General features: G+C 64.2%; 46 protein-coding genes (1 of these 46 running past the window's edge). 24 read left to right on the top strand and 22 right to left on the bottom strand.

Annotation, left to right across the window (positions count from 1 at the left end; translation table 11 throughout):
• The 3 genes from C41B8_RS06865 to C41B8_RS06855 form a co-directional block, all read right to left on the bottom strand.
• Window positions 1-937 carry the beginning of an aminotransferase class I/II-fold pyridoxal phosphate-dependent enzyme gene (locus C41B8_RS06865; protein ID WP_037335917.1) on the bottom strand. The gene continues 1841 nt to the left of window position 1, outside the view, so only the first 937 of its 2778 coding nucleotides appear in the window; the start codon lies at window positions 935-937; its stop codon lies beyond the left edge, outside the window.
• Window positions 938-1513: 576 nt separating this feature from the next.
• Window positions 1514-5143, bottom strand: coding sequence for a bifunctional proline dehydrogenase/L-glutamate gamma-semialdehyde dehydrogenase PutA (putA, locus tag C41B8_RS06860; RefSeq protein ID WP_037335915.1), 3630 nt, complete (start codon window positions 5141-5143; stop codon window positions 1514-1516).
• A gap of 449 nt (window positions 5144-5592) precedes the next feature.
• Window positions 5593-7122, bottom strand: a complete 1530-nt coding sequence (locus C41B8_RS06855; protein ID WP_037335913.1) for a BCCT family transporter — start codon at window positions 7120-7122, stop codon at window positions 5593-5595.
• Between the two features lie 131 nt (window positions 7123-7253).
• Here C41B8_RS06855 and C41B8_RS06850 point away from each other — a divergent pair, with 131 nt between their 5' ends.
• Complete coding sequence (locus C41B8_RS06850) at window positions 7254-7724, top strand: GAF domain-containing protein (protein WP_037336090.1); 471 nt, start codon at window positions 7254-7256, stop codon at window positions 7722-7724.
• Between the two features lie 266 nt (window positions 7725-7990).
• Here the strand turns inward: C41B8_RS06850 and C41B8_RS06845 are convergent, their stop codons facing one another.
• From C41B8_RS06845 to C41B8_RS06830, 4 genes are all read right to left on the bottom strand, one after another.
• Window positions 7991-8776: a formate/nitrite transporter family protein gene (locus C41B8_RS06845; protein WP_037335911.1), complete on the bottom strand. Its 786-nt coding sequence runs from the start codon at window positions 8774-8776 to the stop codon at window positions 7991-7993.
• A gap of 626 nt (window positions 8777-9402) precedes the next feature.
• On the bottom strand, window positions 9403-10446 hold the full coding sequence (locus C41B8_RS06840) for an agmatine deiminase family protein (protein WP_198025095.1): 1044 nt from the start codon (window positions 10444-10446) through the stop codon (window positions 9403-9405).
• A complete protein-coding gene (locus C41B8_RS06835) occupies window positions 10439-11422 on the bottom strand; it encodes a nitrilase-related carbon-nitrogen hydrolase (protein WP_037335908.1) in 984 nt (327 codons plus the stop codon). The genes C41B8_RS06840 and C41B8_RS06835 overlap by 8 nt, the downstream gene beginning before the upstream one ends.
• A complete protein-coding gene (locus tag C41B8_RS06830) occupies window positions 11413-12021 on the bottom strand; it encodes a TetR/AcrR family transcriptional regulator (RefSeq protein ID WP_037335906.1) in 609 nt (202 codons plus the stop codon). Before C41B8_RS06830 ends, C41B8_RS06835 begins: the two co-directional genes overlap by 10 nt.
• A 190-nt stretch (window positions 12022-12211) precedes the next feature.
• Here C41B8_RS06830 and poxB point away from each other — a divergent pair, with 190 nt between their 5' ends.
• The 5 genes from poxB (at window position 12212) to C41B8_RS20430 (ending at window position 17023) form a co-directional block, all read left to right on the top strand.
• The gene (gene poxB / locus C41B8_RS06825; RefSeq protein WP_037335902.1) at window positions 12212-13939 is read left to right on the top strand and encodes a ubiquinone-dependent pyruvate dehydrogenase; all 1728 of its coding nucleotides are present in this window, start codon (window positions 12212-12214) and stop codon (window positions 13937-13939) included.
• Window positions 13940-14444: 505 nt separating this feature from the next.
• A complete protein-coding gene (locus tag C41B8_RS06820; RefSeq protein WP_198025094.1) occupies window positions 14445-14762 on the top strand; it encodes a hypothetical protein in 318 nt (105 codons plus the stop codon).
• A gap of 119 nt (window positions 14763-14881) precedes the next feature.
• Window positions 14882-16009 (top strand): hypothetical protein, encoded by a 1128-nt coding sequence (locus C41B8_RS20065; protein ID WP_198025093.1) that lies wholly within the window; start codon window positions 14882-14884, stop codon window positions 16007-16009.
• A gap of 82 nt (window positions 16010-16091) precedes the next feature.
• A complete protein-coding gene (locus C41B8_RS20435) occupies window positions 16092-16370 on the top strand; it encodes a hypothetical protein (protein ID WP_156962456.1) in 279 nt (92 codons plus the stop codon).
• A 107-nt stretch (window positions 16371-16477) separates the two neighbouring features.
• Window positions 16478-17023, top strand: coding sequence for a HEPN domain-containing protein (locus C41B8_RS20430; RefSeq protein WP_156962455.1), 546 nt, complete (start codon window positions 16478-16480; stop codon window positions 17021-17023).
• A gap of 218 nt (window positions 17024-17241) precedes the next feature.
• Here C41B8_RS20430 and C41B8_RS06815 read toward each other — a convergent pair whose 3' ends face one another.
• Window positions 17242-18027, bottom strand: coding sequence for an SDR family NAD(P)-dependent oxidoreductase (locus tag C41B8_RS06815; RefSeq protein WP_037335899.1), 786 nt, complete (start codon window positions 18025-18027; stop codon window positions 17242-17244).
• Window positions 18028-18256: 229 nt separating this feature from the next.
• Between C41B8_RS06815 and C41B8_RS06810 the strand changes: the two genes are divergently transcribed.
• Window positions 18257-19165, top strand: coding sequence for an SDR family oxidoreductase (locus C41B8_RS06810; protein ID WP_037335896.1), 909 nt, complete (start codon window positions 18257-18259; stop codon window positions 19163-19165).
• Between the two features lie 58 nt (window positions 19166-19223).
• On the opposite strand, the gene C41B8_RS06805 is transcribed toward C41B8_RS06810, so the two are convergent.
• From C41B8_RS06805 to C41B8_RS06790, 4 genes are all read right to left on the bottom strand, one after another.
• Window positions 19224-20387 (bottom strand): MFS transporter, encoded by a 1164-nt coding sequence (locus C41B8_RS06805; protein WP_051883199.1) that lies wholly within the window; start codon window positions 20385-20387, stop codon window positions 19224-19226.
• A gap of 303 nt (window positions 20388-20690) precedes the next feature.
• Window positions 20691-21104, bottom strand: a complete 414-nt coding sequence (locus C41B8_RS06800; protein ID WP_037335893.1) for a hypothetical protein — start codon at window positions 21102-21104, stop codon at window positions 20691-20693.
• Window positions 21105-21433: 329 nt separating this feature from the next.
• The gene (locus tag C41B8_RS06795; protein ID WP_037335891.1) at window positions 21434-21814 is read right to left on the bottom strand and encodes a YkvA family protein; all 381 of its coding nucleotides are present in this window, start codon (window positions 21812-21814) and stop codon (window positions 21434-21436) included.
• 49 nt (window positions 21815-21863) lie between these two features.
• Window positions 21864-22880: a zinc-binding alcohol dehydrogenase family protein gene (locus tag C41B8_RS06790; RefSeq protein ID WP_037335888.1), complete on the bottom strand. Its 1017-nt coding sequence runs from the start codon at window positions 22878-22880 to the stop codon at window positions 21864-21866.
• Window positions 22881-23224: 344 nt separating this feature from the next.
• Between C41B8_RS06790 and C41B8_RS06785 the strand changes: the two genes are divergently transcribed.
• The 4 genes from C41B8_RS06785 to katG all read left to right on the top strand — a co-directional run bounded on the left by C41B8_RS06785 (window position 23225) and on the right by katG (window position 27901).
• Window positions 23225-23650 carry a phosphate-starvation-inducible PsiE family protein gene (locus C41B8_RS06785; protein ID WP_051883198.1) on the top strand — a complete coding sequence of 142 codons (426 nt, stop codon included), beginning with the start codon at window positions 23225-23227 and terminating at the stop codon, window positions 23648-23650.
• Window positions 23651-23959: 309 nt separating this feature from the next.
• Window positions 23960-24796 carry a hypothetical protein gene (locus C41B8_RS06780; RefSeq protein WP_037335885.1) on the top strand — a complete coding sequence of 279 codons (837 nt, stop codon included), beginning with the start codon at window positions 23960-23962 and terminating at the stop codon, window positions 24794-24796.
• A gap of 242 nt (window positions 24797-25038) precedes the next feature.
• Window positions 25039-25530: a Fur family transcriptional regulator gene (locus C41B8_RS06775; RefSeq protein WP_037336080.1), complete on the top strand. Its 492-nt coding sequence runs from the start codon at window positions 25039-25041 to the stop codon at window positions 25528-25530.
• A 58-nt stretch (window positions 25531-25588) separates the two neighbouring features.
• Window positions 25589-27901 carry a catalase/peroxidase HPI gene (katG, locus tag C41B8_RS06770; RefSeq protein ID WP_037335884.1) on the top strand — a complete coding sequence of 771 codons (2313 nt, stop codon included), beginning with the start codon at window positions 25589-25591 and terminating at the stop codon, window positions 27899-27901.
• Window positions 27902-27949: 48 nt separating this feature from the next.
• Here katG and C41B8_RS06765 read toward each other — a convergent pair whose 3' ends face one another.
• From C41B8_RS06765 to cra, 8 genes are all read right to left on the bottom strand, one after another.
• On the bottom strand, window positions 27950-28738 hold the full coding sequence (locus C41B8_RS06765; RefSeq protein ID WP_037336077.1) for an ATP-binding cassette domain-containing protein: 789 nt from the start codon (window positions 28736-28738) through the stop codon (window positions 27950-27952).
• The gene (locus C41B8_RS06760) at window positions 28735-29796 is read right to left on the bottom strand and encodes an ABC transporter permease (protein ID WP_037335881.1); all 1062 of its coding nucleotides are present in this window, start codon (window positions 29794-29796) and stop codon (window positions 28735-28737) included. The genes C41B8_RS06765 and C41B8_RS06760 overlap by 4 nt, the downstream gene beginning before the upstream one ends.
• Before the next feature lie 192 nt (window positions 29797-29988).
• The gene (locus tag C41B8_RS06755; RefSeq protein ID WP_037335878.1) at window positions 29989-31011 is read right to left on the bottom strand and encodes a sugar ABC transporter substrate-binding protein; all 1023 of its coding nucleotides are present in this window, start codon (window positions 31009-31011) and stop codon (window positions 29989-29991) included.
• A 309-nt stretch (window positions 31012-31320) separates the two neighbouring features.
• A complete protein-coding gene (locus C41B8_RS06750) occupies window positions 31321-32361 on the bottom strand; it encodes a zinc-dependent alcohol dehydrogenase family protein (protein WP_037335875.1) in 1041 nt (346 codons plus the stop codon).
• A 286-nt stretch (window positions 32362-32647) separates the two neighbouring features.
• Window positions 32648-34933: a phosphatase PAP2 family protein gene (locus C41B8_RS06745; protein WP_037335873.1), complete on the bottom strand. Its 2286-nt coding sequence runs from the start codon at window positions 34931-34933 to the stop codon at window positions 32648-32650.
• A gap of 447 nt (window positions 34934-35380) precedes the next feature.
• Entirely contained in the window at window positions 35381-36199 is an 819-nt protein-coding gene (locus C41B8_RS06740; RefSeq protein ID WP_037335871.1) for an alpha/beta hydrolase, read from the bottom strand.
• Between the two features lie 124 nt (window positions 36200-36323).
• Window positions 36324-37679: a sugar porter family MFS transporter gene (locus tag C41B8_RS06735; protein WP_037336074.1), complete on the bottom strand. Its 1356-nt coding sequence runs from the start codon at window positions 37677-37679 to the stop codon at window positions 36324-36326.
• Window positions 37680-37872: 193 nt separating this feature from the next.
• Complete coding sequence (gene cra, locus C41B8_RS06730) at window positions 37873-38910, bottom strand: catabolite repressor/activator (RefSeq protein WP_037335870.1); 1038 nt, start codon at window positions 38908-38910, stop codon at window positions 37873-37875.
• Window positions 38911-39089: 179 nt separating this feature from the next.
• Here cra and ptsP point away from each other — a divergent pair, with 179 nt between their 5' ends.
• The 13 genes from ptsP (at window position 39090) to C41B8_RS06665 (ending at window position 55894) form a co-directional block, all read left to right on the top strand.
• On the top strand, window positions 39090-41963 hold the full coding sequence (ptsP, locus tag C41B8_RS06725) for a phosphoenolpyruvate--protein phosphotransferase (protein WP_037335868.1): 2874 nt from the start codon (window positions 39090-39092) through the stop codon (window positions 41961-41963).
• Complete coding sequence (locus C41B8_RS06720; RefSeq protein WP_037335866.1) at window positions 41963-42919, top strand: 1-phosphofructokinase family hexose kinase; 957 nt, start codon at window positions 41963-41965, stop codon at window positions 42917-42919. Before ptsP ends, C41B8_RS06720 begins: the two co-directional genes overlap by 1 nt.
• Before the next feature lie 64 nt (window positions 42920-42983).
• Entirely contained in the window at window positions 42984-44750 is a 1767-nt protein-coding gene (locus tag C41B8_RS21125) for a fructose-specific PTS transporter subunit EIIC (RefSeq protein ID WP_051883197.1), read from the top strand.
• 1229 nt (window positions 44751-45979) lie between these two features.
• Window positions 45980-46657, top strand: coding sequence for a response regulator (locus C41B8_RS06710; protein ID WP_037335863.1), 678 nt, complete (start codon window positions 45980-45982; stop codon window positions 46655-46657).
• Window positions 46654-48087, top strand: coding sequence for a sensor histidine kinase (locus C41B8_RS06705; RefSeq protein WP_156962453.1), 1434 nt, complete (start codon window positions 46654-46656; stop codon window positions 48085-48087). Before C41B8_RS06710 ends, C41B8_RS06705 begins: the two co-directional genes overlap by 4 nt.
• A gap of 74 nt (window positions 48088-48161) precedes the next feature.
• The gene (locus C41B8_RS06700; RefSeq protein WP_037336065.1) at window positions 48162-49508 is read left to right on the top strand and encodes an efflux transporter outer membrane subunit; all 1347 of its coding nucleotides are present in this window, start codon (window positions 48162-48164) and stop codon (window positions 49506-49508) included.
• A gap of 3 nt (window positions 49509-49511) precedes the next feature.
• On the top strand, window positions 49512-50645 hold the full coding sequence (locus C41B8_RS06695) for an ABC transporter permease (RefSeq protein ID WP_037336062.1): 1134 nt from the start codon (window positions 49512-49514) through the stop codon (window positions 50643-50645).
• 4 nt (window positions 50646-50649) lie between these two features.
• A complete protein-coding gene (locus tag C41B8_RS06690; RefSeq protein WP_037335860.1) occupies window positions 50650-51372 on the top strand; it encodes an ABC transporter ATP-binding protein in 723 nt (240 codons plus the stop codon).
• A gap of 23 nt (window positions 51373-51395) precedes the next feature.
• Entirely contained in the window at window positions 51396-52334 is a 939-nt protein-coding gene (locus tag C41B8_RS06685) for an efflux RND transporter periplasmic adaptor subunit (RefSeq protein ID WP_198025091.1), read from the top strand.
• Window positions 52335-52766: 432 nt separating this feature from the next.
• A complete protein-coding gene (locus C41B8_RS06680) occupies window positions 52767-54122 on the top strand; it encodes a glycosyltransferase family 87 protein (RefSeq protein ID WP_037335857.1) in 1356 nt (451 codons plus the stop codon).
• Between the two features lie 167 nt (window positions 54123-54289).
• The gene (locus tag C41B8_RS06675; protein ID WP_037336057.1) at window positions 54290-55126 is read left to right on the top strand and encodes an alpha/beta hydrolase; all 837 of its coding nucleotides are present in this window, start codon (window positions 54290-54292) and stop codon (window positions 55124-55126) included.
• A gap of 31 nt (window positions 55127-55157) precedes the next feature.
• Complete coding sequence (locus C41B8_RS06670; protein ID WP_037335854.1) at window positions 55158-55517, top strand: DMT family transporter; 360 nt, start codon at window positions 55158-55160, stop codon at window positions 55515-55517.
• Window positions 55514-55894 (top strand): DMT family transporter, encoded by a 381-nt coding sequence (locus tag C41B8_RS06665; RefSeq protein ID WP_037335851.1) that lies wholly within the window; start codon window positions 55514-55516, stop codon window positions 55892-55894. Before C41B8_RS06670 ends, C41B8_RS06665 begins: the two co-directional genes overlap by 4 nt.
• Window positions 55895-55907: 13 nt before the next feature.
• On the opposite strand, the gene C41B8_RS06660 is transcribed toward C41B8_RS06665, so the two are convergent.
• Window positions 55908-56804 carry an arginase family protein gene (locus C41B8_RS06660; protein ID WP_156962452.1) on the bottom strand — a complete coding sequence of 299 codons (897 nt, stop codon included), beginning with the start codon at window positions 56802-56804 and terminating at the stop codon, window positions 55908-55910.
• Window positions 56767-57671 (bottom strand): GNAT family N-acetyltransferase (locus C41B8_RS06655; RefSeq protein WP_051883194.1); only part of this gene is annotated, 905 nt, incomplete at its 5' end. The genes C41B8_RS06660 and C41B8_RS06655, both read right to left, overlap by 38 nt.

Below are 57671 nucleotides of genomic sequence, written 5' to 3'. Positions count from 1 at the left end.
GGCTGTATTCGCGCAGGGCATCGAAAAACGGTGTGCGGTATCGATTGTCGATCGCCCGCAGGATGGTGTGGTGCTGCTCGATATAGTCGGTTTCGCGATAAAAGATACGCGTGAAGTGATCGATATCGCGGCTGGCCGTGGTTTCGACCTCGCCGTTGGTCACCAGGAACTGGTCGATCTCCGGACGCAGCTGATGAATCATGGCGCCCAGCTGGATGCTGCGCTCGGCCGCGGGCTGGTTCTCGATATCGGTTTCCGACAGCCCCTGCAGGGCGCCGCGGATCGCGCTCAGGTTGTACTTCGATTTGTACGGGAACTCGTAGCGGATCAGGCAGGCCTGGATGTTCGGATTGACCAGCACCGCGATCAGCGCGTCCTCGAAGCTGCGTACGGTCACCACGTCGTACACGAACCGGTCTTCCGTACGCCGCATGCGATAGAACGCGTCGCGCACGACCTCATTTTCCTGGGACGAAAGATTATCGACCAGCAGAACTTCGAAGTACGGCTGGCTCGACGAATTGAAGCTCGGGTGGCCGCGCCGGAAGCGATCGAGCGCGTCGTAGCTCTCGAGATCCTCGGCGTCGGTATCGCTCAGGTCGATCGGCCGCCGTCGGTACGACTCGCTGACCAGCGCACGGACCAACCGATTCACCACGCGCCCCAGCTGCGCGTAATCGCCCTGGTTGAAGAGCAACCAGAGATGCCGGAAATCCTCGCTCGACGGAAAAGCGTGGTAATCCTCGATGATCTCGAGCCGTGTCAGCTTGATCCGGATCGCCTTGATCAGCCGGCGGCTCCGGTTCGACTTCCCAAGGCGCTCCAGATCGGCCAGATCGTTCGTCAGTGCATTCCAGGTATCCGCGCGCAGATGCGAAATCTTGTGATAGAAGCCCAGCGCGGTATGCGGCGCTTCGGCCCGAGTCGTTTTATCCATGTCGCCACCGTCTTTATGTCGCGCTGAGGTTCACGTGTCGCTCAGCCCCGTCCGCGAACATGACAGTCTGTTGAAACCCGTGAAACCACTGTACGGCTAAAAGTCGAATCCGTCGCGCCGTCGTACGTGGCGATATACGGCGGCCGTCGAACGGAGCCGAGGCGGTCGTTATATTCATCAAGGAGTTAGGGCGATATCAGGCCTGGCGGACGCGGTAATTCTGCGACCTTGGTCGGTGTAAAAAATTGTTACCGGACCCTGGGCCGCAGGCGTCAGCGGAGAAACACCCGCGTTACGCCACGGGTCGCGGGCCGATGTCCGCGTGTGGGCGCTGGCCGCCGTTGGCTTATCGTAGAAGGGGTTCGCGCAGGCTATGGGCGGTATGCGGTGCCGCGGCCATACCGCCCGGACGTCAAACGAGCCTCGCGACTCGGCGCGGTATTTACGATTGTCCGGGCGGCGGCCAACGGCCATACGACGGCTAGTCACCGTTTGGGGTGGCCGGTTGCCGATTCCCGCCCAGACCCTAGGGCTGGGCGGCACCCGCGCCGCGGGTGCCGGCCGGTCGGTCGGTGCTTATTCCGACGCCGCGATCAGGCTCGCGTTGCCGCCGGCGGCCGTGGTGTCGACACAGAGATGGCGCTCGATCACGAACCGTTGGTCGAGCCTGTGTTCGGTGATCAGCGGCAGCAGGGCACCCTCCCGTTGGGCCAGGGCCCGTCGATAGGTGCGCAGCGTGTCCTGTTCGGCAGAACTCGCCACCGCTTCGAAACCCGTCACCGTGCTCAACGCCTCCGGCTGTACATGGCCGTCTGCCCCGACGATGGGTAATCCGGCCTTCGCGGCCCGCTCTACCTCGCTTGCCACCCCGGGCGCGATCACCACCACTTTGTTGCCTTGCGACAACGCGGTGGCGGCTTGCTCGAGTGCGGTTTGCTTGTTGGGCCCCAGACACAGCACCACGCCGCGGGCATGATTCGACAGGCGGTTCAGTTCCCCGGTCGGCCCGGGTAATTCTTCGGTTTCAGCGTCCAGCGGGGCCGGCGCCTGCGCGAAGAGGGGCTGCAAGGCGGCCATGCGTTCTTCGGGCGGCTGGACCGTGGCCGACTGGGCCTCGTCGATGAGTTTCTGCAACGCCTCGGCGGTCACCGGCTTGCTGTCGGTGTCCGCCGGCACCGTGACGGTTTCGCCCTTGAGGAACCGCCGGACATAGTGCGGGCCGCCGGCCTTCGGGCCGGTACCGGACAAGCCTTCGCCCCCGAAGGGCTGCGAGCCGACGATGGCGCCGATCTGGTTCCGATTGACGTAGGTATTACCGACCTTGATCCGCTTCGAGACACGCTCCACGCGCCGGTCGACGCGCGTATGCAGGCCGAACGTCAGGCCGTAGCCCTTGGCGTTGACGGCGTCCACCACCTTGTCGATGTCCTTGGCGGCGAACGTTGCGACGTGCAGCACCGGGCCGAAGATTTCTTCTTCCATGTCCTCGATGCCGTCGAGCCGAATGACGGCTGGCGACACGAACGTGCCCTGTTCCGGGATCGGCAGTTTCTTCAGCAATCGGCCGTTGGCTTCGTGTTTGGCGCAGTGGTCCGCGATTTTCTTGCGCGCCGTTTCATCGATCACCGGGCCGACGTCGGTCGACAGCAGCCACGGATCGCCGATGCCCAGTTCGTCCATCGCGCCGTAAAGCATTTCCAGCAAGCTGTCGGCGATATCCTTCTGCAGATACAGCATGCGCAGGGCAGAACAGCGTTGCCCCGCGCTCTGGAACGAGGATGCCAGCACATCGCGTACGACCTGCTCCGGCAGCGCGGTGGAATCCACGATCATCGCGTTCATGCCGCCGGTTTCGGCCACCAACGGGGCATCCGGCGCCATATGTTCCGTCATCGCCTTGTTGATACGCTGCGCGGTCGCGGTGGAGCCGGTAAAGCACACACCGGCCACCCGCGGGTCGGAGGTCAGCGCGCCGCCCACGGTGGCGCCCGCGCCTGGCAACAGCTGGATCACGTCGTCCGGAATGCCGGCCTCGTGCATCAAGGCCACCGCGCGCGCGGCCAGCAGCGCCGTCTGCTCGGCGGGCTTGGCCAACACCGCGTTGCCGGCCACCAGATTGGCCATGATCTGGCCGGTGAAAATCGCCAGCGGGAAATTCCAGGGCGAGATACAAACCATCACGCCGCGGGCGTCGCCGCTGTCCTTGTAGCGCTCGCCCTCGTTGGCGTAATAGAGCGCGAAATCCACGGCCTCGCGGATCTCGGCGATACCATCGGCCAGCGACTTGCCGGCTTCGCGGGTGGCCAGAGCGAACAGCTCGTAGGCATGTTCTTCGTACAGATCGGCGACCTTGCGCAGACAGGCCGCGCGCTCTTCGGCGGGCTTGGCCGACCAGCGCTTGAAACCCTCCTGGGCCGCGGCGATCGCGGTGTCGACGTCTTGTTCCGAGGCCTGGGTCACGCGGCCGACGACGTCGTTCGGGTCGGCCGGGTTGTGTACAACCTGTATTTCCGTCCCGGAGACCGGGCCGGCGATCATGGGGCCGCCCGTCCACGCGTGGTCGCGATAGGGCTCTCGGCCCGCGTCGATTTCGGCCATTGTCACCGGGTCGGTGATGTCCCAGCCCTTGGAATTGCGCCGTTGCTCGCCGAACAGTTTGAACGGATGGACGATCGCCCGGCTGGAAATGTTTTCGCCCATCGACTTGACCGTCTCGATCGGGTCCTTGGCGATTTCTTCCGGCGTGATGCTGGTATCGACGATCTGGTTCACGAACGAACTGTTGGCGCCGTTTTCCAGCAGGCGACGCACCAGATAGGCCAGCAAATGCTTGTGCGGGCCGACCGGCGCATAGATACGGCAGGGCACGCCGCTGACCTTGATCACCTCGTCGTGCAGGGATTCGCCCATCCCGTGCAGACGCTGGAATTCGTAGTTGTCCACGCCGTTGGCCTTGGCCAGCTCGAGAATGGACGACACCGAATGCGCGTTGTGCGTGGCGAACTGCGGGTAGATCCGATCGGTCATGTTCAGCAGCTTGGTCGCACACGACAGGAACGACACGTCGCTGCAGGCCTTGCGGGTGAACACGGGAAAACCGTTGAGCCCCATCACCTGGGCGCGCTTGATCTCGGCGTCCCAGTACGCGCCCTTGACCAGGCGCACCATGAAGCGGCGGTCGTATTTTTCGGCCAGGCCATAGAGCCAGTCGATCACGAAGGCCGCGCGCTTGCCGTAGGCCTGGACCACCACGCCGAAGCCGTCCCAGCCCTTCAGTTCCGGATCGGACACGATGGCCTCGATCACGTCGAGCGACAGGTCCAGACGATCCTGCTCCTCGGCGTCGATGTTGAAGCCCATGTTCGCCGCGGCCGCTTTTTTCACGAGCGTGCGCGCCCGCGGCAGCAGCTCGTTCATCACCCGGTCCTTGTTGCCGTATTCGTAGCGGGCGAGCAGCGCCGACAGCTTCACCGAAATGCCGGGGTTCTTGCGGACGTCGCCCTTGCAGGCCTTGGCGATGCTGTCGATGGCGTTCGAGTACGATTCGAAATAATGCTTGGCATCGGCGTCCGTGCGCGCGGCTTCGCCCAGCATGTCGTAGGAATAGGTATAGCCCTTGGCCATGTAGTCCTTGGCTTCGCGCTGGGCCTCCTTGATGTCGCGGCCGAGCACGAACTGGCGGCCCATCTCCTTCATCGCCTGGTTGGCGACCTTGCGAATCACCGGCTCGCCGAAGCGCTTGAGCAGCTTGTTCAGCGTCTCGCCCACGCTGTTGCGCTCGGAATCCTTCAGCAGGTTGCTGGTCATCAACAAGGCCACGGTGGCCGTGTTGATCAACGAAGACGATGCCTTGCCGCGGTGCGTGCTCCACGCGCCGGAGGTGATCTTGTCCTCGATCAGATCGTTGATCGTCATGTTGTCCGGCACGCGCAATAGCGCCTCGGCCAGACACATCAGCGCGACGCCTTCCTTGGTCGTCAGGCCGTATTCCGCGAGGAATTTTTCCATGATGGTGGGCGCGGCGTTCTTGCGCACGCGGCGAACCAGATCGGCCGCGCGGGCGGAAATCGCCTCGCGTTCGGCGGCGGACAGCTGCGCGCCGGCGATCATCTCGTGGATTACCCGGTACTCGTCGGCCAGGTAATAGTTGCGTATGGCCTGCCGGCTATCGACAAGCTCCGGAGTGTGTGACTGCTGCGGTCTCATATTGCGCCCCCTCGATCATTTGCCCATACGGCATTCCGCCGAAAATCCACGACTATTCATCTATCGAAACAAGGCCAGCACTTGATCTTATCCTTAGCACGGGAAACCGGCGGCGGATACGCTCATCGAACGATCGGCTACCCAGCGGCGGGCTCGGGTCGGGGGTCGCGAATGCGGCCGGCAGCGGGCCAGCGCCGGTCGCCTTCGGCGCCGGCGCGTTGACTCGGCAACGTTTTTTCGTGAAACGCGAGTAATCGAGGTGACCGAGCAGGGGCGGAGTCCTGCCCTGTGGCGCCGGGCGCGAGTGGCGCGGACTCTCGATGAGGATCACCTAGCGTTGCCGCGCGGCGCGCGCGGCAACGCCCGCCGGCCAGCCACGTCGGTCTGGCGGCGGCCCGACGGGATCGAGCGAGCGCAGCCCGGCCGGGCTGCGCTTCGGGCAGGGCGGCTTACACCACGCCCTGATCGCGGGCCATCGCCATGGCGGCTCGCGGGCCGGTCCAGAGCGAGGGCAGGAGCACCAGCGATACCGGGATGGCCGTAATCACGATGAACTGTTGCAGCGCGCTGATCTGACCATGGCCCATCGCGAGCAGCACAGCGGCCATGGCCGCCATCAGAATGCCCCAGAACGCACGCAGGCCGGCCGGCGGGTTTTCATCGCCGGTATGCACCACGGCGATGGCATAGCTCATGGAGTCCCCCGTGGTGGCGACGAAGATGGACGTCAGCAATAGAATCGCCAGCGCCATGAACAGCCCGCCGGGCAGCGACTGGGCGACGGTGAGCGTGGCGACATCGAACTTGAACGCCGATAGCGGCTTGGCAAGATCGAACGCCCCATGCATCTGGCCATAGATGCCCGAACCGCCGAGCAGTGTGAACCAGACCGTGGTCGCGATTGGCGCCAGGATCGCGACCGAGACGATCATCTGGCGCAGCGTGCGCCCGCGCGAAATACGCGCCACGAAGATCGCCATCAATGGGCCGTAGCCGATGAACCACGCAAAGAAGAAAATCGTCCACCATTTCAGCCAGCCGGCCGGCGCGGTCAGCGGCGTTTGCGTGGCCATGGTGAAGAAGGCACTGATATAAGTGCCCATCGCTTCGGTCCAGGCGTTGATCAGAAAGCCGGTGGCGCCGAACACGATGATCACCGCGCCGATGATGAGCGCCAGAATCACGTTGAAACGGCTCAGCCACTGAATGCCGCGCGCCAAGCCGGTCACGGCCGACGTGACATAGACCAGGCCCAGCACAGCGACGATGGTCAGTTGCGTCGCGAGCCCGGAGGGCGTGCCGACCAGCACATGCAGGCCGTAACCCACCTGGGTGGCCAGAAAGCCAATCGGGCCGACCGTACCGGCGACTACCGAGATTACGCACACGGCATCGACCACGCTGCCGAGCGGACCGGCGATCAGGCGTTCGCCGAACACGCCCGACAATAGCGCGCGCGGGCGCAGCGGCATGCCGCGGTCATAGTGCGCGCGCGCCAGCACGACGGCGGTCAGCGCGCCGAGAATGGCCCAGGCCAGAAAACCCCAGTGCATGAACGCCTGGGCCAGTGCCGTGGGCACGGCGGCCGCGGTGCCGGCCTGGGTATCGAACGCCGGCGGCGTATTCAGAAAGTGATAGACCGGCTCGCCTGCCGCGAAGAACACGCCGCCGCCGGCCAGCAGCGTGCACATGATGATCGAAAGCCACTGGAACGTGCTGAAATCGGGCTCGTCCGCCTGGCCGATGCGCGCCCGCCCGGCCGGGCTGATGGCAATGCCGATCGCGATGAAGAACGTGGCGAGCAGCAACCATTCGAAGTAGGCGCCAAGCGTTTTGGCCGTCCAGCTGAAACCGGCGCTGATGGCGCTGGAAACGCCGGAAAGATCGAACAGCGAGGCGACAAGAAAGACGGCGACGAAACCGACCGACAGGCTCAGCGTGAGCTTGTCGATTCGGCCGCCGGAACGGGCATCGGTCATTGAACGTACCAGGGCAAAAACCGACCAGAATAACCGTTTTTCCCCGCCGGTTCATGTTGCGCGCACCGGTGCGGTTGTGAGCGTTACCGTTTTGGCCGATGCTGGCGCCCGGTTTTTATGCGGAGTCTTCGATGGGTTCGGACCTGCTCGAACGCCAGCTCGCCAGCCTGCTATACACGCGCGACTGGCTCACCAACGCCGCCCAGACCGTCGCCTTTATCCGGCAGCAGTTCGCCGATTTGAACTGGGCGGGTTTCTATCTGCAACGCCAGGACAACGTGCTGATTCTCGGGCCGTTCCAGGGGTTGCCGGCGTGTAATCCCATTCCGTTCGAGCGCGGCGTATGCGGCGCCGCGGCGCGGAGTCTGCAGACCCAGCGCGTCGAGGACGTGCATGCCTTCGACGGCCATATCGCCTGCGACCCAGCCTCGCGTTCGGAGCTGGTCGTGCCGATCGTGGTCGAGGGGCGGTTATGGGGCGTGCTGGATATCGACAGCCCGATACCGGGCCGTTTTTCGGCCGCGGATCAGGCCATCATCGAGGCTTTGTGCGCGCGTTTTGTCGACGCCTGCGATTTCGCCGGTTCGGCGCGCGGTTTTTAAGCGGTTGATGTCGACTGGAGCGGCCCCCGGCAATTCGTGCTTGGAGAACCCGGGGGCGGCTGATAACGTCGCGGGCCAAGCCGCTTCGAATAGACGGCGCTGGTCCCGCGCCGGCGCGTCGCCCGGAGCGCATCCTATCGGGCTGGCCTGCCGTCGTCGCGGTCCCATGCGGCTGGTGGTCCGGCTCGGTATCGGGCGGCGGGGGATTCCCCGTCGCCCATCCTATTCATGGAGTCGACGCTGGCCGGCCGCCGTCGTAGCGCCGTTTAGATCTCGCGCCGGACCTGGCCGTAGGCCAGCAGCGAGAACAGCACCGTGCCGCCCAGCACGTTGCCGAGCAGCGCGGGGGCTACAAAGCCCCACAGGCCGTCGACCACGCCCAGCTGGCCGGCCAGGATCAGCAGCCAGACTTCCATCGAACCGACCACCACGTGGGCGAAGCCGCCGAGCGCGATGATGTAAGTGGGCAGCATGATCACCCAGATCTCGAACCCGCGGGCATTGGGCAGCATCCAGACCAGGGCCGCGACGAAGAAACCGGCCGGGATCGCCCGCAGCATGTTGCCGACCCAGTCGCTGCCGAGCACGCCCTGAGCGGCCACTTCGTTGAACGCGTGCAGCTGGTTGGGCGCATCCACGCCGGCCATGTTCACGAACAGGGCGGCGATGAACGTGCCCACCATGTTGGCGACGAACACCACCGTCCACAGCCGCGACGTGCAGTACAGGCCGCGCCAGGACGGCTTGGCCATCAGCGGCAGCACCACGGTAATGGTGTTCTCGGTAAACAGCTGCATGCGGCCCAGCACCACCAGCACGAAGCCCACGCAATAGCCGATGTCGGCGATCGGCGCACGCCACGGCGTGTCCGGCAGCTCCATGTGCAGCAGCCCCTTGGCGACCACCGAACTCGCGAGCGCGATGCCGGCGGCCACGCCGGACCACCATAGCGAGCCGACCGGCCGCGCCATCTCCTGCTCGCCGTCGTAGCGCACGGTCTGATAGACGGCCCGGGCGGACAGCCGGGTCTCGGGACTTCGATCTTCGGACATGACGATCGCTCGGGAAGATAATCAGCCGCTCAGGGTAGGGCGTGTTGAGGTTTCGTGCGAGTCCGCGCCAAGCGCAGTTTTGCGGCAAGACGAGGCGTAGCGAACGTGGCGTAGTCGTTCTACGCGAGAGAGCTATAACGCTGTATTGCCGTCGTGTCGTTAATTGTTGGGCGCTTGTCCCTTCGGGTTGGGCCGCCCATAAAAAATTAACCAGGGGCGCCCGGCGGCGTTGCGAGTCTGGGTCGTGGCACGCCACGACGCGGCGACTCGCGCCTTGCCGGACACGATTTTCGGACACCAACGCGGCGCTCTCACGAAACCTCAACACGCCCTGGGGCGTGTTGAGGTTTCGTGCGAACCCGTGCCCGGCGTGGCCGGCAAAATGACGAGAGGCGAGACAACGCAATGAAGCCATCCCGGGCGACCAGGCCGTGCCGCCGGCTCGCCGGCCTGTGCGCAATGGGTGGGGCGCCCTAAACCCGGCCAGAGAATGTCAGCGCGACCGCCGTGCCGGGATTGCGGCGCAACATGGTGTCGAGAATGGCCGGTGCGCGCCGGCGCATGGGCGCGACGTTGACGACGGCGGGCCGACGAACTCAAGCCCGCCGTCTATCGGCACGGCCGGTTCAGTCGGTTTCACACTGCGGCTGCTGCTGCGTGATGCAGTGCACGCCGCCGCCGCGGGCGAAGATCTCGCGCCCGTCGACGCCGACGATGCGCCGGCGCGGATACAGATCGGCCAGCATTGCCATCGCCTCGGCATCCGACGGGTCGTCGAAGGTCGGCACGATCACCGCGCCGTTGATCGGCAAGTGGTTGATATAGCTGTAGTCGACGAAGCCCTCGGCATCACGAAGCGTGCGCGGCGCCGGTATGCGCGCGATGTGCCAGGACGCGCCCTCGGCGGTGGTTTTCCACTCGAATACGTCCATCGCCTCGCTGCTGATCGCGTGGTCCGGGTGGGCCGGGTCGCGTTGGTCGTGGATGGCCACGCACTCCGGCGACACTAGGGCCGCGACGATATCGACATGGCCGAAAGTGCCGAAGCGCTCGGCGTCGCGATGCAGCCCGCGCGGCAGCCAGATCGGGTTGTCGGCGCCCAGCGTGCGCGCCATCTCGGCCTCTACCGCCGCGCGCGAGATGCCCGCGTTGCGCCGCGGGTCGCGCTGCACGGTATCGGTGAGCAACACGGTGCCGGCGCCGTCCACGGCGATGCCGCCGCCTTCGTTGACCAGCTTGGAATCGATGCGCGTCGCGCCCGCCATTTCCGCGATCGCGGCGGCCACGCGGTTGTCCTTATCCCATTGCGCCCACTCGCGCTCGCCCCAGCCGTTGAAGCGCCAGTTCACCGCGCCGAGCGCACCGTCGTCGTCCAGCACGAAGCTGGGGCCGATATCGCGCAGCCACGCATCGTCCAGCGGCACGGTCACGCGCTCGATGTACTGGCTGACATAACGCGGCGCGGTGGTTTCGTCGGCCGGGTCCACCAGCATTGTCACCGGCTGGTATTCGGCAATCGCATGCGCCACGGCGCACCAGGCCCGCCGCGCTTCATCCAGCGCCTGCGCGCTTTCGCCGGCCGTCGGCCCGGCCGGGGGAAACCCCATCCAGACGCGTGTCTGCAGGGCGGTTTCGGCGGGCATCCGCCAGCCGGTCATCACATCACTCATGGTCATGGGCCTCGGGCGTGCCGCCGAGCGGCCGGTCGGGGTCGACCGGCGCGGTCAGCGCGCCGTAGGTATCGGGTCGCCGCGTGGCGAGGAAGGGGAACAGGGTGAGCCAGTCGCGCCGCTGGTCCAGATCCAGATCGGTGACCAGAATCGCCTCGGCGTCGCGCGGGGCCTGCACCAGCACCCGCCCGTACGGGTCGGAGATGAACGAGCCGCCATAGAACGTGATGCGGCCTTCGTTACCGATGCGGTTGGGCACGATCATGAACGTGCCGGAGGCAATGCCGTTGCCCACGATTACGTGTTGCCACAGCGGCTGGGTATCGAAATCGGGGAAATCCGGCTCGGAGCCGATCGCCGACGGATAGGCCAGAATCTCGGCGCCGCCCAGCGAATACGCCCGGGCGACTTCGGGGAACCACTCATCCCAACACGTCGGCAGGCCAATGGCCGCGTTGTCGAGCGCGGCATGGCGATACACCGGGTAGGGGTTGTCGGCCGGGCCCTGGCGGAAATAAGTGTGCTCGAAATAGCCCTCGGTGACCGGGATATGCAGCTTGTGCGTCTCGCCGATCAGCTCGCCCTCGGGCGAAATCAGAATCGCCGTGTTCAGGCCCAGCCCGTCGGCGCCGTCGTCGCGCTGGTAGAGCGAGGCATGCACGGCGATGCCGTAGCGCTTCGCGGCCGCGCGGGCGAACGTCATCGTCGGCCCGGTTTTCAGGTCTTCCGCGCCGTCGGCGGCAGTGCCGGTGGCGCGTTGATCGGCCGGATAGCGCAGCAGCGTGATCTCCGGCAGAAACACCGCCTTGGCGCCCGCCTCGGCCGCCTGGCCGATGGCCGCGTCCAGATGGGCGACGAGCGCATCGCGATCCGGCTGCCAGGCATGCTGGATCAGCGCCACACGCAGCGGCGCGCGCTCGGAGGCCTCGGCCCGGGACAGCGAGGCGGGCGGGTGGGTGTTTTCGATCAGTTGCATGCGTTGCTCCCGGCGGCGGACCCGCCGAATTGCTGAATCAGGGCACGGCGCAGCAGCGCGCGCGCATCGTTCGTGGACAAGCGACCGGTCAGCCAGCGTTGCAGCAGGCCATCGACCAGCGCGGTGACAATCACGGCCTCGGCTTCCGCGGTTTCGCGATCGCAGGGCGCGTCCGCGGGCGCGGTAGCGACCAGCGCGTTGGCGATGCGGGCCTGCCAGTCGGCCGTGGTCTCGCGCAGCGGCGCGGCCAGGCGCTCGTCGAATACGGCCGAGGCGTTGATCTCGTGCCAGGCGGCGGCGTGGTCGCGCACTTCCGGGTCGTCCGAGATTTCATCGACGAGGTTGTCGATGAGCGCGGACCGGCCGGCGACTTCGTTCGAGCTGCGGCCGGCGGCGGCCGTGTCGTTCACATGCGCCAGCGTGGCCGCGAGCAGCCCGTCGCGATCGGCGAAGTGGTAGTAGAGCAGGCCGGACGACACCCCGGCCTCGCGGCCCACATCGGCCATGCGCAGCCCGCGCACCCCGCGCCGGGCCACGCAACGCACGGCGGCCGCGAGGATGCGGGTGCGGGTTTCGTCGCTGTCGTGTCGGCGGGACATGGCGGCTCGGTTCAAAAAACACGCGCGTTAAAGCGCTTCCAATACGCCGATTATTATCCTGACTGAATATTCAGTCAACTTTCGGCTCGAGGCTCGTCGAGGTCGCGCCAAGCGTTGCCGGAAAGCTGCGTGTACGATGAAGCGATTCATTCAGGCGCGGGATTTCCGGCGCCGCCCAGGAGGTTGCTCGATGGCCCGAAACACGATTGCGGATGTGCTCGCGGATCTGCTCATCCAGGCCGGTGTGAAGAACGTCTGGGGCCTGCCGGGCGATTCGCTCAACGGCTTTACCGAAGCGCTGCGCAAGCGCGAGGCGATCCGCTGGATCGGCGTGCGTCATGAAGAAGTCGCGGCCCTCGCCGCGGCCGGCGAGGGCGATGCCCACGGCGGGCTCGCGGTCTGTGCCGGCTCCTGCGGGCCCGGCAATCTGCATCTCGTCAACGGTCTGTTCGAGGCGCAGCGGGCGCATGTGCCGATGTTGGCCATCGCCGCCCAGATTCCGTCCTCCGAAGTCGGGCTCGGCTATTTCCAGGAAACGCACCCGCAGAACCTGTTTCAGGAGTGCAGCGACTATTGCGAGCTGGTCTCCAACGCCGCCCAGATCCCGCAGGTGCTGGAAGCAGCGATGAACAGCGCCATCGTGAATCGCTCGGTGTCGGTCATCGTGCTGCCGGGCGACGTCGCGCTCGCCGATGCGCCCGAGCATTCCATGAACTGGCACCCGCCGGTTCGCCCCACGGTTGTGCCGCCCAACGACGCGCTGGACGTGCTCGCCGAGCACATCAACAAGGCGTCGAAAGTCACGATTCTCGGCGGCTACGGCTGCCACGGCTATCACGACGAAGTGCTGGCGTTCGCCGAGCGCATCAAGGCGCCGATCGTGCATGCACTGCGCGGCAAGCAATCGCTGGAATACGACAACCCGTATGACGTGGGCATGACCGGGCTCATCGGTTTTTCTTCTGGCTACCACGCCATGGAAAACTGCGATCTGCTGGTCATGCTGGGCACCAACTTCCCGTATCGCGAATTCTTCCCCGAGCACGGTAATGTCGTGCAGATCGATATCCGCGGCTCGCACCTCGGCCGGCGCTCGCCGCTCACGATGGGCCTGGTCGGCGATATCGGCCCCACGCTCGCCGCGCTCATCCCCAAGCTCGAGGAAAACAGCAGCACCAAATTCCTCGACTCCTGCCAGGCCCACTACAAGAAAGCCCGCGAAAACCTCGACGATCTTGCCACCCCGCGCGAAGACAACGAACCGCTGCACCCGCAATACCTCACCGCCCGCGTCTCCGCGCTGGCACACGACGATGCGGTGTTCACGGCCGACGTCGGCACGCCCACCGTCTGGGCCGCCCGCTATATCCGTATGACCGAAGGGCGCCGCCTCACCGGCAGCTTCATGCACGGCTCCATGGCCGTCGCCGTACCCGCGGCGCTGGGCTGGCAGGTCGCTTTCCCCGACCGCCAGATCGTCGCCCTGGCCGGCGACGGCGGCATCTCCATGCTCATGGGCGATCTCATCACGCTCGCGGCCGAAAACCTGCCCGTGAAGGTCATCGTCTACAACAACGAAACCCTCGGCTTCGTGGCGATGGAAATGAAAGTCGCCGGCTATATCGACTCCACCACCGATCTACCGCAGGTCGACTACGCCAAACTCGCCGAATCGCTCGGCATCCGCGGTATCAAGGTCACCACCTCATCCGCCCTCGACGAAGCGCTCAAGCAAGCCTTCGAACACGACGGCCCGGTGGTTGTCGACGTCCGCACCGCCAAGCAGGAACTGTCCATGCCGCCGAAGATCGAGGCCAAGCAGGCACGGGGCTTTTCGCTGTACATGCTGCGGGCCGTGATGAACGGGCGTGGGGATGAAGTGGTGGATCTGGGTAAGACGAACTGGTGGGGGCGGTAGGTCAGTAAGCGGATCATGGCGGCGGCCGTCCGTCCCGGTCGTCTCCGTCTTGCCAACAAGGTGGCGATGCGCGTGTGCGGGGCGCGCGTCGCTGCCAATATCGCCTCGTCATAATTCAAGAAATCTCGCTTTCTCAAAACGATAGCGAGGAGCCGCTTTCGCCGCGGTACTTATTGGCTTCACTTGCCAATTAAATCGCGATAACGTCGATTTAGAGCTGGGGCCTGTTGCCGTTTCACGCGACGCCGCGTTGCGGTCCAAAATTGTGTCAGCCAAGGCGCGGGACGCCGGCCGCAGTCATTCTGCGGTCAAGTCCTGCAACGCCGGATGGCGCGATTTTGGGCTGCAACCCGAAGGGCCGGCAGCCATTTTTGCGTAATACGGCGTTGCGACTACGCTTGCTCGGAGCGGACTAAGCCACTCGTTGCGCCTTGCCTTGCGGAAAAATGGCTGCCAGCGCGGCGCCGTGTGAGGCGGCAACAGGCCCTGGCGCGAGGGGGCGCCTATGGAAGCTCGACTGCATCTAAAGCCGGGCCAGAACGGGACCAAGCAATTGGTTCAGAAGTATGGCGAGCGGCTGGTTTGTGTGCGGTATCGCTACGACGAGGTTAGCGGGCAGCGGCACAAAACCGTCGAACTCATCGAAGAGACTGTGCCCTGGCGCCCGGCCAGCAGCCGCGAGAAGCACTTAATGCAGCGGGCGGCCGAGGAACCCGTACTCGTCAAGATCGATTACCAGGAACGTGAGCTGCGTGAGCAGGTGAGGCGCGCCGGCGGTCGTTGGCAGCCGGCCGAGCGGGCTTGGCGGTGCCTTATGGCGTAGCCGCTCAGCTTGGACTGACGGGTCGGATTGAGGGAGATATATAGATATGGATGGCTATATATCTAATGCTAGATATATGTCGTCGAATTGGCGTTAGACGAAGTTTAATCAATGAGAATATGACGACACTAACTAAAGACATTCAAAGGAAAGAAGAAGAGCTTTCTTTGCGGCTTGAAGATATGCGCGGCGAAGCGTTAGTTCGCTTTTCCCAGATCGTTGGTCGTAAATCGAATGTTCATCAAATGCACGCTCATATTGGTAGAAATAACAATACCTTTGTAGATAGTGTTCGGATGCAATTTCACTCTCCAGAAGATTTTATCGCTCGATGGCTTAATGGGCTAACACAACAAGTGATTGAGCGAAAAGCGTATATCGCCCGTCGTCGCCATTTTGGGGGTCGCAAGCGAACAGAAGAAATAATTCCAGAGATGCTTCAGGACGAGCTTCTCCATGATTACATTCATCGGTTTTTAGAGAGAAATTTCTACCGTAATTTTGAAGCACGAGTGAGAGCAAAACCGGACCAAAACCTGTGGCAAGTCTGGTTTGGTTCGGGCAAGCTGGTCTGGGGCCTTTTGATCTCACCGGCACATCGTTTTGGTGAATGGACAAATGATAAGAGCCAGATGCGACGTGAAAATTATGCATACTGGACCATTGAACATGTTTTGGAGACTGGCTTGATAGCGCCAGAAAATGAAGAGCCTGTGATGTCTCCAGATGTTCAGGCGTTTCTGACCTTTTACCAAACGGTATTGGCTCGCGTTTCTAATTCGAAGTATGAGCAAGCGATTTCAACGCGATATCTGGACTACATCAGAGAAAGCGACTCCCCAGGCTCTGTGCCTTTGTTAATTCCGGAGCTTCGGTACGCAGGTAAAGAGGTCAAGCATCTTTATCGTTTGGATTTTTCAGTACTCAATCCATACACCATGAGAATGGTCGGTTTTGAAATAAGCCCAGCTTCTTCGCATATGTCAATTGCAGGGAGTACTAAAAAAACTCAAAAGACGCTCAACGAAGAGCTTTCGGCGAAGTGGAGTAAAGAGGCAGACAAGCGCAACGCTTATTTTGAAAAGTACGGCATAACAACCGTCACTTTTACCGACACAGATCTAACTGATATAGATCAGTGTTGGGAGCATATAAAAGGTATTCTTGAGGAAAGGTCTGCTGGACCATTGACGGTAGAGGGGGCGGAACGGCAACTACAAGCTGCTTATGCCTCCGCGTCCGTCTGACAAATGCGTCAACGGGACCGGTTTGTTCCGCTGCGCTTCACAAATCTGCCCGTTACGCCGGCGTTAGGCGAAGGGTTTAAGAATGGCTAGTAGCGAGTCCGACGAATATAAAGGCACTCTCGAACGAGAACTTGGTGTAACCGATAAAGTTGATTTGACAGTTCCATATAGCGAAGTCGCCAAGGCTTTTCCTTCCGAAGATCCTCATCCTCGCACCTTCGAGCATTCGATAATTGCCGAAAAGGAGCTCAGAACTTGGGCTGATGCGAGGGGTTGGGAAGTTAGTATGGCGCCTGAAGCGCTTCCAGAAGGTTCAAAGTCGCTCCCGCCGGTTCGCTTTCGCTTTCGTAAAGTGAAATAGTGGCGTGAATGTGGTTAAAAAGTTCATCTACTATCTTGGCTTGCCTAACAAATCGCTGCAGTTGATGCCCGCTGGCGCGGCCACAACTGAGCTTAGGCGTTAGATATATGAAGCAAAGTCGCGCGGCAAAGAAATTTGTAAGAAGCCATGATCGGTCAGTCCGGATGATAAAACGCCATTGGGAGATATGGCGCTCGTCCGATAAGGCGCTTGATGAAACCGACGACGATCTCTTCCGTGCTGGAATTGTTCTTGCTGTCGCCGCAATGGACTCGTATTTCACCGATAGATTCTGCGAAGCGCTGATTCCATACATAAGACAGAATGGCCTCAATAAGCAGCTAAAGCAGCTCCTTTCGGATTCTGGACTAACGCTCGGAAAGTCGATTGAAATGTTTGATAATCAGCGCCCGAAACGGGTTCTTTCAAACATGGTGAGGCGTCACTTAGGCACCTTTGTCACTCAAAATTTTAAAACCGTTGACAAGCTGTATCAGTGTATTGGATTTGCCAAGCCTGTAACGTTATCTGCTCAAGAGTTCACATACAGAAAACGATTGCTTAGATCGATAAGTACACTTGTCGAACGCCGGCATAAAATCGTCCATGGTGGTGACTACAATCAACATGGCCGTTTGCGAGCAATAGCGTGAGGCTCGGGGTCAGGTCTTGCGTTTTGCCTTCGGCGGGTGGGCTCAACATCCTGGTGCAAGACCGCGACGAGCGAACGATAGGGGCGCGCTAGGTTTGCGGCCATCGTTTGCGCCACCCGAATAACCTGACGTAGCGATTCACGGCCCCGAGCTCGGTTTATCTTGAAACTCGGCCTACGACATATCGGCGGCCGCTCTGTGCTTGCAGCCAACTCGACTCAGCGTTTCCCCTGTGTATGCAGGTTTTCAACAATCGCATTACCGCCATCGACGACGAGTGTGGTGCCGGTGATGTAGCTGGCGCCGGCCGATGCGAGAAAGGCGACGGCGGCGGCGATTTCTGCGGGGCGGCCCGGACGTCCGATCGGTGAGCTTTGGCCCGCGCGGATTTCTTCCTCGGTGCTTGATGCGGTTTCGATCCAGCCGGGTGCGACGCAATTGGCGGTAACGCCGGATTGGGCGGTTTCCAGTGCCAGGCTTTGGGTCAGGCCTACCATGCCGGCTTTGGCCGCTGCATAGGGGGCTTCTCCGGGGTTGGACCCGGTCGTGCCGGTGGTGGAGGAGATGTTCACGATGCGCCCGTATCCGCGTTGGATCATGCCGGGCAGGAGGGCGCGCGTGATCAGGAAGGCCGTCGTCAGGTTTCGATTCAGAGACAACATCCACTCATCGAGTGTGGTGTTGACGATGTCCGCCGAGGGTTCCGGGCTCCCGAGTTGGGACATGCCGGCGTTGTTGACCAGAACATCGACCCGCCCATGTTGCGCCTCGGCGTCGGCACACAGGCGATGGACTTCGGCCTCAATCGTGAGATCGGCGATAAACCCGTGCGCCGACAGGCCCGATTGGCGTAGTTCTTCGACGCGGTCGAAAATGCGTTCGCTGGTGGCGCAGATGAGTACGGCCATGCCGGCTTGTCCCAGTTCGCGGGCGATAGCAAAGCCAATGCCGTCGGCACTGCCCGCGCCCGTGATCAGGGCGACCGGTTGTTGGGATGGATTCATTGTGGGACCTTGGTTTTTCGGAAGGGTATCGCGAGAACGTCTTGTGGTGTGTATGTGACGGCCTCGGCCCCGAAAGAAACCATAGGTGACGTACCACGGTTTCGCGGCCTGCGCTCGGCAGATGGATCGACAACGCATCCATTGAACCATCGGATTCCAGGTCCGAGTGCTACTCATATCGGAGTACGATCGGTGGTTATTGATGACCCGATAACCATCGGGAGGCGATATGCAGATTGAATCCGGTCGCACGGCTTTCGTCACCGGTGGCGGCGCCGGCATCGGGCTGGCTGTGGCGCGGGTGCTGGTTGACGCAGGCATGAACGTGGCGGTCGCGGATCTCAGCCGGGCGCATCTGGACGAGGCGCGAGCCTCTTTCGAGGCGGCGGCGTCGCGGGTGCGGTTGATCGAGCTGGATGTTACCGATCGCGACGCTTGGGCGGCCGCGGTGGACGAGGCCGAGGCGGCGTTCGGGCCGATTCACCTGCTCTACAACAATGCCGGCGTGAACGTCATACGCGACGTCAATGACGCGTCCGCCGAGGATTTCGAGTGGGTGATGGGCGTGAACTACGGCGGCACCGTCAACGGCGTGCTCACCGTGCTGCTGCGGATGAAGGCCCACGGCGAGGTCGCCCACATCGTCAATACGTCGTCCATTGCCGGTATCGCTGCCGGGCCCGGCGCGGGGGTATACGCGGCGAGCAAGTTCGCGATTCGCGGGTTTTCCGACGCGCTGCGTTGTGATCTCGTGCCCCACGGCATCGCGGTTTCGCTAGTGTGCCCGGGGACCGTGGCGACGCGGCTCTACGAGAGTGAGGATCACCGCCAGGCCCGTTTTCAGGGCGCTGTGGACGAGCAGACGCAGGCGGTGCGGTTACAGGGCGCCGAGCTGTTTCGGCAGGTCCTGCCTCAGGGCATGGACCCGATGATCGCCGCGGCGCGTATCCGCGCCGGCATCGAGCGGGACGCGTTCTATATCTTCACCCATCCGGAAGTGAAACCGGATGTGGAGGAATCCTGTGCCGAGCTGATGGCGGCCTTCACGGACGACCCCGTCGATCCCGATCAGGCGCAGCTGGAAGAAGGGCGGCGCCAGGCGCGCCGGGATGCTTTGAGCGGTAAGGCGGCCGGCTAGCCGCCCCACGATGCGCGATAACGCCTCGAAGCCTGGGTAATGACGTGCTCGGGACGGATTAACGCTGGCGGACGCGAGAAGGGAACAGCACCGCAGTGATCAGCGATACGGCGGCGGTCGCGAAAAACATCGACGCCGGACCGAACGCCGTGGCCGAATAGCCGGCCAGCACCGGGCCAATGATGTTGCCGGCCGCGAACAACGACAGCACCACGGTGAAACCGAGCGTCGGTTTGCTGGGATAAAGACTTTCGCTCCAGAACGAAAAGATCGCGCTCAACACCATCACGCAAAGGCCCTGAAGCGCGGCCGACAGCAACACCGACCACCACGCGGTGGGCCAACCCCCGATCAGGCCGACGGAGACGCAGGAACAGATCAGGATAAAGCGCACCAGCGCCGGCAATCCGGTTCTTTGTTTGATATCGGCCGTCAGCAGGCCGAAAAGCCCGCCGAAACCGAAGGCGACATACAGCACTGGCCCGGCCAGCTCTGCGGCAAGCCCGGGGAGGCCGCCGCTATGTGACACGCGGTCGACGGCAAACGACAGATAGATACTGTTCGTGATGCCGAACGAGCCGGCGATCGCATAAAGCGGCAACGCCGGTCGTGCCCAGGCACTCCAGGTTAGTTTCCGTGTGGTGGCATGCTGGGCCGGCGCGCGTAATCTCCGTAGCGCCCAACCGTTGCCAAGCGCCGAGACCAGGGCGGCGACTGCGAACAGCACCCATACCGCGCGCCAGCCATGGGACGAACCGGCCACAGCAATGGCCAGGGCACCCGAGCAGGCGATACCGACGGTCGTGCCGGTACTGACGATGGACAGGGTCCGTGCGTGCCGGGACTCGTCTACCGCCTGCTCCACCGCATCGTTAAACGGGGTCCAGCAGAACCCGGCGCTGGTGGCGGCGAGTACAACGCCAAGTGCCAGAACGGTCACGTTCTCGGCGAACGCGACGAGCACAAATCCGGCGAGGGCCGTGATCGAGCCGAGAACCACCGGCAGACGCGCGCCCCGGCGTGCGACGAGCATGCCGGTGAACAACAAGGCGACGAAAAAACCGGCAAACGCGGCGCTCGCGATCAGTCCGGCGTTGGACTGCGACAGCCCGAACAGCTCTCGAAACTTTGGCAGAAACAGGCCGTAGCCGATGCGCGCTGGGCCAAAAGCAACCGCTGTTGCCCAGGCGCCGCTTATCGCCAATTCCGAGGATCGACGCATACCTGCTCCAGTTGAACCATCCGCGAAGGCGCCCGCGATGCCCTGCCCACGGTCGTATGCAGAATTGCAGCCCGGCGGAAACAAGACGGTGTCTTCGGCCGCCATGCTAGAACGCCATAACGCATGTGGCTGTAGGGGTTTTTACCCTTCCAGGGTGGTTGTGTTCGCGCTCCGACGCCAGGTCGCCGATCCCCTCGGAACGCGAGAACAAAATTGGCTGCCCAGCGACTTTCGGCCCACGTGAGTACAGCGGTCCGGAGGCTTTGCGATGTGTTTTCGCCTTCGGGGCCGCGGCTCGAGACGTCAGTCGCCGAAGCGATGCTCCAGCCGGCGTCGGTCGGGACTGATACGGCCGGGGTCTAGCGGGCGCCGTGTCTCTGGTTGAATGCCGCCGGTATTGCCATTGACCCGGTAATGGCCGCGCGGACCATATTCATTGCGATAGCGTCGGTCGTAGCGCGGGCGTCGGTGCTCGTCGCGGTCGTGGTCGCGACGATATCGGCCGCCGTAGCGTTGCTGTGGCTGCATGGATTGAGGATGGGTCGCTTGGCGTTCCGGCACGTAGATGCTGCCGTTCATCGAGCCATTGGCGCCGGTGGCTTGGCCGAGTGCGCCGGCGCCATCGATGGCCCAGGCCGAGGTGGTGACGAGCAACCCGGCCAACGCGAGGGCGCTGGCGGCGATTCGGACGGTCGTCTTGCGTTGAAGCTTATGCATGACGCCTCCCTGAGCGGTGGCTGTATCGCAATCTGTCTAGTCGACTCTACGCCGACGACCTGAACGGTAAGCTGACGATCTCGCCTGCGGGCGGATGGGGCGCCTGAGCGGTCAGGTCATGTTCTGTCATGTCCGTCACGCCCGAGCCCGGCTTCGCGGCGCGGTTGGCCGCTCGAACGAACGGAGGGGTTTCGGCCGGGCCGTATGAGCGTTCTCGTTGGTATGCCCTCGTCGGGCCGCTTATCACGTCGCGTCGGTCGCCGAAGTCGATGGCCCAACGGGTGGCGCAGGGGCGTGTTGCGGATCGCGTTATTGCGCCAGCCTTGCTGTCAGCCGTGCCCGCCCAAAAGTGCATACCCGGCGAATGCGATAAGGAGGACCCAAACGCCGATCACGCAAGCGGCGGCCCGGTAGCTGACGGGCTTCTCGGCTGTTTGTCGGGCACGAATTGTTGCGGCTTCGATCACCTCGGGCGGCGTAAGACGGACCACGAGGGCGAGGCCGAGCGGCAGCAGGATCAGGTCGTCGAGCAGGCCGATGACGGGAATGAAATCCGGGATGAGATCGATCGGGCTCAGCGCATACGCGGCCACGACGATCGCCAAAGCGCGAACCAGGAACGGCGTGCGCGGGTCGCGTGCGGCGAAATACACCGTCAGCGTGTATTGCCTGAGCTGACGTGTCCGGGTTTTCAGCGTGGCGAGGTTCATGGCGTGTGATTCGGCAGCCCGCAAACGCCGGGCTGCCGAATCGTGCCGATCACTCGATGGCGGTGAGCACCAGCTTGCCGATGGTATGCCCGGCTTCCAGCCGGCGATGGGCGTCGGTGAGGTTATCCACGTTCAGCGGGCCGATGACGTCGCCGAGGGTGGACTGGATACGCCCGTCGTCGAGCAGTGTGGCGAGTTTGGCCAGGATCTCGCCTTGGCGCTCGGGATGGTAGCCGTGCAGCGCGCGGGCGAACATGAATTCCCAGCTGAAGGTCGCAGCCTTGGGCTGCAGGGCGTTGAGGTCCACGCTCTGCTCGGTTTCGGCGATGGCCACGATACGGCCGAGCGGGCGGATGGCATCGACCATGTTCTGCCAGTGCACGCCGATGTCGTGGCAGTTGAAGATGTAGTCGACCGTGTCGTGCCCGGCCGCCTTGAGCGCGGATACGAGTTCGTGATGGTCGATGACCTCGTGGGCGCCGAGTTTTTTGCACCAGTCGATCGATTCGGCCCGCGAGGCGGTGGCGATCACGTGGATGCCGGTGAGCTGGCGGGCGAGCTGGATGACGCTGGAGCCGACGCCGCCGGCGCCGTTGATGACCAGCAGGGTCTGCTCGCTGTGGGCGTCGGGCGCCATCTGCAGCCCGAGCTTGTCGAACAGCCCTTCCCAGGCGGTGAGCGCGGTCAGCGGCATGGCCGCGGCCTGTTCGTCGCTGAGCCGCTCGGGGGCGTGGGCGACGAGCCGGCTGTCGACGATCTGTTGTTCGGCGTCGCAGCCGGGCCGGTCGACCTGGCCGGCATAGTAGACCCGGTCGCCGACCTTGAAGTTCTCGACCGCATCGCCGATGGCTTCGACCTTGCCGACGGCATCCCAGCCGAGAATGGTGGGCTGCTCGAGCTCGCCCAGGGCGCCGGCGCGGACCTTGGTATCCACTGGATTGACGGCCAGCGCGTCGATCCGCACGCGCAGATCCGGCCCGGTGGGTTCGGCGATGTCGGTGTCGATGGCTTCGAACGCGCCGGCGGCGTTGATATCGGTCGCACCGCGTGTGGCGATAGCTTTCATAAACGGGGCCTCGTTGAATTGGGAACAGGACGAGTTGTATAGGGCTGGGCGCGGATATGCCAGCGTGTCCCCCGATGTATATCGACGATTCGGCCGGTTTAAACCGGCCTCGGTAAGGCGGTCAGCCGGCAGGCCGTTCGAAGGGATTCAAGCGGGGCGCCCGATATGCTTGTGGCGCCCTGGTGAGCGGTCGGTCGCGACAGCTTCCGGCGAGGGGCGAACGCGCGACTCGGGACGGAGATCGAGATGCTCAGCGGGCCGGTCCCACTGTAATCATGAGCTTCGAACGGCGAGTGTAAGCTCGCTTTCTTCGTCGAGAAACGTTCGAGGGTGCCGTGAAGTACATGATCATGCGGGTCTACGATTCGGTCGTGGACGTGGTGGTGATTGGTCTGGTTTTGATCATGCTGGTGACGTTGGGCTTCGCCTTTTTCGATGTGGCGGCGGGGCTGTTTCGGTTGTTGCCGACCATCAAAACCACCGAGCTGGATGCGACCGAGTTTCGGGATCTGGTGTCGAGCGTGCTCGACGTGTTCGTCATCATCGAGCTGTTCAGCACTTTCGTTCAGTACGTCAAGGTGCGTCGAGTGCGGTTGTCGATGTTGATCGACGTGACTGCCGTGTTTGTCTTGCGCGATATGCTCGTGACGTTGTACGGCCAGACCTTCGAAACGTCGCAGCTGATCGTGCTGGCGCTACTGCTCATCGTGCTGGTGATTGCCCGCAGCATTACCGGTTTTTTCCCGCCGAAATCTTGGAAAGAGTCCTGAGATGGCGTGTCGTCGGCGTCGAAGCAATCGGCGTTGCAGTCGGGCCATCTCGGCTTTCGTCAGGGGCTGCGGCGTTGTCAGGTGCCCGATCGAAATCAGGCCGATTGAAAGCGCCGCTTGAGCGCCGGGGCCCGTTCGGCTAGAACAGAGTTGTCGGGATTGGAAGGGGCGCGTGAGTGGCGTACCGGTGAGTCGCGCCGGTGGATGGGCGGCGTTGGCCGGTGCTGTTCGGCTTGTTACGGGTTCGTGCCCCCGTGTCGGTGTCGCAGATGGCTGAGCGTCAGCGGGAATCGCTGTGGAGGTCGTGTCATGGCATCCGGAATCGAGGCCTGGCTTTTTGGATACGCCGGTACCAAGCTCGCCAACGGCGTGCTCGAACGCTTGCGCGGAGATAAGCTGACCGTGGACTTGCGCCGCGCGACCGAGAAGTGGGCGGCCCAGCTCCCCGACCACGTGGCACTGGCCTCGATTTATGCGTTGTTTCCCGATGCGATCGCGGATGACGAGCTGGCCGAGCGCCCGGCGCTCATGCGTCTTCGTTTCGACCTCCGGCAGTCGAATGTGCCGACCGACGAGGTTTGGCATGAGGCGTTGCTCAAGCAGTGGCGGTTCGTGCGAGCGAATGCCCGAGACCCCGATGATTTCTTTCAGTTGCCGGAGGCCGAGGCGAGGCGTCATTTGAGCGCCCTGGCGGTGAAATTGCACACCGTGTGTTCGCAGCATGAGGCGTTGTTCCGGGCAACGACGATTTCATTGCTGCGAGAGCTCCTGGCGCGCGGCGACGGCAGCGGCGCTCCCGAAGAAGACGTCCGGAAGGTGCTTACGGCGGATCAAAAAGCGTTGCTGCGATGCGTGTATCAACATCGCGGCCTGTGCCGGATCGCCGCCGCCCGAGGCGAATACGAGTGCCTGTGGGCCCCCGGGGCGGTCTGTGACATGCAATGGGGCTGGGAGCGCACGCCAGAGGAATGCCGACGCTCCGGAAAAGCGCCCGGCGATCGTCGGGAACGGTTGCGCTGGATCTATGTCGTTAAGGATTTGACGGAAGCCGGCCTTTTCGAAGCCCAGGCCAAGGGTTACTACGCACTCACCGAACAGGGCTGGCGTGTCGCGCACGATCTGGGCGACGCATCCACCCCGCACTGAACCGCCTCCGGCCAAACTGGCGAGCTGCGCGCTGGCGATTGGTCGGCGTGGCCAAAGCCGGCGGGTATAAAGCGGGGTGCAATCTTTTTTTGGATTGCATCCATTGCAAGCAACCGGTCGTAGTCTTTTTACGCACCCCATCAATGTAGCGCCATGCGACCGAAACGCTTTGCCGACCGGGATGACGGCCGGGCCGATGACGATCGTTGGGCGTCCGTCCACCGGCGGTGGCACGCCCGGCGATGAGCGAACAACGGGAAATCGCGGCACGGCTTCGCAGTCTCGGCCTGCGGGCCACGGCTGTGCGTTGCGCCGTGCTTTCCTGGCTGGCCGATCATCCGCATGCCACGGCAAACGACGTCTGCGACGGCGTGCGTGATCGCGTCGGCAGCGTATCCAAGCAGGCGGTATACGACGTGCTATCGGCTTGTGCAGACGTGGGGCTCGTGCGCCAGATCAAACCGTTCGGGCACCCCGTACGGTTCGAGCGTCACGAGGATGACAACCATCATCACCTGATATGTCGCTGTTGCGGCACGATCGTCGATACGCACTGTCGTGTCGGGAATGCGCCGTGTCTGACGCCGGCGTCCGAGCCGGCTACGGGATTCGTGGTCGATCAGGCGGAGATCGTGTTCTGGGGTGTATGTGCGAGGTGCCGGGCGAACGACCGGTCCTTCGAAACGAATCACGCGAGGGAGTCGTCGCGACTCGACGGAGGAGAGCGCGGGTGACGTGTCGTGTGTTACTCAAAATTGATGGATATTCGATCCCGACAAGGAAACGTAACCCATGAGTGAAGAAGTCAGAATCGGCGGGCGCTGCCCGTTCGCCGGCGATAGCGTCGGCGGGGCCGCAGGTTCCGAGCCGACGTTGCAACACTGGTGGCCGAACCGGCTGAAAGTGGAACTGCTGCATCAGAACCCGGCCGAGGCCAACCCCCAGGACGCGGACTTCGATTACGCCGAAGCGTTCGAGAAGCTCGACCTGGCCGAGGTCAAGAAAGACATCAAGGAACTGCTGACGTCGTCCGTCGACTGGTGGCCGGCCGACTACGGCAATTACGGCCCGCAGATGATCCGTATGGCCTGGCACTCCGCCGGGACCTATCGCATCGCCGACGGCCGCGGCGGCGCGGGCGAAGCCATGCAGCGTTTCGCCCCGATCAACAGCTGGTGGGACAACGGCAATATCGACAAGTCGCGGCGCTTGCTCTGGCCGATCAAGAAGAAATACGGCGATGCCCTGTCCTGGGGTGATCTGATTGTGCTCACCGGCAACTGCTCGCTGGAAATCATGGGCTTTCCCACCTTCGGCTTCGCCGGCGGCCGGATCGATGCCTGGGAGCCGGACAACCTCACGTACTGGGGCCCGGAAGGCTGGACCGGTAAGAAGCCGGAAGACGCGCCGCCCGGCCCGATGGAAGGCCACCCGGATCAGATGGTCAATCGTGGTCTGCGCTGGACCGGCGAGGCGGGCGACGAGAACTACGATCTCGAGGCGCCGCTGGCGGCCTCTAATCAGGCGCTGATCTACGTCGACCCGGAAGGCTCGGCCAAGAAGGGTATTCCCGAAGACTCGGCCCACGATATCCGGATCACGTTCGGCCGCATGGCCATGAACGACGAAGAAACCGTGGCCCTGATCGCCGGCGGGCATGCCTTCGGCAAGTCCCACGGTATGACGCCGCCCGACGAGATCGGCCCGGCGCCGGAAGCCGCGCCGATGGAAGCCCAGGGCCTGGGTTGGCACAACCCGCGCGGCAAGGGCAACGCCGAAGACACGATGACCAACGGCATCGAAGGTTCCTGGACGCAGAACCCGTCGGCCTGGGACAACAGCTATCTGGAAAACCTGTTCAAGTTCGAATGGGAGCAGACGCGTAGCCCGGCCGGTGCGTTGCAGTGGACTCCGGTCGACAAGGACGCCCCGCGCACGCCGGACGCGCATCGGGAAGGCGTCGATCACCCGCTGATGATGATGACCTCGGACATCGCGCTGAAGGTCGACCCGGCCTATCGCAAGATCTGCGAGAAATTCCTCGCCGATTTCGATTACTTCACCGATGCGTTCGCCCGGGCCTGGTACAAGCTCACGCATCGCGACATGGGCCCGAAATCGCGTTATCTCGGCCGCGAAGTGCCGGACGAGGATCTGATCTGGCAGGACCCGATCCCGCCGGTGGATTTCGAGCTGATCGACGCCGGCGACGTGGCCGATCTCAAGGCTCGTATTCTGGATTCGGGTCTGACGGTCTCCGAGCTCGCCGGTGTGGCGTGGGGTGCGGCCTCGACGTTCCGCACCTCGGACAAGCGCGGCGGCGCGGATGGCGCGCGTATTCGTCTGGCGCCGCAGAAAGACTGGCCGGTGAACAACCCGGGCGAGGTCGACAAGGTCGTCGCGACCCTCACCGGTCTCAAGGCCGACTTCGACGGTGCGCAGTCCGGCCACAAGAAAGTCTCGCTGGCCGATCTGATCGTGCTGGGCGGCTGTGCGGCCATCGAGAAAGCGGCCCGCGACAGCGGCGTCGAGATCGAGGTGCCCTTCACGCCGGGTCGCAACGATGCCACCGCGGAACAGACCGACGAGCAGAGCTTCCGCTGGCTGGAGCCGGTGTCCGATGGTTTCCGCAACTTCCATCGGACCGATATCCGCTACAACGTCGCGCCGGAGCAGATATTTCTGGACCGGGCGGCCCTGCTGGGTCTGTCCGCGCCCGAGTGGACCGCGCTTACCGGCGGCTTGCGCGTGCTCGACATCAATGCCGACGGCCCGTTCAAGCAGCACGGCGTGTTCACCGACAAGCCCGGCGTGTTGACCAACGATTTCTTCGAAAATCTGACGTCGCCCGACTTCGAGTGGCAGAAGATCGACGAGGATGGCCTGGAATTCACGCTGACCGATCGCCACAGCGGCGAAGCCCGATTCAAGGCCACGCGTTGTGATCTGGTGTTCGGTTCCAATTCGCAGCTGCGTCAGCTGGCCGAGTTCTATGCCCAGAGCGGCGGCCACGAAAAGCTGGTGCACGACTTCGTTGCGGCCTGGAACAAGGTGATGATGCACGACCGGTTCGACGTCGCCCGCAAGCAACGCGCGACGACCTGATCGATCCAGTCGGCCGGACGGCGGGGCGCCAAACGCCCCGTCGTCGGGTTACGCCGCCAACCCTTCTTCCGGGGGCGCCTTGGCCCCGGTCATGATGGCGACGGCATCCGAGGGCGAGATCGTCTTCGGGTCCACCACCGCAATACGCCGGCCGAGCCGATGGATATGAATCCGATCGGCCACCTCGAACACATGCGGCATGTTGTGCGAAATCAGCACGATCGGCAGCCCACGTGCTTTCACGTCGCGGATGAGATCCAGCACGCGGCCCGATTCCTTCACGCCGAGGGCCGCGGTCGGCTCGTCCATGATGATGACCTTGGCCGCAAAGGCCGCGGCGCGTGCGACGGCTACGCCCTGACGCTGCCCGCCGGATAGCGTTTCCACGGCCTGGCCGATGTTCTGAATGGTCAGCAGGCCGAGATCCGAGAGTTTCTCGCGGGCGAATTTTTCCATCGCCTGACGATCGAGCATGCGGAACAACTTGCCGAGCACGCCTTTACGCCGGATCTCGCGGCCCAGGAACATGTTGTCGGCAATCGATAACGCGGGTGACAGCGCCAGCGTCTGATAGACGGTTTCAATACCGGCGTCGCGCGCCTGCATGGGCGAGACGAACTGCACCGGCTGGCCGTTGAGACGGATTTCGCCCGAATCGGGCACGACCGCGCCGGAAATGGCCTTGATCAACGTCGACTTGCCGGCCCCGTTGTCGCCGATCACGGCGAGCACTTCGCCGGGATAGAGATCGAAATCGGTGTTGTCCAGCGCGGTCACCCGGCCGTAGTTCTTGGTCAGGGCACGGGCGGAGAGGATGGGTTGGGTGGTCGTATTCATGCCGAAACCTTCCGAATCCATTGGTCGGTCGCCACCGCGATGATGATGAGTGCGCCGACAGTCAATTGTGTCCACTGCGGATCGGTGCCGAGCAGCCGCAGCCCGAGCGAGAAAACACCGACGATCAGGGCGCCGAACAACGTGCCCAGAATCGAACCACGGCCGCCGAACAGCGACGTGCCGCCGATCACCACGGCCGTGATGGCATTGATGTTTTCCAACTGACCAGCTTGTGGCGAGACCGAACCGATGCGCCCGATCAACGCCCAGCCCGCCAGGCCGCAGATGAGCCCGGTGACGACATACACCGACACCAGGACCCGCCCGGTGCGGATGCCCGCCAGCATGGCCGCATTCTTGTCGTCGCCCACGGCATAGACATGCCGCCCCCAGGCGGTCTTGTTGAGCGCGAACCACAGCAAGGCCGATAACGCGACCATGAGAATCACGCCGTAGGTGAATACCGCATGGCCGATGCGAAACGAGTTGCCGAAGAAATGCAGGATGGGCGCGGTCTGGTCGATGTCCTGGCTGCGGACCGTTTCGTTGCCGGAGTAAATGAAGGTGATCGCGCCGAAGATCGACCAGGTGCCCAGCGTGACGATGAACGGCGGCAGCTTGACCAGCGAAACGAGCAGCCCGTTGATCAACCCGCAGAGCCCGCCGGCGGCCAGCCCGGCGATCACCGCCACGAAGCCCGGCACGCCGTAGTGCATGGCGAACTGGCCCATCACGACCGAACTCAGCACCATGATCGAGCCGACCGACAGATCGATGCCGGCGGTGAGGATGATCAGCGTCTGGCCGGCGCTGACGATGCCGGTGATCGCCACCTGCTGAAGAATCAGCGTGAGGGTGAAAGCGGAATAGAACTTGGGACCAATGGTCGCGGCAAACACCACGACCGATACGACCACCACTATCATCGGCACGGCCGCCGGATTGCCGTGCAGGAAATGCTGGAGACGCTGGACCGGTGTGTGCTTGCGCGTATCGAACGACGAAGCTTCGGTGCCCTCGGATGCCGCCGGCCGCCCCGGTCCGGATGCGTTGCTCATATTGTCCTCCTCCTCGCGAATCGGCTGTTGCCCGCCTTTATTCGCGCGCCTGGCCAGGCGAGCCGATGTGCTCGGTCATGGCCGGGGCGGCCGGGCGTTGTTGCATCGATGCGCCAACGCCCGAACCGGTTCCTTGCTTCCCATGGCGCTGCTGATGCCGTGCGCCCCCTGGCGGTCATGCGCCGCCCACGTCTAGCCCCAGCAGCGTTTCAGCCCCTCCTTCGTATCGATGGATTTCACGCCCTTGACCGGATGATCGGTGACCAGATTGACGCCGGTATTGACGAAATCCAGCCCCGGGCTGTTCTGGGGTTTCTTGCCGGTCTCGACGTAGGTCTTGACCGCCTCGATGCCCTTCGACGCCATGAGCAGCGGGTACTGCTGCGACGTAGCGCCGATGATGCCTTCCTGTACGTTCTTCACGCCCGGGCAGCCGCCGTCGATCGCCACGATAGTGGCCTGATCCTGCAGGCCCACCGCCTTGAGTGCCTGATAGGCGCCGGCGGCCGCGGGTTCGTTGATGGCATAGACCAGATTGGTGCTCGGGTCCTTCTGCAGCAGGTTCTCCATGGCCTTGCGCCCGCCGTCCTCGGCGCCGCCGGTCACGTCGTGGCCGACGATGCGCGGGTCGGTTTCGTCACCCCATTTGTTCTTGTCCTTGATGTCGATGCCGAAGCCCTGCATGAAGCCCTGGTCGCGCTGGACGCCGACCGAGGGCTGGCTGACCGCCAGATCCAGAAAGGCGATATGGGCTTTCTTGTTGCCCAGACGCTTCTTGGCCCACTCACCGATCAGTTTGCCGGCTTCGAAATTATCGGTAGCAAAGGTGACATCGGCGGCGTTGGTCGGCTGCAAGGTGGTGTCGAGCGCGACGACCAGAATGCCCGCCTTGCGCGCTTTCTCGACCGCCGGGACGATCGCTTTGGTATCGGACGCGGTGATCAGGATGCCGTTGACGCCATCGGCGATGCAGGTCTCGATATCGTCGACCTGGGTCTGGTTATCGCCGTCGTATTTGCCGGCATAGGTTTTCAGGTCGACCCCCAGCTTCTTCGCCGTCTGTTCGGCGCCTTTCTTCATGGTTACGAAGTAGGGGTTGGTATCCGTCTTGGTGATCAGACACGCGCTGACATCCTTGGCAAAGACGGGCGAGGCGAGTAGCGCGGCTCCCGCCGCCGAACAATACGCCAAATATTTGATCGAGATCCTGTTCATCGAAACCTCCTGCTTCGCGATCGAGTTTTATTGTTTTATCCCGGTTCCCCGGCCGGGCACGCCGCTCACAGAAGCCGTGTGCCGCCCTTTACATTTGGCGAGCCGGGGCAGGAGGTGTCAATGCAGCGAAGGTCTAGCTCAGGGCCGGCCGGAGGTCGAGCTTACTTGCCCTGTGTGCGCGCCGAGGCGGTAGCGTCGCGACGGTTCGATGGTTTGAAGCTGGGGGCGAACTATAACGGCGTATTTCGTGACGGCGCCTGTTGCCCCCGGGCTTTATGGGAGATATCTCAGAGCCTTACTCAACAGACCCTAGAATGCGGTAATCACCGTGGCGCCGACGTCGGCATGACGATCCATCGCCATCAGTGCATCGCAGGCGTCTTCGAGCGTGATCTGACGGCCGACGATACGGGCGGGCGAGAGCTTGCCGGCGCTCACCATGTCCAGCATGGCGCTGTAACGATGCGCCTGCATGCCATGGCTGCCCAGCAGCTCGATCTCCTCGGCCACGATCTTGTCCATGGGCACGGGCGGGCGCTTGTGCTCGCCCAGCATCAGCCCGATCTGGACGTGTCGGCCCCGTCGGCGGAGATTCATGATCGAGTTGAAGCAGGTGCTGGGGTGGCCCAGCGCATCGATCGATACATGCGCGCCGCCGCGCGTATGCTCGACCACTGCCGCGGCGACATCGGCGCATTCGCTGGCATTGACCGTGGCCACGGCGCCCAGCGCTTGGGCGTGCTGCAACTTATCGTCGGCGATATCGATGGCCACCACGTTCGCGCCCACGGCGTTCGCGATCATGATGGCGGACAGCCCCACGCCGCCGCAGCCGTGCACGGCCACCCAATCGCCGCCCGAAACCCGGCCCTGATCGACCACGGCCCGGAATGAGGTAGCGAAGCGACAGCCGAGGCTGGCCGCGGTGGTGAAATCCATGGCATCCGGCAAGCGCACCAGGTTGAGGTCGGCATGGTGGATGCTGGTGTACTCGGCGAACGAGCCCCAATGGGTAAAGCCAGGCTGGAACTGATCATGACAGACCTGTTGCTGCCCGGCCCGGCATTCATCACAAGCGCCGCAGCCGCCCACGAACGGGACCGTGACGCGATCGCCAACGTGCCAAAGCGCGACATCCTTGCCCACGGCGGCAATCGTGCCCGCCAGCTCGTGGCCCGGTACGTGCGGCAGGGCAACGTCGGGATCATGACCCATCCAGGCATGCCAGTCGCTGCGGCATAGCCCGGAGGCGGCGATTTGGATGACAACGCCGTGCGGTTCGGGATCCGGCGTCGGGAGCTGCTGAATATGCGGGGGCGCTTGGAACGATTCGAAGACGACGGCTTTCACGACAATGAGACCGATATATAGCGATTGGCCTGTCGATGATACGCGGCGCGGACATGCCGGCGAATGCCGGGGCCGCTTTGGGCCCGTATCCGGACCGCGTGATGCCGGTTTGGCCGGGCCGTCATGTCGGCCGAGCCATTGATTGGATCGGCAACTCGGCAGGGCGATTAACGGCGCCGGGCTGCACTCGTTCGCGCAGCCCGGCGTCGGTATTTTACGGTCGCCGTTTTGCCGGTGGCGGCCGTGATCCCGGGCTCGGTCCATCGAGCCCGGGGTGAGCCACGAATCAGGGCTGAATCGTGGCGATCACGTTGTTGCCGCTGTAGCTGATCGAGACGTTATACGTCTTGCCCTGGCTGTCGATGGCCGTGGCACTGGCAAACGTGCCTTTGACATGATCGGCGGCGGCCACGGTGTATGTGGCTTTCGTCGTCGTGGCAGGAACGGTGAGTGCCAGCGTGCCACCCTCAAGATAAATGCCGTTCGCGGCACTCAGCTGGGCATGGTCGTTCAGATTCAGCGCGAGGGTGCCGCCTTTCTGAACATAGTCGGACACCTTGAGGACACCCTTGGCGCTGGTATTCGCGCCGTCGGCGATCGCGACTTTTACGGTGCCTGCTTTCTGATACAGCGTGTTGCTGCCAAAGGCTTTGGCCGAACCAGCGACCAGCGTGCCGTCGACCAGCACGGTACCGCCGCTATAGCTGTTGTCGCCGTTCAAGTGGAGCGTCCCGGTGCCGTCCTTCTGGAGCCGGCCCTTGCCGGAAATATCGTTTTGCCAGTAGTCCTCGGCTTCGAGCCCGGTGCCGTTGGTGCCGTCCATATAGACGTTGACGTCGCCGTTGAACGCGCCGTAGCCGTCGGCCGCCGCGACCAGGTCCAGCCGGCCCCAGCCGTGCGATTCGTCGATCACGGGGTAGTTGGAGGCGATTTCGGTGGTCGCCAGAACGGCGCGACGCTGCTCGGCATTCAGGTACGGGAAGCGCGATTTCAGCAGCACTTCGGCGCCCTTGGGCACTTCCGGCGCCTTGGCGCTTTCGTCCAGCTTGCTCAGGCCGTAGGTCAGAAACGCGCGGTAGCGTTTTTTCATCGCGGCGTGGTCGGCGGCGTTGTCGGCACTGTGCGCCCAGGCATAGACCGAGTCGTAGCCGGCATTACGGGCGGCGCTCAGGAAATAAGCGTGGGCCTGCGATACCGCGGCGTCGGCGATCGCGCGATTGTTCTGGTCGTATAACGTCGCGGCCGTGACGGCTTCGCCCATGATGCGGCCGCCGATGACGTCGAGCGGCGAGTGCATGGCGGCGACGATGCGGTTTTCACCCAGCTCGGCGGCACGCGCCGTCATCTCGGCAAAACGCTGCGGAATCGCATAGGCCATGCCCAGGCCACGGTCGTAGGCTTCCGTCGTATGGCCGCTGGGGAAGGCGCCGTCCTTCGCGCGGCTGGACTTCCAGGTCCCGGTGCCGTCGAAGTTGCCCGAATAAGTGCCGTCGCCGTTGTCGGTATAAGTAGCCCGACGAGCGCACTTCAGGCCGGTCAGCGTGCGGACCAGCGGATTGGCGGGTTCTTCGAAATACTTGCTATGCGCGGTGCCGTCCGGGTCGTAGCAGGTGAGTTCCTGGAGCGCGCTCTTGTCCTGGCCATTGAACGAGGCGACCGAATAGTCGCTGGCGTTGATGCGCCACGGCCGCGGCGATTCGAAATGATATTTCGGCGCTTCCGTCGAGGCGCCGTAGGCCGCGATGGTGCTCAGCAAATTGACGACCGAATCCAGGCTGTAGCCGGTCTGGCCGTAGTTGGTGCCGCCGGAGTCGCCGTCGCTGATCGAGTTGATCAGGTGATTGCTGTCGGTGATCGAAAACGAGGTCGCGTTGCCCGAACTCGGGTTGTAGTCGACGAGGTTCACGTTGCCACTGTCGCGCGAAAGCGTCGTCAGCGAGTGGGCGCCGGTGCGATAAGCGTCGGCCAGCGGGCCGAGCCCGGAGGTAATGCTGTAACCCTTCTCGCGTTGGTCGTCGAGATAGGCAAAGCGCTGTGCTGCGACCTGCGAACGATCGACATCGGGTTGGCTGGCGCCAGCGCGGGTCAGCGTCTTGACGTAGTCGAAGTTCTCTTTCCAGATTTTCATGTCGAGAATCCGGGCGTTATCGAACGTGACCGTGCTCAGGACATCGTTCGTTTTCTTGGTCGCGCCGCCCGCGACACCGGTATAGCTGTAGAGATTGTTCGGACTGTCGGGTTTGAGGTTGGCCGAGCCATAGTTCAGCCACGTGTCGTTGCCCAGGGTATAGATCTTGTCGAAGCCCTTGAGGATCTGAAGCATGGGATCATGCGTCGGGCTGTAGGCGATGGCGTAGTTGTTGTCGTTCGTCTCGGAAAGATTGCTGTCGACCACCGGCTGCTCGCCACTGGCCAGCGTGGGGTTATCGACGGTCTGGCTGTAGCCCAGCCCCTGCGGGACGCCGGGCTCGGCGGTTTGGGTCTCGACGTTTTTCTTGTGGTCGTTACAGGCCGATAGCGTGACGGCTAGCGCCACGGCCACGGTCAAGCTCGTCCCCCGATGGATCAACATGGGTCACCTTTATTCTTAATGAATTGAATCCGTTAATCGGGCCGGGGGACGGATCGAGCCCTCGCCATGCTCTGCATGTCTTGGACAAGACGTTTATGCCGGGTCGATAAGCGCCGGACCAGCCCCCTCTGGCCAAGCGCCGAGCTTAGGCGGGAAATATGAAGAACACGTGACTCGAAAAAACGCGAACGCTTGGATGGCGCGCGATGTACTCGATTCGAATGGTATTCAGAGACGGCCGAGCGCGTAAGGCGGCAGAAATTATTTTTTGACGCGACATCTTGCCCGCGTACCGTGACTTCACGGCATGTTGCGTCAGCGCGTACGCCTGTGGGGCGGGCCGGCGACGCGCGGCGTGATTTCAGCTGCAGCGAAGAGGGTCGCTAAGAGGAGCGCGGTAGCGTGGGCGCTTGCCGATCGCACCGCCGCCTTGGGGGCGGCCGGGTATCAATCGGACGGTGTCGCCCATCGGGTCAGCGCCGTGGCCGGCGAGCGCAGGCCTTCCAGCACGGAAAAATGATGCTCGCCGGCCAGCTCCACCGCGCGGGTGGTCACGCCCAGGCCGGTCCAGATATTGGCCAGCAAATACGTCTGACGTTTGAGTTCGGGCAGTTCGTCGCCGCCCACCACGCAGATCAGATCGCCGTCGAGGTTCGGCGATTGCAATGCCGGAGAGGCGACTGTGGCGCGATGTTCCGAAAGGCCGAGCGTGCCGTTGATATCGGTGGTCGCGACGATCGGGCGCAGGTCGTGCAGCCCGGAGATGGAGATGACGCGGCGAATGCGGCGGCGGGCCGAAGCCAACAGGCCGCTGTGGGCCGTGACGGCATGCGTCACGAGATGCCCGCCGGCGGAGTGGCCGGCGAGTACGAGCGGGCCGTCCACTTCGCCGGCCACGGCATGAATGCCGGCAATCACGGCGTCGGCCAGCGACTCCAGTGTCACATCCGGGCATAGCGGATATTCGATGAACGCAACCCGCCAATTTCGGGCCAGCGCCCCCGCGGCGAACTGATGATTGAGCTCGCGCGACAGCGCACGCCAGTAGCCGCCATGAACGAAGATGAGCGTGCCCGCGGCGTCGCCGTCCGGTTCGAACAGGTCGAAGACTTCGCGAGCGTCGACGCCGTAGGTGCGTTCGGCGGGTTGATTCTCGCCAAGCTGCGCACGAAAGGCATCGGCATCATGTTCCCAGGCCGCGAGCCAGTCTTCGGCGTCGGTCACGGCGGCACGATTGTCGTAAGCACGATCCCAGGCATTTCTCATGTCAGAACCCCGTATTGGGACGTGACCGGCCCTGTCGGCGGACGGGCCGACCCGTTGTTCGTTCGGCACAAACAAAACGACCGGCCCAAAGGCCGGTCGTTAAGTTGGTCATGCCAACAGTTTACTACACACCGATGGCGCGAAGCGCCTTGCCTGCCAGCAGGTTTCTTTCGATCTTCTCGAGCGAGATGCCCTTGGTTTCGGGCACGTACTTGAGCGTGAAGATGATGAACAGCGCGTTGACCGCGGCCAGCAGGCCGAAGGTCCAGGCGCCGCCGATGCCTTCGAACATGATCGGGAAGAAAAAGCCGATGCAGAAGTTGCCGATCCAGTTGGCACCGGTCGAAGCGCCGATGCCGAAGTCGCGGCCCTGCAGGGGCTGAATCTCGGCACACAGCGTCCAGATCAGCGGGCCCGCGGACATGGCGAAGCCGACCACGAACAGCAGCACCATGGCCATGCCGGTGTACTGCAGCACGGTGGTGGTCGCGCCGACGTGCAGCACGTAGCTCAACACGGCCATCGTGGCGGCCATCATCAGGAAGCCGGCGTACAGAATCGGCTTGCGGCCGGCGCGGTCGATCAGTGCGATGGCGATGAAGGTGGCCAGCACGTTGGTCAGGCCGGTCACCACGGTCGCCCACAGGCTGGCCGAAGTACCCTGAAAGCCCGACGCCTGAAAGATCTGCGGGGCGTAGTACATGATCACGTTCATGCCGGTGAACTGCTGCACGAGCTGAAGCGCCACGCCCAGGAATACCGAACGACGGAAGTTCGGGTTGTTCTTGAACATCTGAAACCCCTGGGAATCGGCTTCGGATTCGAGCGCTTCCTGGATCTCGCCCATTTCGTACTCGACTTCCTCCGAGGTGCCGCGCAGCTTGGAGAGCACGTCACGGGCCTCGTCGAAGCGATCCTTGGCGGCGAGCCAGCGCGGGCTGTTGGGCACCGACAGGGCGCCGAAGAACAGCAACACGGCCGGAATCGCCAGCACGCCGAACATCCAGCGCCAGCTTTCGATATAGGAGAACGCGGCATTGGAGACGAACGCGGCGAGAATGCCCACCGTCACCATCAGCTGGTAGAACGAAATCGTGGTGCCGCGAATACGCTCGGGCGTGACCTCGGACAGATACAGCGGCGCCGTGAACGAGGCCACGCCCACCGCCAGGCCCAGCAGGATACGGCCGATCCACAGCATGGTCGGGCCGGTGGCGACCACGCAGACGAGCGCGCCGACGATGAACAGCAGCGCCGAGGCCAGCAGGGCCCGCTTACGGCCCATGCTCTTGGAAATTGAACCGGCCGACAGGGCGCCGATGGCTGCGCCGACCATCATCGACGAGACGATCCAGCCTTCCATGGCGGAGGACAGGTTGAAATCCTTTTTGATGAACGGCAAGGCGCCGGAAATGACGCCGATGTCCATGCCGAACAACAGCCCGGCGAGGGCGGCGAGGCCGCAGGAGAGCCAGACCATCGGAACGATGTCGGCGTGGGCGACGGCGTCGGGCGCCGACTTGGATGTCGACGAGACAGGACCAGATGCACCGGCCATATCGAATCTCCTTGATTGAATGTGTGGGGGAAATGAGAAAGATCGTAGGTACTTATAAAATATCCGCGATGAGCGATCCTGCACATCGCTGTAGGGCGCAACTAATACTAATGTCTCACGGATTTGGAACTTTTTTCCCGCCTGGTGGAACAGGGCGGGTGCGACATTTCAGGATTCGTTGCACCCGATCGTGTCCGGGTGTGCCTTCGCCGCCGAGCGCCGACCACATGCGGTCGAGGGCGATTTCGGCGATCCGGTCGTGCTGTTGCGGCAACGAGTTGACCGCCATGGGCAGGAAGTCGAGCACGCGGTCGTCGCCGAAGGTGCCGGCGCGCGGCAGCCCGCGCGCGGGGGCGTTCTCGGCCAGAAGCACGTCGAGCGCACCGTCCAACAGCGGATAGGCCGCGGTGAGTAGCGCGTCGGGCATGGGGTGTTCGGCCAGATAGTCCGCCAGTAGCCGGGCGCCGCTGGCCCGGTCGTACGCGTCGGCGGTACGGATATCGGCGCGACATTCGCCGCCATGTTCGGCCACGGCGGCCCGAAAGCCGTGGCGCCGACGCTCGGTGATCGATAGCCCCGGTACCGCGTCCAACCACAACAGGGTACGGGTTGCGCGGGTCAGCACCGACGCCGTGAGCTGGCGAGCGGCCTCGGTGTTGCTCGAGGCGACGCTGCGAAAGCGGGTTTCGTCGAGGGGGCGGTCCAGCCCGATCACCGGCAGGCCGCCCTGGGTGATGTCGTCGTAGAATTCGTCGTCGCGCTGCAGGCACGAGGCGACGATCAGTCCGTCGCAGCGCCGGGCGCGTAACGCGTTGACCAGGCTGCGTTCGGTGAGCGGGTCGTCGTCGGAGCCAACGATGATGACTTGGTAGCCGGCCTGACGCGCGCCGCGCTCGATGCGTTTGGCGAGCCGCGCGTAGCTGGCGTTTTCCAGATCGGGCACCACCAGGCCGAGCGTGCGGGTCTCGCCCCGTCGCAGCGCCGCGGCACGCGCGTCCACCTGAAAATGATGGGCGGCCACCACGGCCTCGACGCGCTCGACCGTGGCCGGGCTGATGCGTCGCGCCTCGGCCTGACCGTTGATCACATAGCTGGCGGTGGTGCGCGATACGCCGGCCAGCCGGGCGATGTCGGCAAGCGTACGGGCACTCATGTCGGTGTGTCAGACTTTTGTCTGAAGCGCGGGGTTTTCACTTGATTCCTCGTGCGAGCGATTTCAGCATACGACTGTAATCGCGGTGACACGATTCAGCCATGCGCCGATCGGCGCATATCTCGGGCACGCCGCCACGTTGTATGCCGCTTGCGGCTCGACCCGTTTCCGGAGTTGTCATGCTCGAACTCACTTCCGACGCCGTTCTGCTCGATCAATCCGCCGATGACTGGCGCGATGCGCTGACTCAGGCCGGCTCGGCGCTGACCCGGGCCGGTCTTGTGGATCCGGCCTATGGCCAATCGCTGTTCCAGCGGGAGAGCGAAGGCTCGACCTACCTGGGCAACGGCATCGCGATCCCGCACGGTACGCCGGCCTCGCGCAACTACGTCAAGACCACCGGGCTGCGTCTGTTGCAGTACCCGGACGGGCTGGAGTGGCACGACGGCAATCGGGTGTCGCTGATCATCACCATCGCGGCCGCCAACGACGAACATCTGGATATCCTGCGACGGCTCACGCATGTGCTCGATGCGCCGGGCGTGGCGGAAGGCCTGGCCGCGGCCGACAACGCCGCCGACATCATCGCGCTGCTATCGCGGGCGCCGGTCCAGGCCCGACTCGACCGGGCCACGGTAGCCGCGCGCGTGCCGGTCGCCTCGCGCGAAGGGCTGGCCGCGGTGGCGGCCACGCGGCTGTACGAGGCCGGCGTCGCCGGCGCCGGTTTCATCGGCCAGATCATGGGCCAGACGCCGGTATCGCTGGGCGACAAGCTATGGCTCGTCGAAGGCAGTGCTGACGTCACCCAGCCGGCACTCGGCGTTGCCACGCCGGCCGAGGTCGGCGATGCCGCGGCGGTGTTCGTACTGGCACGCCTGCCGCATGCCGACGAGGCGGCCGACGACGTCACGCGCGGTCTGCTCGAACGCGTGCTTGGCGTGCTGGAATCCGGCGAGGCGCCTCGTCTGGCTCAGCTCGATACCGGTCAGCTGATCGGCCGGCTCGCGGGCGAGTCCGCTGGCGCCGAGGTGCTGCGGGTGCGCGTGCGCAACGCCCATGGCCTGCATGCCCGCCCGGCCAAGAATCTGGTGCAGATCGCGCGCGAGCAGCGGCTGCCGATCCGCGTCCGGCTGGAATCCGGCGGCGCCGACGCCGTCTCGGCGGCGAGCCTGACCAAGGTGATCGGGCTGGGCGCGCGGCGAGGCCAGATGCTGGTGTTCTCGGCCGAAGGCGAGGGCGCGGCGACCGCGTTGGAAGCCATCGGCAACGCAGTCCGCAGTGGCCTCGGTGAGGATGTGCTGCCGCTGGAAGACACCAGCGAAGCCCGGCCTTCGCGCAACAAGACCGAGCCGCGTGTTTATGCGCCGGCGCCGGCGGCTGATACCGCGCTGGACGCCGTGGCGGCCTCGCCCGGCATGGCGATCGCGCCGGTGTTCGTGCTGCGGCTGCCCGAATTCAACTATGCCGATACGTCCGACGACTCGATCAGCGAACGCAAACGGCTCGACGCCGCCATTCGCGAAGCCTACGGCCAGCTCACCGAGCTGATCCAGGCCGCCGACGGCGGCGACATGGCCGAAATCCTGTCGATGCATGAAGAGATGCTGCGCGACCCCGAGCTGCGCGAGGCCGCGGTCGAGGCGATCAACGAAGGCGCTTCGGCGGAAGCCGGCTGGTGGCAGGCGATCGATGCCTCCGCCCGGGCCCAGGCTGCACTGGCCGATCGGATACTGGCCGAGCGGGCTGCCGACCTGCGCGATGTCGGTCGGCGCGTGCTGGGTCGTCTGTGCGGCGTGTCCATGCCGGAGCCGCCCGATCATCCTTATATTCTAGTGGCCGAGGATATCGGCCCGTCCGATGTGGCCCAGCTCGATACCCAGCGCGTGCGCGGTTTGCTCACGGCCAAGGGCGGGGCGACCTCGCACAGCGCCATTCTGGCGCGCAGCCTCGGTATTCCAGCCGTGGTCGGCGCCGGCGAGAGCGTGCTGTCTTTGGCCGACGGCATCGACATGATCATCGACGGCGAGCGCGGTCGCGTTGTACCGCAACCCTCGGACGACCGCCGCGCCCGGGCCAACCGGGCGATCGCCGAGCGCGCCGAGCTGGAGGCCGAAGCCTTCACGGCCCGCTTCGAGCCGGCGGTGACCACCGATAACGTCCGGATCGAGGTCGGGGCCAACCTCGGCAATACCTCGCATGCCGCCGATGCGGTCGAGCGCGGGGCCGAAGGCGTCGGCCTGCTGCGGACGGAATTCATCTTCATGGCGCATCCGGCCGCGCCCGATCTGGATACCCAGGTCACCGAATACAAGCGGGCCTTCGAGGCGCTCGGGCCGGGCCGCCCGCTGGTGGCACGCACGCTGGACGTCGGCGGTGACAAACCGCTGGATTACTGGCCGGTGCCGCCCGAGGACAATCCGTTTCTTGGTTTGCGCGGCATCCGGCTGGCGCTCAACCGGCCGCAAGTTCTGGAAACTCAGATGCGCGCGTTGATTACGGCCTCGGAGGGACGCCCGCTGCGCATCATGTTCCCCATGGTCAAGGACGTGGCCGAGTTCCATCAGGCCAAGGCCATCTACGATCGCGTGGTTCAGGAGTTCGACGGGGTCGACGTCCAGCTCGGCGTGATGGTCGAGGTGCCGTCCTGTGCGCTGCTGGCGGAAACGCTGGCGCCGCATGTGGATTTCTTCTCCATCGGTACCAACGATCTCACCCAGTACACCCTGGCGATCGACCGCGGGCATCCGCGCCTGTCGGGCCAAGCCGACGGTCTGCATCCGGCGGTGCTGCGGCTGATTCTGATGACAGTGGCGGCCGCCGAGGCGCACGGCTGCTGGGTGGGCGTGTGCGGCGAACTGGCCAGCGACGCCCAGGCAGTCGGCGTGCTCGTGGGGCTTGGCGTACACGAGCTGTCGGTCAACGCACGCCAGGTGCCGCTGGTCAAAGCCCGCATCCGGCGGCTGTCGCAGGCTGAGGTGTCCACGCGCGCCGAAGCGTTGTTGTCGCTGGCCACGGCCGCCGAGGTTCGCGAAGCCGTCGAGGCCGAGCAGTAATGGCGCGTGTTCTAACCATCACGCTCAATCCGGCGCTGGATCTGTCCATCGGGCTGGGGCGGCTGGCGCCCGGCGAGGTCAATCGCGCGAGCGCATGCCGCACGACTGCGGCCGGCAAGGGCAACAACGTGGCGCGCGTGCTCGCCGCACACGGCCACGAGGTGTTGGTGACGGGGTTTCTCGGCGCCGGCAATGCGGCGGTGTTCGAGGCCGCGTTCGCCGAATGGGGCGTGACAGATCGTTTCGTGCGCGTGGCCGGCGAGACACGAACCAACGTCAAACTGGCCGAAGCCGATAGTCGGGTCACCGACATCAACGCCCCGGGGGCGACGGTCGATGACGCCGATGTTTCGCGGCTGGCCGATGAGCTGGCCGCGATCGCCAGCGCGCCGCCGGATGCGGTGCTCATGGCGGGTAGCTGGCCTCCGGGGCTCACCGCGCCGATGCTCGAGCGCGCGCTCGCGCCGTTGCGTGAGGCCGGGATCCCGCTATGGCTGGATGCCAGCGGTGCGGCGCTCGAAACCGGGCTGGCGTTGGCGCCGGTATTGATCAAGCCCAACGAAGCCGAGCTGGCCGCCTGCGTCGGTCGGTCGCTCGGCTGCGACGCGGATCTGCTGGCCGCAGGACGCGAATTACAGGGGCGCGGCGTGGCCGAGGTGGCCATCTCGCGCGGGGCCGACGGTGTGCTCTGGCTCGCCGGCTCGGCTGGGCTGGCCGCGCGTGCACCCGAGGTGCCGGTCGAGAGCACGGTCTGTGCCGGCGACACGCTGGTGGCCGGGCTGATGCACGGCCGGCTGTCGGGCTGGACCGACGCCCGGACGCTGGCTTTTGCGGTCGCGCTGTCGGCCGATGCGGTTACCCGGATCGGCGTCGGACGCTCGGATACGCCGGCCTTCGAATCTTTGCTTCGGGCGGTGACGGTATACCCCGTCGCGGTCGAGGCCGCGGTGGAATAAAGAGCTATTGCCAGGCGAGGCGTGGCGGCCGAAACGGCCGGCGCGTGTTGCCGAGGAGTCGAGGATGAACATTACTATTGTCACGGCTTGCCCCGGCGGGCGTACCACGTCCTGGCTGGCCGCTCAGCGATTGGCGCGGGCCGCCGAACGCCTCGGGCACACCGCGGTGTTCGATGCCGAGGACACGCGTTCGAGCGAACTCGTCATCGTCGCGGCGAGCGCGCCGGTCGACCTGACGCGCTATGCCGGCCAGCCGCTGTATCGGGCCGAGATGGCCGATGCCCTGGCTGACCCAGATCAGGTGATCGAGACAGCGCAGACATCGGCGCGGCCGTACGACCCGGCCGACGATCCGGCCCCGCGAGCCGACACCGAAGCCGACGATGTGCCTGCCCAGGGCGCGCGCATCGTCGGTGTAACGGCCTGCCCGACCGGCGTGGCGCATACGTTCATGGCTGCGGAGGCCTTGACCGAAGCCGGGCGCGCGATGGGCCACGAGGTGCGCATCGAGACCCAGGGCTCGGTCGGCGCACAGGATGCCCTCACCGAGGAAGAGATCGCAGCCGCCGACGTGGTGCTACTCGCCTGCGATATCGAGGTCGACGACTCGCGGTTTGCCGGCAAGCGGATCTATCGCGCCTCGACCGGGGCCGCGTTGAAGCGCGCCAAAGCGACCATCGAGGCCGCGCTCGCCGAGGCCGAGGTGGAATCGGACGAGGTCACCCGTTACGGCCCGTCGGCCGCGAAATCCAAGGGCAGCATCAAGGATCGCGGCGTCTACAAGCATCTGCTGACCGGCGTGTCCTTCATGCTGCCGATGGTGGTCGCCGGCGGGCTGTGCATCGCGCTGTCGTTCGTGTTTGGCATCCACGCCGCCGATCAGAAGGGCAGCTTCGCGGCTGCCCTGATGCAGATCGGGGCCGGCTCGGCGTTCAAGCTGATGGTGCCGGTGCTGGCCGGTTATATCGCCTACTCGATTGCCGATCGGCCCGGCCTGACGCCGGGGTTCATTGGCGGCTGGCTGGCGACCGATCTCGGCGCCGGCTTTATTGGCGGCATCATAGCCGGCTTCCTGGCCGGCTATGCCGCGCTGGCGGTCAAACGCTACGTGCCGTTGCCGGCGAGCATCCAGTCGCTCAAGCCGATTTTGATCATTCCGTTGCTTTCGAGTCTGGCCACCGGACTCATCATGATCTATGTGATCGGTACGCCGGTGGCGGCGATCCTGGAAGCGCTCAAGCAATTTCTCAATTCCATGGGGTCCACCGACGCCGTGCTGCTCGGGCTGCTGCTCGGCGGCATGATGTGTTTCGACATGGGCGGGCCGATCAACAAGGCGGCCTACACCTTCGGCGTGGGGCTGCTGTCCACGCATACCTATCTGCCGATGGCGGCGATCATGGCCGGCGGCATGGTGCCGCCGCTCGGGCTCGGCCTGGCCAGCCTGGTCGCGCGGCCCAAGTTCGACGCGACCGAGCGCGAAGGCGGGAAGGCCGCGGTGGTGCTCGGGCTTTGTTTCATTACCGAGGGCGCGATTCCGTTTGCCGCCCGGGATCCGCTGCGCGTCATTCCTTGTTGTGTGCTTGGCGGGGCGACGGCAGGGGGCCTGAGCATGTACTTCGGTTGCAAGCTGATGGCGCCGCACGGCGGGTTGTTCGTGTTGTTGATTCCGCACGCGGTGACACATGTCGCGTTTTATTTAGCCGCTATCGCCGCGGGCTCGGCCGTAACCGGCTGCTTCTATGCGCTCATCAAGCGGCGCCCCGCGGCCGACGCGGCGCCGTCTGCGGCCGCCGACCCGCTGGGGCTGAATTCGTCGAGCGCGGCCTAGGGTCTGTTGAGGTTTCGTGCGAGCGCCGCGTTGGCGTCCGCAAATCGTGTCCGGCAAGGCGCGAGTCTCCGCGTCGTGGCGTGCCACGACCCAGACTCGCAACGCCGCCGGGCGCCCCTAGTTAATTTTTTATGGGCGGCCCAACCCGAAGGGACAAGCGCCCTTAAATTAACGACACGACGGCAATCCAGCGTTATAGCTCTCTCGCGTAGAACGACTACGCCGCGTTCGCTACGCCTCGTCTTGCCGCAAAACTGCGCTTGGCGCGGACTCGCACCAAACCTCAACAGACCCTAGAGGACTGTTTCCAAACTTTAAGGGGGAGCAGTCGCAGGTCAGATGAGCGAAGCGTCAGCCGCCATGCTCGGCAATCCCGAGTGGTGGCGCAGTCGGCGGAGTCGGCTTACGGCCTGCGGCCTAGGGCGTGTCGTCATGAGAGACGCCACCGCATGAGGCCCGCCCATCGTGTCAGGCAAGGCGCATGCCGCCGAGCGTGGCGGGCCCCACGGTCAAGGCATGCAACGCCGCCTGGCGCGGGGGGCGGGCCTCACCCGCAGGGCCCGTGCCCGTGAGGCGGCAATCCGGCGTTATCGTTCGCTCACGTGGCCGGGCCACGCGACGCTCAGGATGCGTTGTCTTGCCACCTCACGGGCGCGGGTGCGGCGGTGTATCTCATGACGACACGCCCTAAGCCGACCTACACCTGACGAGAAGCGTTGTGATGCTTTTACGGCAGGGTATGCCGCCGAGCGCGGCGGGCTTCACGGTCTCAAGGCATGCAACGCCGCCTGACGGGGTGGGCACCGGTGCGGCGGGTATCTCATGACGACACGCCCCAAATCCCCTGTAAAAAAGCAGGCGCCGGCGGGCATTGTGAATCCGGGCATGCCATGGCCGCGTGTCTGACCTGACACCATCGACCGATGCCAACGGCGCGTCCCCGGCCACGTCTTGCGACCGGGGCGATCGCCCCTCGGGGCAACTCTCCCATCGTTCTTCCCCATGGTCTCGCTCGCGACAACGACGAACGACGGCGCGCCCGTCTTTCCGTTTAAATGATCGGGTTCGTAAAAAATAAGTTTTTTAACCGTTAGAAGCGTTATTTTTTTGTTACACATTTTTGTATAAGCGCCAATATCCGCCAATAGTTTTATCGGGGTGAACTTATTGATGGTTGGGTAGTCCTATAGCTTCACCGAGCAACTGAGGGGCGGGACGGCTTGCCATCGATGCGTATTCTCGTCGTAGAGGATGATTCGGCCATTGCCGAGGGTTTATGCGCGGGCCTGCGTGATAGCGGGCATGCGGTGGATCACTTGGCGGACGGTCGCCAGGCGCGGGTCGCGCTGGAGGAGCGGACGCACGATCTATTGGTTCTGGATCTCGGTTTGCCGTATCTCAGCGGCGATCGCCTGCTCCAGGAGCTGCGCAAGCAACAGAATCCGTTGGCGGTATTCATTGTCACGGCACGAGACAGCATGGAGGAAAGAATCCGCGTGCTGGATCTGGGCGCCGACGACTACCTCGTCAAACCTTTCGCGTATGCCGAATTTGCGGCGCGCGTGCGCGCGCTGCTACGGCGCCAGGTGGCGCACGGCCGGCCGGAAATGCTGCTGGGGCGGCTGCGCCTGGATATCGCCGGCCGACGCGGCTGGGTCGGCGATCGTGAGCTGGAACTCACAGCGCGGGAATTCGGGTTGTTGTCAGCGTTGGCGGCGCGTCAGGAACGCCTCACGAGCCGATCCCAGCTGATCGAAGCTGTTTGCGACTGGAACGAGGAGCTCACCGACAACGGCCTGGATATCGCCGTTCACCGGCTGCGGAGAAAACTGGAAAATTCCGGCGCCAGCGTGCGGACCGTGCGTGGTCTTGGTTATATCCTGAAAGTCGATGACAAAGCAGCATGAGTTTGACGATGTCGACGCGCGCGCGGCGCCCGAGTCTGCGTCGCCGGCTTTTATTGTTTCTGCTGGTGCCCATGCTGATCATTCTCACGGCGGATGCCGTCATCACTTATGTCGTTGCCTTGTCCTATGCCAATCGCGTGCATGACGAAGATCTCGCCGACGACGCCCGTACGCTGGCGACGATGCTGCAAACCCGGTCGCTCAAGGGCACGGTATCGCCACAGGCGCGTTTTCTGCTGGAGTTCGACCCGGACGGCCATAATTATTTCGCGATTCGCAGCCCACAGCGGGGGCTGATCGCGGGGAGCCGGGTGTTGCCGCCGGTAGCCGCGTTGCCAAAGCCGGGGCAGGCACCGCGTCTGTACGACACGCATATCGGGCATACCGCTCTGCGCGCCGCCACCATCACGATCGACGCGCCCAATCATGGGCAGGGCGTGCTCGAGATCACGGTGGCCCAGACCTTTCAGGGGCGCCGGCAGGTCGCGCGCCAGATTCTGCTGCTGAATATTTCGTTGCAGGTCGCGTTGATCAGCGTGCTGTTGTTGCTCGTGTGGCTCGGGGTTCGTTTCGGTCTGCGCGTCATCGATCCGCTAACCCAGCGTCTGCGCCGTCGCGACCATGATTTGTCGCCGATCGAGGACGACGATGTCCCGGTCGAGCTGTTGCCATTGACGCATACCATCGACGCGCTGTTCGCGCGCTTGCGCGACATCATGGCGCTGCACGAGCGTTTCATCGCCGATGCGGCGCATCAGTTGCGGACACCGCTGGCGGGCTTGCGCCTTCAGGTCGAACGGGCCCTGCAGCACGCGGATGACCCACGGGCCGTGCAAGCGCTGGAGCATATTCAACAGCTCACCGGGCGTACGGCGCGGACCTCGGTACAGCTGCTGGCGCTCACCCGGGCCGAGGCGCGCCCGATGCAGAAAGTGCCGGTCGATCTGCGAGTCTTGCTGCCGGAGCTGGCGGGGCAGCGCGTGCCGGAGGCCATCGAGCAGGAGATCGACTTCGGCTTCGAAACCACCGATGAGCGGGCCTGGGTCGATGGTGATTCGATTGCGCTTCAGGAAGCGCTGGATAATCTCATCGATAACGCGTTGCGCTACACGCCGCGTGGCGGGACCGTGACGCTCGCCCTGACGACGTCGCCCGACGAGCTTTGTCTCCAGGTGGACGACAGCGGCCCCGGTGTGGATGCCGATATCCTGCCGCGGCTCGGGGAGCGTTTTTTTAGGGCGCCGGATAATCGACGCAGCGGCACCGGTCTGGGCCTGGCGATCGTTCGGCATATCGTCTTGAAGCACCAGGGCAGCCTGCGTTTCGAACGCTCACCGCTCGGCGGTCTCGGTGTGCGAATCAGCCTGCCGCGGCGAACCGAACCCGGCGCGGGCGAGACGCATGCCGGGCGCGCTGGGGCGCGTTCATGATGGCGACGATACCCTCGAACGCATCGAAAGCCTGGCCGTCGCCCCGTCGGGTTCGCGGCGGCGCCGTTTTGGGCATGGCCCTGTTGCTGGGCGGCTGTGCATCGACGCCGGTGCCGCACCCGGATGTCGCGCTGCCATCGCACTGGGTGCATGCAACCGGGCAGACGGCACCGCCGCATCCCGATTATCGGGAATGGTGGCAGGCACTGAATGATCCGGGCTTGAATCGGCTGGTGGACGAGTCGCTCAAGGCGAACCTGGATCTGGCCGCGGCGCGCGAGCGGGTCCTGGCGGCGCGGGCGTTGTATCTGCATAGCGATGCGCCGTACAAGCCGTCGCTAAGCATCAAGACCGACGACCCGGTGGACCCGGACGCCCGGGCTTCTTATTTCCTCATGGGCTTCGATGCGAACTGGGAGCTGCCGTTGTTCGGTCGCGGCGAGGCCAAGAAGAACGTGGCCCGCGGGCATCTCGCTACCGCGGCCAGCAATTTGCGCGACGTACGCGTGTCGATGGTGGCGGAAATTGCGCGTGACTGGATCAATCTGCGCGGCGCGCAGCAGCGCAGCTCGATCCTTGGCCAGATGCTGGCCGTGCAACATCATCGAATCCGGCTCGCGCGCGAACGTATTCGTCTCGGCCTGGCATCGCCGACGGTGTTGAGCGCGCCGTTGTTGAAAGCCTCCGATTTGGAAGCGGAGCGGCAGGACGCTCGGCATGCGGCCGTGGCGGCGGCCCAACAACTGGCGCTGCTCACCGGCCGTGCCGAGCCCGACAAGAGCTGGCTGCAGGCGGCGAACGTGCCCACGCTGCAAGGCTATGAACCGGTATCGGTGCCGGCAACGCTGCTCTATACGCGACCCGGCATCGCCGAGGCCCGGGCTCGGGTGATTCGTGCCGCGGGCGAGCTGGGTCTGGCGCGGGCCGATCGCTATCCGAGCATCGGGATTGGCGCTTCGCTGGTGGCGTCGGCGAATCTGGCCAGCTACAAGTCGAGCGGTGTCGGCGGCATCGGTTCGATCGGCCCGATGATCGATATTCCGCTGTTCGACTGGGGTATGCGCAAGGCACGGGCCCAGGCCAAGGGACATTTGCTCAAGGCGGCATCGCTGGCGTATCGCGAGGCCGTGTTGCAGGGCGTGGCGGATGTGGAAACCAAGCTCGACGATCTGAACAGCACGCAGCAACAAATCCAGACGCGGCAACAAGTGCTCCAGCGTGAGCAGACCGCGCTAGGCCGGGCCCGGACCCGCGACCAGCTCGGGCTCGACAGTCCCGATCAACGTCTCGGGGCAGAACTGGCTTACAACCAGGCTCGCCTGCGGCTCACCCAGGCCCAGACGGCGCACGATATCGCCTACGTGGCGCTCTACAAGGCGCTGGGCGGGCCGAGCAATCACGCGATCGAGAGTGCGGGCTGAATGATGGTTTCGTTGGCGCGCAAGACACTGCTGCACGAATGGCGACGCTTTCTGCCGGCGATGCTGGCGGTGAGTTTCGCGACGCTGCTGCAGCTGCTGCAGGCCGCTCTGGTGCTCGGTATTTTCGGCGGCGCGGCGGTGTATGTCTCGGATTCGAATGCGGATCTCTGGGTCGGCTATCCCGGCACCCAGAGCGTCGACCAGGGCCGGCCCATCGACGGCGATATCGCGTCGCTGCTGGAGATGAATCCGCAGATCGAGTCGGTCGAGCCGTTCTATCTGCTCGATGGCGATTGGCGCGGCGGTCACGGCACCGGTGGCGTATCGGTGTTCGTGTCCGGTGTGTCGACGCGGCCGGGTGCGATGATGTTTGCTCGTGTGCTGACGCCCGCGTTGCGCGCGCGCCTGGCGTATCCCGAATCCGTCATTGTCGATCCGGCCGATTTGAACAAATTGGGGGTACAGGTCGGGGACACGGCCAGCGTCAACGGCCATCTGGTGCGCGTGGTGGGCACGGCCCGCGGTCTGCGTGCGCTGGGCGGGGCGGACATCGTCACGTCGCTGCAGACAGCGCGCATGCTGGATCCGGCGCCGAGCGACAGTGGTGGCCCCACTTACCTGGTTGCGCGCCTGCGTCATCCGGCCGCGGCGTCGTCGGTCGTCGCCGATATCAATGGACACAGCGGCTTCGGACGCTACCAGGCCTGGACCGCGCCGGCGTTCGCGCGGCTTTCGGTGCTGTTCTGGCTGTTCAATACCGGCGCCGGTGCCGGCGTGCTGTTTCTGGCGGTCATCGTTTTCGTGGTCGGCGCCATCATCACCAGCCAAGCGCTCATGGCGGCCGTCGCGGCCTCGGTCAATGAATACGCCACGCTCAATGCGTTGGGTGTCGGCAAGCGCTCGCTGCGCTGGGTGGTGTTGGAGCAGGCGTTCTGGGTCGGCGCCTGCGGTGTCGTGCTGGCCAGCGTGCTCGCGGCGTTGCTGATCTGGCTGGCGCACAGCAACAACGTGCCCGTGGCCATGCAGCCGTCCGTAGCCGCGGCCTGCCTGGGGCTGGTGATGGCCTTGGTCGCTGTGTCCGGGTTGATGGCGATGCGCAGCATGCAACGCGCCGACCCGGCCACCTTGTTGAGATGAGCGGATGCCGTACTCGAATACCGTAATCGATCCGAATCCGATGCTGGTGGCCGAAAACCTGACCAAGTCGTTTACGTCGGGGCAGCTCAGCACGCGAGTTCTCGACGACCTGTCGGTAGAAATCGGCGCTGGCGCACTCACGCTCATCTCCGGGCCGTCGGGCTGTGGCAAGAGCACATTGCTGTCGATTCTCAGCGGCCTGCAGGCCCCCGATCACGGGCGCGTTCTGGCGCTGTCGGAGTCGCTGCAGGCGATGGATGCCAAACGCGTAGAAGCGTTTCGTCTGCACCATACCGGGTTCGTATTTCAAGGCTTCAATCTCTTCCCTGCGCTGACGGCACGCGAGCAAGTGCAGCTGCCGTTGCAGTACATGCGGCTATCGGCGCAAGAGATCACGCGGCGCGCCGACGAGGCGCTGGCCGAGATGGGCATGGCCCATCGGCAGCATCTTCGCCCGGCGGCCCTGTCCGGCGGCGAGAAACAGCGCGTCGCGATCGCCCGGGCGCTGGCCAAGGCGCCGGCGCTGTTGTTCGCCGACGAACCGACCAGCGCGCTCGACGCTGCCAACGGGCAGATCGTGATCGATCTGTTGCATCGCATTGCCCGCAACCACGGCACGACGGTGTTGTGCGTCAGCCACGATCCACGGCTGATCAGCCATGCCGATCGCGTGCTGACGATGGAAGACGGGCGCATTCTCGACGACTCAGACCGTGGCGCGCGATGAATCCGCCACGACAGGAAACGGCCATGTTCAAGAATCGATACGCCGGGCGGATACGTTATGTCGCGGTGCCATTCGTTGTTCTGCTGACGGCCGCGTTGGCGGTGGCCTGGGCCGCCGACCGCGCTCCGGCCTCACCCCAGACCAAGCCGCGTGACCAGGCCGCCTATGCCGCCGTGGCGCGCGGCCGGGTTGATGTTCAGGGCGGTATGTTGAAGCTGCAGGTCCCGGTGTCTGGCGCGGTGGATACAGTGCTGGTGCACGCGGGCGACACGGTCAAGAAAGGGCAGCTTCTCGCCCGCCTGGATGCGCAGGTCGCCCAGGCCCAGGTCCATATCGCGCAAGGCAAATTATCGCAAGCGCGTACCCAGGAACGCATTCTGGACGATCGGTTGAAAGCAGCGCGCAGCCAGGCCGACAAACTTCGAACCGCAGCTCGCGCTGGCGCCGGCTCGAGACACGATGCCGATACCGCCGCGCAGACCGCACGGGAACTGAAATGGCAACGGGACGGCGCGCGTGCCCAGATCGAAATCGCGAACGGCAATCTGGCGGTCGCCCAGCACCAGCTGACGCAACATCGGATTCAGGCGCCGGTAGCGGGCCGTATCGTGCAGGTGAATATCCAGCCGGGCGACCAGGTGGGCGCCGATGCGGCCCCGGCATTCGAATTGCTCCCCGATCGTGCGCGTATCGTCCGCGCCGAATTGAACCAGGAGTATGTGGGCGCCGTACATAAGGGTATGTCAGCGCAGGTGTTGTTGGACGATGCCGGCCAGACTTCGTTGGGCCGCGCTCATGTCGTTCGCGTCGGCGATGTCTTCCGCAAGCCCACGCTCGACACCGATCCCGGCCAGGATGCCGGGGTTCGCACGGTGCTCTGTGTTCTGGCGTTCGACCACCCCGCCCATCTGCGGATCGGACAGCGGGTGGTGGTACGGATTCTGCGCGACGGGGCGTCCTGACCCGCTCCCCATCGCCGTGAGGGCCTATTTGAATGGGCTCTAAGTGGCCGACGAAAGGCTCACGAAACTGCGGTCTGGGACGCTGGTGTCATCCGGTGGCCGAGTCTGGCCGCGCGGCGCTCGATTTTCCATGACCGGAGCTGTGAATGCTCGCCAATATCGCCTTGTCCTGCCCGGCCGATTGTCGCGCCGGGTCTTCGATTCACGAGACATCGGGCAAGACCCTGGTGCCAGGGCGGCAACGACACTGCCATCGACGCGCGGGCATGACGCGGGCCCGTACGCCAGTTAACGCCTGCTGCTGCAACCGGGGCAGGCGAGTGGGCCACGCTGCGATCGACTCATGTCGTTGCGACGGGCCACGCGGGCGGCGTGGTCTTGCATGCCCCGGCGACTGTCGTTCGGGCGGCCGCCGTTAGTCTGTCACAGCTCATGCAAGCACAATCTCGCTTCAAGTCGTCGCACCTGTGGTTCCGCGGCCTCGTGGTACTGATCACCGTACTCCTGGCCCTGGGCACCGTATGGCGTGCCGGGCCGTCTACGGTGGCTGGCCACCCTTTCGGCTCGACCCATACGCATTCGGACTTCACGGCGTATCTCGCCGGGGGCCAGGCGATACGCAACGGGTCCGATATCTACAAGGCGCATAACGAGCGCGACTGGGCCTATGTCTATCTACCGCCGCTGGCGATTCTGGCCGCGCCATTGACTCGGCTGCCCTTGCCGGCCTCGGTGCTGCTGTGGTTTCTGATCTGTGTGGCCGCGTTGAGTTTAGGTATCCGGTATTGCCGCCGATTGGTCGGTGCCGGCGCCGGCCCATTGGATAGCGCTAAACCTTTGCTGCCTGTCGTGCTGGCATTACCGTTCATCGTCGATGGCCTGGCGCGGGGTCAGGCATCGGTCGTGGTCGCTGCCGCTGTATTCGCGATGTTCTACTACGATGCCATCGATCAACCGGTCCGGGCGGCGGGTTGTCTGGCCGTGGCGGTCGTGCTCAAGGTTTTCCCGTTGGCATTGCTGGCTTATTTCGTATGGCGTCGTCGCTGGCGTTTTTGTGTGTTCAGCGTAGTCTTCATGATCCTCGGCGGCCTGCTGTTCCCGGCCTGTGTACTCGGCTGGCAGTCAGCGGTCCACGATGTGATCGAATGGATGCATGTGGTCGGCCTGCCGGCATTCACGCCAGGCAGCAAGGCGGCCTATTTCCCCCAGCTGCTACAGCCCGACGGTCTGCACAATCAATCCCTTTACGCGGTCCTGACCCGAGTCTCGGAAGCCGCGGTGCCCGCTCTTAAGCCTTACGTCCAAGCGGTGTCGGATGGCGTCTCGGTCGGCCTGTTCCTGATAATTTGCCGGGTGGAGCGCAGGGCAGCCCACAAGAACGCGCTATTCGTGACATCGGCGCTGGTGGTCTGGTTGTTGATCGCCGCGCCGGTGACCGAGCTCCACTACTACATTCTTCTGCTGCTGCCTTTGTTCGCGATCCTGTATCGCGCCCCTTCGTTGGCACGCGCCAAGCGATGGCTCGCACGCGGTCTGCTGACATTGTTCGGGCTGTTCGCCGTGTCGGTGCCTGTCCTGGGCGATGCGCTGAATGTTGTGTGGTTTTATGGCGGCTTGTGTCTGCTCTGTTTCGCCTTGCTTGGTGGGTTGTTGATCATGGCTTGGCAGCCAAACGAATCACGAGACCGGACACGTACCCGCTCGCCGGTTTCGTCGTCGCCTCGCGGGCGACGGGCGGGCGACTTGCCGGCCCCCGGTCGTCCGATTCCAACACCATTGGTTTCCTGAACCCGATAACGCCGGTCCGCTTGAAAGACTGTTGAAACCCCGCTGTGAAATGCTGGGATCACGACTGTGCGCCCTGCGTTTCGAGCGTTGAACCCCAGGCAGCCGGTTTCATCATGCAGCAGGGCTCGCACGCGTTCGGGGCCAAAATCTGCGACACAGGACACGAGATGATCCCTAACGTCGAATTCTTCTTCCCGGGCGATAATCGCGGCGTGCTTCTGATTCATGGCCTGACCGGCACGCCCCAGGAAATGCGTATTCTGGGCAAGGGCCTGAACAATCGGGGGTTTACCACCCGCGGGGTTCAGCTGGCCGGTCATTGCGGCAGCGTCGACGATTTGCTCGCCACGGGCTGGACCGATTGGTATCGAAGCGTGGAAACCGCGGCCCGCGAGATGCGCGGATCGGTCGAGCATATGTTCGTTGCGGGTTTGTCGATGGGTGCGTTGCTCGCGCTGAGGGTGGCCGAAGAGCATCCCGACTGGGTCGATGGCGTCGGTGTGCTGGGGGCCACGTTCCGCTACGACGGCTGGAGCCTGCCTGCGCTCAACCGGCTGTCTTTTTTGCTACCCATGCTCAAGCGCCTGGGTATTGGCCGCGACCGGATGTTCATGGAGCAGCCGCCGTATGGCTTACGCGACGAGAATCTGCGCCGGAAAATCAGCGAGGCCATGGCCAGCGGCGATAGCACCGCAGCCGGTTTGCCCGGCAACCCCTGGCATTCGTTGGCCGAGCTTTATCTGATGTCGCGTCGGGTGCGGCGCGATCTGCGCCGGGTGGTGGCGCCTTGTCTGATCGCGCACGCGACCGAGGACGATATCGCCTCCAGCCGGAATGCCGAATTGGTGGCACGGCGTGTTAGCGGGCCCACCGAGATGCTGTGGCTCGATGACAGTTATCACATGATCACCATCGATCGAGAGCGTCGTCGATTGATCGAAGGCGTTGCGGATTTCTTTGCCCGCGTCGCGGCCGCTGGCTTCGCGACCGAGCGCGCCGCATGATCACCGGGCGGGCCCTGCCCGGGGCCGCTTCATGACGACGACGGTTCTGGTTCTCTGGTTGATCGTCGAGCTGTTCGATACCGCCGGGCAATTGAGCTTCAAGGCCGCGGCCAGCCATGGCATCGACGGCAGCGGCCTGGACCACTGGCGGCATATGCTGGTCCGGCCGTGGATCTGGCTGGGCGGCAGCTGTTATCTGTTCGAGTTTCTCGCGTGGATCGCGTTTCTGTCGCTGATTCCGCTGGGTCGCGGCATTCTGCTCGGCTCGATCAATATCGTGGTCATCATGCTGGCCGGCCGGTTTCTGTTCGGTGAGCGCCTGACCCGCCTGCGCGTGCTGGGCATTGCCCTGGTCGCGCTCGGCGTAGCGATCGTGGGGGCCGGTACATGAAGCGTTTCTATATCATCGGATTCGCGATTCTGCTGGGCTTCGATACGCTCGCCCAGCTCAGTTTCAAATACGCCGGCGATCAGGCCCTTCCGGTCCAGGCCAATCTCGCATGGCTGGAACGCGTCTTCACCCAGCCCTGGGTCTACGGGGCCGTGGTGGGTTACATCGGGGCCTTCTTTACGTGGATGACACTGTTGCGGCGGGCGCCCATCGGCCCGGCGTTTGCTGCGTCGCATCTCGAGGTGGTCAGCGTATTGCTGCTGTCGGTGCCGGTGTTCGGTGAATCCATTGGCTGGAGCCAGGCGCTGGGCGCGGCGGCCATCGTGGCCGGCATCTTCTGTCTGGCCTTGAGCGAATCCGAAGACGAACCGGGCTGAGCGGGCGTCATCGCTATGCGCTGTCCGGCTGCCAGGCCGCCTGAATATGGGGTAGCAGACGTCGGTTCAGGGCCTGCTGGTCCGCCTGCCAATCGCTGATTTCGGCGGCCGACAGCGCCGGTTGTCGATCCAGAGACGACAGCACGCGTTTCCACCACTGCGGGTAGCGCGCCACCGACACTTCGCCGGTGATGTCGCAGCCGATAAGGCGCCCGTGCAGCGCCTGAATCGCCGCGATCAGCTGGGACTCGTGCATCACGCCTTGATCCCAGTTGGTGCGGGCATCCTCGATACTCAGCACATCCTTGTCGATCGAGAGATAGATCGGCAGGCGCTCGTCCGCCATGTGCGCGACAAACGCCTGCAGCAAGGATTCGATGTGGTCGAACGCATGAAAGACGGGGGCGAGGCCCAGCCAGCGCGCCCACCGGACATCAACGCCGGTGGACCAGTAGTGCAGACGCCCGGCATACAACGGGCGCAGATAGTTCTCCCAGGCGTGCCCGAGGCCGATATCGGCTGATGTGATGCCGACCACGTGTACATGGCGGACGCCCGGCAGGGCGAGCGCCCGCCGTACCCACGACCCGCAATGCACCCCGAAGGGAAAACGCATGTTGTCGGGGTGGTTGTCGAATACGACGACATCCACGGCGGTGCGCGTACTCGCGCGTTCGAGCAGCGGCAGACTCAGATGATGGAAGTCGCCGCTGCCCATGAACACCGGACCCGGGTTCAGCGGCAGTTTGAGCGCGAGCTCGCGGGCGAAGCCGCGCAAGGCGCCGCGGCTGCAGGCGAAGCGCAATTGGTCCGCCCAGTCGTCGAGCGGCAGGCGGATTGAATGGTCGAATGGCCCGACCGAGCCGTCGAGATCAAGAACGACGGGATGCATCAGGAGTGCGCTGTTCATGCCAGTTTCGATCGCTTTCGAAATAAGGGGCGATCCGCCGCAGCAGGGCCCGTAACAGACGGTTGCGCGGCCGCACGGCATGTCGCGTGAACGTGAATCGGGCCCCGAGATGCGCCTTGATCTCGGGATCGGTCCAGCCGGCGATGTAATGCGTCAAGCCGCGCTCGCGCGCATAGCCCAGATTGTGCATCCAGCTCACGGCGTAGAGATTGAAATCGCGCGCCGCCGGATAATCGAAGCCGACGTATTTGTCGACCAGCATGCCGTTGTGCTCGAAGCAAAGGTTCCAGCCGATCATGCGGCCCTCGTGGCGGTATACGAAGACCACGCCGCCGCAGTCCGCGTCGCCGAGCACGGCGCGCAGGAAGCCGGCATCCAGGTGGTCGAAGTGTACTTCGCTCTGGGCGTAGACCTGCTCGTAGAGCGCGACGCAAGCGTCCAGCGTGGCCGGATCGCACAGCGCCGCGCTGCCGGTGGCCAGCGTTTCGACGGCGATCTGGTCGCGCACGCGCAGCTTGCGTCGGATATCGCGCCGCGCACCGCGAGACAGACGCGCCAGGTAAGTGTCTTCATCGGCGAAGTCGATCGGCACCCAGGCCAGCGCTTGTCCCGCCATGAGCACGAAGCCGGCGGCGCGGCAGGCCTGCAGGAACGCGTCGGCATAGGCGTTGTCGCGCGCGTCCAGCAGCGGCGAATCCTGCAGCACATCCTTGACGATAAGGAATGGGTACTCGCGCCCGTGCGCGTTCAGCAGTCGCTCGGCCAGGGCGGCCGGCTCCAGTGACCCCGGTAGCCAGGCATATTTGTCCAGTCCCGCCAACAACTGGTTTGGCGGATAAAAGAATGGCTGGGGATCTCGCGTCCACT

This window comes from Salinisphaera hydrothermalis C41B8 (assembly GCF_000732535.1).
Lineage (GTDB): Bacteria > Pseudomonadota > Gammaproteobacteria > Nevskiales > Salinisphaeraceae > Salinisphaera > Salinisphaera hydrothermalis.
The sequence above is the reverse complement of the archived record's forward strand: the minus strand, read 5'-3'. Positions and strand labels throughout refer to the sequence as shown.

What these genes read in the sequence shown, in the direction of transcription:
- C41B8_RS06665 (WP_037335851.1), top strand. Translation starts at nt 55,514, where the DNA reads ATGAAGCGTTTCTATATCATCGGATTCGCGATTCTGCTGGGCTTCGAT.
- C41B8_RS21125 (WP_051883197.1), top strand. Translation starts at nt 42,984, where the DNA reads ATGAACATTACTATTGTCACGGCTTGCCCCGGCGGGCGTACCACGTCC.
- putA (WP_037335915.1), bottom strand. Translation starts at nt 5,143, where the DNA reads ATGAGACCGCAGCAGTCACACACTCCGGAGCTTGTCGATAGCCGGCAG.
- katG (WP_037335884.1), top strand. Translation starts at nt 25,589, where the DNA reads ATGAGTGAAGAAGTCAGAATCGGCGGGCGCTGCCCGTTCGCCGGCGAT.
- C41B8_RS06820 (WP_198025094.1), top strand. Translation starts at nt 14,445, where the DNA reads ATGGAAGCTCGACTGCATCTAAAGCCGGGCCAGAACGGGACCAAGCAA.
- poxB (WP_037335902.1), top strand. Translation starts at nt 12,212, where the DNA reads ATGGCCCGAAACACGATTGCGGATGTGCTCGCGGATCTGCTCATCCAG.
- C41B8_RS06670 (WP_037335854.1), top strand. Translation starts at nt 55,158, where the DNA reads ATGACGACGACGGTTCTGGTTCTCTGGTTGATCGTCGAGCTGTTCGAT.
- C41B8_RS06720 (WP_037335866.1), top strand. Translation starts at nt 41,963, where the DNA reads ATGGCGCGTGTTCTAACCATCACGCTCAATCCGGCGCTGGATCTGTCC.
- C41B8_RS06740 (WP_037335871.1), bottom strand. Translation starts at nt 36,199, where the DNA reads ATGAGAAATGCCTGGGATCGTGCTTACGACAATCGTGCCGCCGTGACC.
- C41B8_RS06680 (WP_037335857.1), top strand. Translation starts at nt 52,767, where the DNA reads ATGCAAGCACAATCTCGCTTCAAGTCGTCGCACCTGTGGTTCCGCGGC.
- C41B8_RS06845 (WP_037335911.1), bottom strand. Translation starts at nt 8,776, where the DNA reads ATGTCCGAAGATCGAAGTCCCGAGACCCGGCTGTCCGCCCGGGCCGTC.
- C41B8_RS06755 (WP_037335878.1), bottom strand. Translation starts at nt 31,011, where the DNA reads ATGAACAGGATCTCGATCAAATATTTGGCGTATTGTTCGGCGGCGGGA.
- C41B8_RS06850 (WP_037336090.1), top strand. Translation starts at nt 7,254, where the DNA reads ATGGGTTCGGACCTGCTCGAACGCCAGCTCGCCAGCCTGCTATACACG.
- C41B8_RS06695 (WP_037336062.1), top strand. Translation starts at nt 49,512, where the DNA reads ATGGTTTCGTTGGCGCGCAAGACACTGCTGCACGAATGGCGACGCTTT.
- C41B8_RS06735 (WP_037336074.1), bottom strand. Translation starts at nt 37,679, where the DNA reads ATGGTCTGGCTCTCCTGCGGCCTCGCCGCCCTCGCCGGGCTGTTGTTC.
- C41B8_RS06790 (WP_037335888.1), bottom strand. Translation starts at nt 22,880, where the DNA reads ATGAAAGCTATCGCCACACGCGGTGCGACCGATATCAACGCCGCCGGC.
- C41B8_RS06805 (WP_051883199.1), bottom strand. Translation starts at nt 20,387, where the DNA reads ATGCGTCGATCCTCGGAATTGGCGATAAGCGGCGCCTGGGCAACAGCG.
- C41B8_RS06745 (WP_037335873.1), bottom strand. Translation starts at nt 34,933, where the DNA reads ATGTTGATCCATCGGGGGACGAGCTTGACCGTGGCCGTGGCGCTAGCC.
- C41B8_RS20065 (WP_198025093.1), top strand. Translation starts at nt 14,882, where the DNA reads ATGACGACACTAACTAAAGACATTCAAAGGAAAGAAGAAGAGCTTTCT.
- C41B8_RS06855 (WP_037335913.1), bottom strand. Translation starts at nt 7,122, where the DNA reads ATGACCGATGCCCGTTCCGGCGGCCGAATCGACAAGCTCACGCTGAGC.
- C41B8_RS06835 (WP_037335908.1), bottom strand. Translation starts at nt 11,422, where the DNA reads ATGCAACTGATCGAAAACACCCACCCGCCCGCCTCGCTGTCCCGGGCC.
- C41B8_RS06830 (WP_037335906.1), bottom strand. Translation starts at nt 12,021, where the DNA reads ATGTCCCGCCGACACGACAGCGACGAAACCCGCACCCGCATCCTCGCG.
- C41B8_RS06710 (WP_037335863.1), top strand. Translation starts at nt 45,980, where the DNA reads ATGCGTATTCTCGTCGTAGAGGATGATTCGGCCATTGCCGAGGGTTTA.
- C41B8_RS06775 (WP_037336080.1), top strand. Translation starts at nt 25,039, where the DNA reads ATGAGCGAACAACGGGAAATCGCGGCACGGCTTCGCAGTCTCGGCCTG.
- C41B8_RS06705 (WP_156962453.1), top strand. Translation starts at nt 46,654, where the DNA reads ATGAGTTTGACGATGTCGACGCGCGCGCGGCGCCCGAGTCTGCGTCGC.
- C41B8_RS06780 (WP_037335885.1), top strand. Translation starts at nt 23,960, where the DNA reads ATGGCATCCGGAATCGAGGCCTGGCTTTTTGGATACGCCGGTACCAAG.
- ptsP (WP_037335868.1), top strand. Translation starts at nt 39,090, where the DNA reads ATGCTCGAACTCACTTCCGACGCCGTTCTGCTCGATCAATCCGCCGAT.
- C41B8_RS06800 (WP_037335893.1), bottom strand. Translation starts at nt 21,104, where the DNA reads ATGCATAAGCTTCAACGCAAGACGACCGTCCGAATCGCCGCCAGCGCC.
- C41B8_RS06700 (WP_037336065.1), top strand. Translation starts at nt 48,162, where the DNA reads ATGGCCCTGTTGCTGGGCGGCTGTGCATCGACGCCGGTGCCGCACCCG.
- C41B8_RS06840 (WP_198025095.1), bottom strand. Translation starts at nt 10,446, where the DNA reads ATGAGTGATGTGATGACCGGCTGGCGGATGCCCGCCGAAACCGCCCTG.
- C41B8_RS06690 (WP_037335860.1), top strand. Translation starts at nt 50,650, where the DNA reads ATGCCGTACTCGAATACCGTAATCGATCCGAATCCGATGCTGGTGGCC.
- C41B8_RS06685 (WP_198025091.1), top strand. Translation starts at nt 51,396, where the DNA reads ATGTTCAAGAATCGATACGCCGGGCGGATACGTTATGTCGCGGTGCCA.
- C41B8_RS20430 (WP_156962455.1), top strand. Translation starts at nt 16,478, where the DNA reads ATGAAGCAAAGTCGCGCGGCAAAGAAATTTGTAAGAAGCCATGATCGG.
- C41B8_RS06675 (WP_037336057.1), top strand. Translation starts at nt 54,290, where the DNA reads ATGATCCCTAACGTCGAATTCTTCTTCCCGGGCGATAATCGCGGCGTG.
- cra (WP_037335870.1), bottom strand. Translation starts at nt 38,910, where the DNA reads ATGAGTGCCCGTACGCTTGCCGACATCGCCCGGCTGGCCGGCGTATCG.
- C41B8_RS06785 (WP_051883198.1), top strand. Translation starts at nt 23,225, where the DNA reads ATGATCATGCGGGTCTACGATTCGGTCGTGGACGTGGTGGTGATTGGT.
- C41B8_RS06765 (WP_037336077.1), bottom strand. Translation starts at nt 28,738, where the DNA reads ATGAATACGACCACCCAACCCATCCTCTCCGCCCGTGCCCTGACCAAG.
- C41B8_RS06810 (WP_037335896.1), top strand. Translation starts at nt 18,257, where the DNA reads ATGCAGATTGAATCCGGTCGCACGGCTTTCGTCACCGGTGGCGGCGCC.
- C41B8_RS06815 (WP_037335899.1), bottom strand. Translation starts at nt 18,027, where the DNA reads ATGAATCCATCCCAACAACCGGTCGCCCTGATCACGGGCGCGGGCAGT.
- C41B8_RS06795 (WP_037335891.1), bottom strand. Translation starts at nt 21,814, where the DNA reads ATGAACCTCGCCACGCTGAAAACCCGGACACGTCAGCTCAGGCAATAC.
- C41B8_RS06660 (WP_156962452.1), bottom strand. Translation starts at nt 56,804, where the DNA reads ATGAACAGCGCACTCCTGATGCATCCCGTCGTTCTTGATCTCGACGGC.
- C41B8_RS06760 (WP_037335881.1), bottom strand. Translation starts at nt 29,796, where the DNA reads ATGAGCAACGCATCCGGACCGGGGCGGCCGGCGGCATCCGAGGGCACC.
- C41B8_RS20435 (WP_156962456.1), top strand. Translation starts at nt 16,092, where the DNA reads ATGGCTAGTAGCGAGTCCGACGAATATAAAGGCACTCTCGAACGAGAA.